We start from the raw sequence: 57,671 nt of genomic DNA, 5'->3' as shown, positions 1-57,671 counted from the left end.
TCCATCGGTTCTCCGTCCAAGGAGGACTCGACGCTCATCAGGAAGGTCCGCGTCGACTCGAAGTGCAGCCGAAGAAGAGCCGGCGCGTCCGCCAGATCCTTGTCGAAGCAGACATCGGAGGGTGCCTCCGGTGCACTCGCGTCAGCGGATTCCGGACCGCTCGGAGTCCAGCCGCTCTTCTCCGCCACCTGCCGGTAATGGATGACGACGGCTTCCCGGTCACCGGTGAACCGGTAGTAGCGGTCGACGGCGAGCCACGGCGCACCACTGTCCTCCATGCACTCGCTGCCGGCCTCCTCATGTCCCTCGAGAAGGGTGGCGCCGACGGGCGGCGGCGGGACGACGGACGCCGAGGAGACCTGCGCCATGCGCTTGCCGCTCTCCTCGCAGCCGGCCCCCGCTCCGTCCAGGAACAGGCCACCCCCGAGAAAGTAAGCCGCCCCGAGTTCCCCAGCACACAGAACCGCCACGACGGACACGATGAGGGACACGAACGGCACCCGTGGCTTCGTGGGGGCGCGCCCGCCTTTCGACACGTCTTCCCGGACCTCACTTGTCGTCACTCGAGATACCCCCTCCGGTAGAGCCAGTCGCCCACGTTGTAGAGGTGGCCGAGGAGTTGGCCCCTTCCGTGGAAGCGTGTCATCTCCCTCCTGTTCCAGCTGCTGGAGGCGAAAGCACGCGCCTGACGGCTGTTGAACTGGTCGGTCCTCGTGTCGCAGCGCCCCCTGCGCGGGCACTCCTCTCCCCACTCGTGTGCGTCGCCAAGGCGCTTGGCCGCCCTCGCGCCGTACAGGAAGGTGAGGCTCGCCTGCCACAGGAAATGCCGGATCGCGTTGTTCCTGCGACCCCTGCCTGTCATGCGCAGCGCCATCACGGAAATCGTGGAGGCGACGACACAGTTCCGGTAACCGAGGCTCATGCACGCCTTGGCCTCGATGGCCTTCTTCTTCGCCTTCTTCGAGATCCGACCGTCGAGATCATACTGGTTGACCGGATCGCCGTTCCCGTACTCGTAGGCATCGGCGCTGTGGCGGTGAAGTCACCCGCCGCCGATGTCACATGGCGCGTCAGTTCGCCCGTGGTGGTGTCCTCGGTGCTCCACCGAGGGCTGTCGCCGTCGTCACCGTAGTGGTTGACCTTGGACGCGGTCTTCGTCCATGTGGTGCCGCTGCCGGTCTCGACCGTCCAGGACCGCAGTCGCACGGTCGCGTCGAGTTGCCAGGTCTGGCGCTTACCGTTGGCGGTCTGCCGGTGGACGAGGTCGTCGGTGTAGTAGCCGATGGTGCTGCCCGGCAGGACGGTGGTGCGGCCGAAGGCATCGTACGTGTACCCGGAGTCGAGGAGCCGGTCGGCGCTGTCGTAGCTGTGGGTGGTGGCTCCGCTCGAGGTGCAGCCGTCCGTCAGTCCCTGCCGATGACGACCACTTCGTCCTCGACCGTCCAGCGGCGCCGCTCGCATTTGGGCGGATTGATCCGCACCCCGTAGCCGGGGCTCGTCGACGAGTCGGCGTGGCTTCGGTAGCCGATGGCACAGTCGCCGCGACGACGTGCCGCGGCCACTACTGTGGTGAAGGACGTCTCACGCCCGGGCAGTACGTAGTCGGTGGCCGGCCGCAGGCGGACCCCGGTTCCGTCTGCGGAGAACAGCTCCTCGAACACCGCTGCCAGGTGCCGGTTCTGGGAGATCTGCGCCATGAGCAGGCCGATGAGCTTGCCGCTGATGATCACGTCGGCTCCGGGGCCGATGGGGGCCAGCGCCCGGTTCCGGTCGTCGATCAGTTCGGTGACGACCGGCAGTTCGCGCCCGGTGGCTTCCTCCAGTTGGCGCAGCAGCAGGAGGGTGACGAGCGTGCGGTTGTCGGGGTCGTCCGGCGACTGTCCGGGAACCGGGTCCCGGCCGAGCACGATCACGCTGTCGTAGGAGTAGACGTCCAGACGTCGCAGGGTCTCGGGACGGGTGACGTCCCCGTGGTGCAGTGTCAGGCTCAGACCGGTACCGCTGTTCGCGTCGGCCTCGTTCACCTGCCGGGCTGTCGCTTCACCCTGGTCCGCCACCACGTCGACGGCTGATCCGGGCCGGGCGCGGCGTCGCAGCTGGTCGATTATGAGCGGTGCTCGACGATTCCAGCCCAACAGGAGAACCCGCTCCGCTCGCGTGGGCGTCGACGGGCCGGATGCCATCGCCGCCTCCTCGACCAACTCCGCACAGTCGTCCAGCCAGGCCGTGTCGTCGTCACGGGAGATGACGACGAGCAGGTCGTCCGGAGCGATGGGCGTCTCCGGCGGCGGATTGAGCAGGGGGGTGTCTCCTCGCACCATCCCGACGACGCTCGACGTCGAGTAGGACAGCAGCGCGTCGCCGAACGGGCGGCCGGTCAGGGTCGGCTCGGTGATCAGGTAGAACTCGTCGCCGGCGAAGTCGAGGAGTTCCTGGTGAACGAGGGAGAGCCCGGGGCGGCGGGCGGCCTGGACGATCAGCCGGGCGGTGACGGTGTCACTCTCCAGGACGATGCCGCCCGGTCCGGCGGCGAGACAGGCGGCCAGGCGGTAACGGTCGTCCCGGACGGCGGCGACGACGGGCGGGAGGCTCCTCTCCCCGGCCAGGGCCGCCCTGAGCGCCAGCAGTGTCTTGACCACCTCGGCATCGGCGTCGGGCTCGTCGTGCGGCAGGATCAACACGACACCGGCCGTGGCCGGGCTCGTCAGGGGGAGCACGGCCGGGTCGGTGGTGGGGCCGCTGCGGCAGATCAGCCGCGTACGGCCGGCAGAGCCCACCTTCGTGCTCAGAGCCTCCTCCATGAGGGTCTTGTCCCGGTCGGCCAGCACCGCCACCGCGGCGCGCCGCTGGTTGGCGTTGGCGGCCACCAGCTCGCTCACCACCGTGAAGACCTGCTCCGACCACCCCAGGACTACGGCGTGCCCCTGTTCGAGCACGGTGGAACGGCCCCGGCGCAACGCGGTGAGCCGCTCCGTGAGCGCCGTAGTGATCAGACCGACGAGCGTCGAGACGTACAGCAGAGTGACCAGTGCGAGCAGCACCGACGTCATCACCCGCAGCGGCGTACCCGTCGCACCGCCCAGCCGCAGTGTCTCCCCGGTGAGGTTCCATACCTCCGCCAGCCGGTCCGTCAGGGACGCCGGCACGTCAGGGTCGGTCCACACCAGCACCGCACTGGCCGGGACGACGACGGCCAGGCACAGCAGCGCCATCCAGCCGACGAGAACGGCGGCACCGCGGGCCAGCGTGCTGTCGAACCAGTAACGGGCTCTGTCACCGAACGGAGTGCGCCGCTGCCCCACCCTTCCCCCTCCATCGCCTCGCACTCTCGCAAGACCGCGTCGGAGCCGCGTACGCGGTGCGCCGCGCAGGCCCGCCGGAGAGCACGGATGTGGATCCGCACGTCGCAGTGTGGGGGATCGCTCGCCGCGGCAGACGGACTTCGCGCAGCGTTCCTCCCATCGGGTTTCCCGAGCCGTTCACGTCGACAGACCCGCTGTGACGTCAAGGTTTGCCGCCGCTTAGCTCCTTCGGGTCAACGCCGGAGCGAAGGGCGGGCGCCCGGTCGCGGTTATCGGCACAAAAGCCGCCATGACTGAAGATCACGCGGTGGTGCGTTCAGATGGCGGTTTGTCGCGGAGGAGCTTCGCGGCGGTGGCGGGCACGGCCCCGGTGGCCACAGCCCTGACCGGCGGTGTCGCCGCGGCTCTGCCCGCGCCGGCCGCCCCGGGCGACAACCGTGGCACCGACTTCGACCGATGCCTGGCCGTCGCTCGCGCACTCCTCGTCCTGGACCCCGGCGACCGCCCCCTCGTCCCGCGTTACCAGAGCGTCCTCCAGAAGGGACTGCCGGCTCAGCGACGGACACGGCCCAGGAACGTCCTGGTCATCGGCGCCGGCCCGGCCGGTCTCGTGGCCGCTTGGCTGCTGAAGAGGGCAGGTCACCGGGTGACGGTGCTGGAGGCCAACGGCAACCGGGCGGGCGGGCGCATCAAGACCTTCCGGAGCGGTGGCCACGAACGCGCCGAGCAGCCCTTCGCCGATCCCCGCCAGTACGCCGAAGCGGGTGCGATGCGCATTCCGGGCAGCCATCCCCTGGTGATGGAGCTGATCGACCAGTTCGGCCTGAAGAAGCGGCGTTTCCACTATGCCGACGTCGACAGCGAGGGACGTCCCGCCCACCGCACCTGGATCCACGTCAACGGCATCCGCGTGCGGCGCGCCGACTACGCCCGCGCGCCCCGGCGCGTGAACCGGTCGTTCGGCGTCCCCCGGACCCACTGGGACACCCCCGCCGCCACCATCCTGCGCTCCGCGCTGGATCCGGTGCGCGACGAGTTCAGTTTCGTCGACCGTGCCGGCAAGCGCGTCGAGAAGCCTCTCCCCGAGCGGCTGCGGGGCTGGGCCCGTGTGGTGCAGCGGTTCGGCGACTGGTCGATGTTCCGCTTCCTGACCGAGCACGCCGGCCTCGACGAGCGGACCATCGATCTGATCGGCACCCTGGAGAACCTCACCTCCCGACTCCCCCTGTCCTTCATCCACAGCTTCATCGGCTCCTCCCTCATCAGCCCCGACACGCCCTTCTACGAGTTGGAGGGCGGCACGGCCGTCCTGCCGGATGCCCTGCTGGAACGCGTGCGCAAGGACGTGCGGTTCGACCGCCGTGTCACACGCATCGAGTACCACCACCCGGACCGTCCTTCACCGGACACCGGGCACGTCCGGAGCAAAGGTCCGCACGTGTGGGTGGACACCGTGTCGGAGGGCCGCGGCGGTCCCGTCGTACGCGAGCAGTTCACCGCGGACGTCGCCGTGGTCACGGTGCCGTTCTCCGGACTGCGTCACGTGCAGGTCGACCCGCCCATGTCGTACGGCAAGCGCCGGGCGGTCTGCGAACTGCACTACGACAGCGCGACCAAGGTACTGCTGGAGTTCAGCCGTCGTTGGTGGGAGTTCGACGAGGCCGACTGGAAACGGGAGTTGCGCACCGTCGACCCGGGTCTGTACGACGCCTACCGCACCGGTCGCGCCGCCGCGGACGGCAGCCTGCTCGGCGTCCACCCCTCCGTGCCCGCCGGGCACGTCACAGCGGGTCAACGCACCCACTACGCCGCCAACCGCGCGGTCGCGCGCGACCAGCCGGAGGCGGTCGACGTCGTGGGCGGCGGCTCGGTGTCGGACAACGCCAACCGGTTCATGTTCCACCCGTCCCATCCAGTTCCGGGCAGCGCGGGGGGTGTGGTCCTGGCCTCCTACAGCTGGGCGGACGACGCTCTGCACTGGGACTCCCTGGACGACGACGCACGGTACCCGCACGCTCTGTGCGGCCTCCAGCAGGTCTACGGCCAGCGCATCGAGGTCTTCTACACCGGCGCGGGCCGCACACAGAGCTGGCTGCGCGACCCCTACGCCTACGGGGAGGCGTCCGTGCTCCTGCCCGGGCAGCACACGGAGCTGCTGCCCGCCATCCCCGTGCGCGAAGGGCCGTTGCACTTCGCCGGGGACCACACGTCCGTCAAACCTGCCTGGATCGAGGGAGCCGTGGAGTCCGCCGTGCGTACCGCCTTGGAGATCCACACCGCATGAGCCGCGCGGTCCGCTCGGCCACGACGGAGCGAGGGTGTCGCACAGGGCCTCCAGGACCGAGCCGGTTCCGGCGTCGCGGGACGCCTACGGCCACACCAAAGCCCAGGAAGCCCAGCAGGCGCTCGGCGTCGTTCCGGCCGCGCCCCCATTCCGCGGAACGTCGGCCCGGTCTGCCCTCAGGCGCTCTCGCGGCTTGACGTCCGTGATGCGGCTTTCGTCGACGCCGGAGTTGTAGGCGGTGGTGATCTTCTGGGCGACAGCGTGCCGGTCTTCCCGCAGGACTCCGGTGATACCGGCCAGTGGCGCCGGTTGGCCGACGGTGGGTTCGTCGAGCCAGGCCGGCCGGGATGTGGCATCTCGGTTGTCGAACATGGCGGCGAATCGGCGGGCCAGGTCATGGGTGCGCCTCACCCCCGGGCAGTGGGCCCAGAGCCGGTGCAGGCGGTGACCGGCGGGGGGCTGCGGGGGGCTGCGGCGGTCCGGGCGGGGGGTCCAGCGGGCGGCCTCACACGAAGAGGGCGGGTACGCGTGGTTCATCCGGGGGGAGCCCCGGCACAGGGGGCACGGCCGTTTTCACGCGCCGGTGGTGCCCGAGGCAGTCCTTGGCCCGGAGTTCTCCGTGGAGGATCTTCGCGCTGTGCCGGCCTTCGTCCCAGCGTGGTTCCGGGTGGTCGGGGCAGGGATCCCAAGTGGGGGGTCGGCACGGCGGGCGGCGCGTCCCTTGCCGGGGGCGGGCCAGGGCGTACCGGCGCACCCTGCGCCGGTCCGGGCCCGGTCTCGCGCCACCGGGCCGTGGCTCCGGCTGGTGTCGGTGAGGGGGTGCACGGCCTGGAACAGCCTTCGGGCGTGACGCCCGGCCCGCGTTTCAGCGGCAGTGTCCTCGACGGTTTCCCCGGCCGGGGGCGGATCGGCCTCTCCTGCCGGTGGGAGGGGTGTGAGCAGGCGGGTGCGGTGTGCGGCGACGGCCCGGATGCACCGGGAAGGGCTCCTCACCCCACTTCCGGCCCCGCCGTCACCTGATGACCGCCGCCGAACACCGCCTCGAGACGACCACCCGGTTCCCCCTCTGTGACCACATCACCAAGAACATCGGCCTGCCCACCCAGGGCTGAGCACCGGCCCGGAACCCGGCCCCGTCACATCCCAACACACCGTCAGACACCCACGCGCTCACCAACGTGACAACGCCCCCGACCGACACCCCATCGCTGACACCGAACCGGCAGATCTCACTCCACACGCGCGCGGGCCGAGTGGCTCCCAAACGCGTTACCGAAAACAGGACAGACAAGCGGATATGGGGTACCAAGGATTGAAGGCCGCGTCAGCGGCGACCTCCGCTCTTGCGCAGAGGCCGAGGGCACAACGCGAGGCGACCACCGGTACGCGGCACCTTCCCCCTTCGCGCAGCGTCGTCTGCAGCAAACACCCTGTTTACCCCATCGCCTTGGTAGTGCAGTCAGGCTTCCCCGAAGCCTCACTGCCGGAAAGGAGATCGTCATGCGTGCACAGAGGATTGCGGTCTCGCTCGTGAGTCCGCTCGTCTTCGCGACCGCCTTCGCGATCCCGTCAGCCGCGGCCTCGCAGGCCTCCGCCGCCGTTCCCCAGACCGCAACCGCAGCGGCACCGGAGGCCGGCCGGACTCTGGCGCCCACCTCGATCGCCGACTACCGGCGCGGCGTCCGCGACGGACTCCGCGACGGGCTCCGCGACGGGCGCAGGGACGGTCGCGACTGCGACTACCGCGACAGCTACGACGACCGGGCCCGTCACGGCAACCGTGACTACCGACGCGGCTACCGCGACGGATACAGGTCCGGGTACAACTTTGCGTTCCGCCAGGCATTCGACCGGCACTGCCGCGGTTAGGCCCGCCGCGCCGTCCACGCGCAGACGGTGGTCGAGAAGCGCCTCACCGTGAGTTTCCTGCGGACCGACCCGCGGCCGTGGTCTCTCGTGGCTGGGTGGGTGCGGCTGAGCCCGACGCGCGGGCCGGGTTCTCCGGTGTTCCTCGGGTCGTGCGTCTGCAGCACCTGGCCGCCGATCTGCTGCTCCTCGCCCGGCCGGACGTCGGGGAGAGTCCGGCCGGCGCGTGCGTCGACCTCGCGGACCCGGTCCGGGAGGAGGTGGCCGCGCGGGTGCGTGCGCTGCGGCCGCGTAGGGGGAACGGCTCAGCGGGACACGGCTTTCCGGCGTCGCGCCGTGGAGCGCAGCGCCGGCAGCGCCGCGGCCGCCAGGAGGACCACCGCACCGCAGACGACCGCCGCCGTCCGCGCGAGTTTCGGGCTCTCCCCGGAACGGGGCGCCGACTCCGTGTGGGACGCTCCGGTGAGACTCAACACCGGTGCGGGGTGCTCCGGTTCGGGCTTGCCCTCTTCTGCCGGCTGGTCCCAGGAGACGACCTCGCCGTCGTCGTACCGCTGCTTGGCGACGAAGGTCAGCGCGTCCACGCCGGTGGGGACGCGGTCGATGTGCACGACGAAGTCGGCCCCGTCCTCGCCGCTGATCGCGCCGCCGGACCAGCCGACGGTGCCGCTTCCGCCGTCGGGTGCCTGCTGCCGCGCGGTCCACCCCTTCACCTGCTCCGCGCGCATCCCCCGCACGCCCTTCGGTGCCTCGATCCACACACCGACGGTGCGCGCGTCGTCCTTCTCGTTGGGTACGTGGAACGTCATCCGCACGTCCTTCGCGCCCGGCTTCACCTCGTCCTCGGAGTGCACGTGCACATGCGCCAGGGCGGGGGCAGCCGTCACCATGAGCAGGCCCGCGGTCAGCAGGGCCGCGGTCAGCAGGGCCGCGGCCGTCCGGGCCGGTCGCCGGAGAAATGTCATGGGTGATTCCTCTCTCGGCGTCCGTGCACGCCGGTCACGGACGACAGGGGCGTGGGAGCGGCCGGTCTGAATCCGGCGCGGGATGGTTCTGTACGGCGTCGGCGGCGGACTGCGCCGTGACGCCGGGCGTTTCAGGGCCGTGCCCGCTGAGTGGGGACGGCCGGTGTGCGGCCCGGTGAAGCGTCGCCTCACGCGGGGGGGTTGGTGACGACCATGGCCGCCGTGACGCTCAGGACGAGGACCCCGACGAGCAGTTCCGCCACCAGGCCGCGCCGGAGGGTGCGTACGTGCGCCGTGTCCGGCAGCACGGGAGGCGCCGGCGCGACCAGTGTCGCCGTCGCCCCGGTCCCGTCGGCGGGTCCGGCGGCAGAGGAAGTCGGTGTCGGGACCGTCGTGTGCCGGCGCAGCCAGCGCCGGGCGACCCCGCCGAGCGCGACGAGCACGGCCACGCCGGCCGTCTTCAGGAGCAGCAGTCGGCCGAACCGGGTGTCGAAGAGGGCGCCGACCGTGCCCACTTCACGCCACGCCTGGAAGGTGCCCGTCACGACGAGCACGGTCACACAGGCGAACGCGAGCCGGGAGAACCGGGGCAGCACGGAGGCCGGCGCGGTGACGGCTCCCGGCCTCGCCAGAACCGCCGCGGCCAGCGCGAGTCCGCCCAGCCACACGGTCATCGCGGCGAGATGGGCGAAGTCGGCGGCCAGGGCGAGGAACGTGTACCGCCCGTCGACGGAGTGGCCGGTCACCGGCCACGTGCTCCACAGGACCACGGCCGCCGCGGTCGCCACGAGGGCCGCCGCCCTGGCCCGCCCGCCCGACGTGCCGGCCGCAAGGGTCGCGAGCACGGTCGCGGCGCCCAGGGCGAGAAGGGCGTAGAAGCGCACGGCGTAGGCGTGGTCGGCGAGCGCCGCGTGCTGATGGGCGCCGGAGCCGGACCAGACGTCCGACAACGGCCGGCCGTCGGCCCAGACGGCGTGGACGGCCAGGACCGCGAGGGTGCCGGCGGCCAGCAGGCCGAGCCCCGCCCACACCAGGCCCCGGGTGCCGCGGTCACGCAGCCCGGCGGGCCACAGCCACAGCGCGACCAGCAGCACGCCGGGGCCGAGCGCGAGTCCGGCGTAACCGGCCGCGCGTGACACGCCGAGGAGGCGGCTCGCCCACGCGCTGCCGGAACCGCCGAGCGGCGGGACGACGCCGACGACCCGGCTGGTCCTGTGGATGGAGAAACGGAAGGTGCCTGCCACGGGATGTCCGTCGGCCGACGTCACCTGCCAGGCCACGGTGTACGTACCCGGGTGCAGGCCGCCGGGCAGGGCGGTCCGAGCGACGGGGGCGGGCCGGTCGGCGGGGTGGCCGCCGAGGTCCACCCGGCGCATGTGGTCGTCGAACACGCGCACCGCGTTCTCCCTCGCGGTCACCGGCTGCCGGAACGTCAGCGCCGCCTGGGCGGGCAGGCCGGGCAGCACCTCGCCGGCGGCGGGATCGCTCGACCGTACGCCGGTGTGCGCGGAGGCGGGCCCGGCGGACGCGGCCGCCAGGCAGAGAACAAGGCAGAGCATGGTGATGACACGGCGCATCCGTTTCCCCCCGGTGCCCTCGAGATGCAACGCGTCCAGGGTGGGTCCTCGCCGCCGCCTGCGGCAGCCTCGCCTTTGGGGGTGCGTCCCCCTCAAAACGAGGGGGTCAGGTGCGCAGCGGCAGCACGGTACGGACCTCGGTGCCACCGTCGGGACGTTCGGTGACCGTCATCCCGCCGCCCAGTTCGGTGACGGTGTCCCGGATGAGCTGCAGGCCGAGGTGACCGGCCTTGCCGAGTGCGCCTCCCGGGCCCTTCCCGTCGTCCGCCACCCGCACCAGCAGCCGTTCCCCACCGCCGGTGACCTCGATCCAGGCGTGCCGTGCCTCGGCGTGCTTGAGGACGTTGGTGACGCACTCCCGCGTGCAGCGGTAGACGAGAGCGGCGAGGTCGGGCCCGAGCGAGGCCCGGACCTCGACGGTCGTGGTGACGCCGAGGCCCTCCCTGCGCAGTCGTTCGGCGAGCAGTTCGACCGCCTGCGGCAGACCGTCCTCGGTCAGGTCCGGCGGATAGATGTCCACCATCATCGTGCGCAGTGAACCGACGGCGCCGCGCAGGACCTCACCGACCTTGTCGAGCATGCCGTCGGCCGTGGCGTCGGTCCCCGGGGGCAGTGCGCCGCGGACGGCCGACAGGGCGTATCCGGCCCCGGCGAGGTCCTGTACCACTCCGTCGTGCAGGTCGCGGGCGATCGCGCGCCGCTCCCGTTCGGAGGCGGTCAGGGCCTTGCTCAGCAGTCGGCTGCGTTCCGCGTCCGCCTTGCTGACGCGGCGCAACAGGTGTACTGAGACCGGCAGTTGGGCCACCAGCAGAAGCAGCAGCGCCACGATGGAGAAGGGCACGAGGGTGTGCATCAGCTCGGTCCGCGCGGTGGCGACGCGGGCGTCGGTGGAGTACACCTCGAGTGCCAGCCGTTCACCGGAGTCCAGGTCGAGCGGGACGTAGACCTCCACGAGGCGGCGGCTGCCGTGGCGTTCGGTGACGTTCTCCTCGTCGGACAGGTCGGACAGGTCGGCCCAGCTCGCCCGCTCGTCGATGGTCCTGCGTACGTCGTCGTTCGGGAAGGACATCCCGATGGCGTGGTGCTCGTTGGAGTACAGGACGTCGCCCTGTCGGTTCCACACCTTCACCCGGACGACGCCGGCCTCGTGCTGCCGGGCCCTGACGGCCTCATCCAGCCGTGTCCGCGCGGAGACGTCCCCGCGGAGCAGCGCCGGCATGGCCGGCTTGAAGATCACGTTGCCCATGAGCTGCGCGGAGCGGGCCGCCTCGGCGAGCGCGGTCTTCTCCGCGATCGAGTCGGCGGCCACCACGGTGCCCGCCCCGACGACCGCGAAGGCACCCACTCCGATGAGCACCATCGCGACCAGCGCCCGCCGGACGGTTCTGCTGCCCCCCGTCTCCGCCGTGGAGCCGCCGCCCGTCCGGTCAGCCATCGGTGCCCGCCCCGACAAGGCCGAGCCGTTGCGCCTTCACGACGGCCTCCAACTGCGAGCGCACCCCGAGTTTGAGGTGGATCGCCTTCACGTAGCCGCGGCAGGTGTTGACGCTGATCCCCAGCAGCCTGGCGATCGCGGCCGGCGCCAGGCCCTTGCCCATCAGGCCGAGCACCTCGGACTCCCGGGCGGTGAGACCGGCCGCGCCGGGCTCGTCGGTGACCTGGGGCCGGCCGGCGTCGCCGAACATCGACGCCGACACCAGCATCGACCCCTGCCGCACCTCCCGCAGGACGGTCAGCATCTCCTCCAGCGATCCGGACTTGGGCACGAACGCGCTCGCGCCCGCCTGGGCGGCCCGCACCACCCAGTCCGGGTCGCGGTGCGCCGAGACGATGACGACGATCGCGCTCGGGGCGGCGTCGCGGACCCGCCGGGTGACGTCCAGTCCGCTCTCCCTGCCGAGCGAGATGTCCATCACCACCATGTCCGGGCGTTCCCTCAGGGTCAGTTCGACCGCCGCCGACCCGGTCGCCGCGCATCCCGCACAGTCGAAGTCCGGCTGTGATCCGAGCGCGAAGGCCAGCAGCTCGGCAAACGTCCGATGGTCGTCGACGATCAGCACACGTGTCGGCGACGAACCCCTGTGTCCCCCCATGTTCCCCCCACCGGGCGGGCCGCCACCGTTGCCGGTCCGCCGGAGACATGGAACCACGGCATGTGAGGAAAGGCCTATCAGCTGTGCAGGAATGGTGCTTTTTCCGAGTAGCCGACCCCTCTGGTTTGGGGATGGCTGTGGCGCTCCGGACCAGGCACCGTTGAACCATGCCGATTCGCCTGCTCGTCGTGGACGACCACCAGCTCGTGCGGGACACCCTGGCCACCGTCCTGGGCGCAAGCGCACTCGTCGACGTGGTGGGCGTGGCGTGCGACGGGGCGGAAGCCGTCGCGGCGGTCCTGCGGCTCGCGCCGGACGTGGTTCTCATGGATCTCGCCATGCCGGTGCTGAACGGAGCCGAAGCGACCCGGCGGCTGCTGGTCCTGCGGCCCGGCACCCGGGTCGTGGTGCTGACGTCCGCGGTCGGCGGACGGCTGCAACAGGCGGCCCTCGACGCCGGGGCCTGCACGGTGCTGCACAAGGGCGCCGGGACCGACGCGGTGCTCGACGCGATCGTGGCGGTGGCGCCGCGGGACTGAGCCGCCGGGCGGATCGCTTCGGTGTGCGGCCGGCGGCCCCGCGTGCCGCCCCCGTGGCGGTGTGCGGGTCACGGGTCGTGCCGGCCCCTGACGCGGATCACGCTCACGGAGCACCCGGACGCGGCCACCAGCGCAGCAGTACCCGTCCCCGCACGTCCCCGACGGGCACCGGGCCGAACTGCCGGGAGTCGACGGAGTGCCGGCGGTTGTCGCCCAGGACGAAGACGGTGCCGGGCGGCACGTGCGCGGGCCCGTAGTACAGGCCGTCGAGGGTCCGCCGGTCGATCGCCGGCTCCGTGACGGGGCGGCCGTTGACCGTGAGGACCCCGTCCTCGATCCCGACGGTGTCACCGGCCACCGCGGCGACCCGCTTGACCAGCCGCGAGCCGCCGTGGTCGAACACCACGAGGTCTCCGCGCCGGGGCGTTCCGCGCCAGTAGGCGCGTTCGTCGACGAGCAGGTGGTCGCCGGCGCGGAGCGTCGGCTCCATGCTGGTCGACTCCACCCGTACACGCTCCAGCAGGAGGCTGCCGGCCACGAAGGCCGCGGCCACCACCACGCAGGCGACGGTCCGGCGCACGGCGGCCCGCGGTACGGCGAGGTGCCGTACCGCGGACCGCCGGGGCGGGCTCACCCGAGCAGGCCGGTCAGCCCGAGTGTCCACAGGAACGTTCCGAGGACGAAAAGCGCGTTGACCGCCCGAGACCGCGCGCGGCCGGAGAGGGACCGTACGAGCACCAGCAGCGCGGCGAGCCGGACGCACAGTCCGGCCGTCAGCAGCGGGCCGGCCTCGACCGGCCGGTTCCGCTGTCCCAGGGGCACGCCGGTGCTGACGGCCACCACGTACGAACCGATCAGCAGACCGAGCACGAGGACCGCGGAGAGCGCCGCGGCCGTGCCCCGCGAGACCCACACCTGCCGCGCCGCGACGAGCTGGACGACGGCGGCCAGCAGGAAGGGCAGGGCCCCGGCCAGGCCGTGCGCCACGCGCTGCTGGAAGGCGACCAGGTCGCCGGCTGCCGCGGCCACGCAGAGCAGCGACGCGACGTGCGGGGCGCGAAGGCCGCCCACGAGGCCCGTACGACTCACCGGCACCGCCCCATCGGCCGTCGGCGCCTCAGACGAGGGCGTCATCGTCGCCTCCCAGCTCGGGAGCGGGCTCGGCCTTCGCCGGGTCGGCGAAGACCGGATGGTGCTCGGTGCTGGGCGGTCCCACGCGGAACTGCGCCATCATGTCGTGGTCCTCGTGCACGAGGTTGTGGCAGTGGATCATGTAACGCCCGGTGTGCGGGCCGAACTTGACCGCCACGCGCACCGTCTCGTTCTCACCGACGTACACCGTGTCCTTGCCGCCGAGCTCCCAGGGGTCGGGCGCCCTGCCGTTGCGGTCCAGCACCTTGAAGTCGACCAGGTGCACGTGGACCGGGTGCGACCAGCCGCCGGACGTGTTGACGAACTCCCAGACCTCGACGTCCCCGAGTCCCGGGTCGGCCCAGACGTACTCGTAGTCGGAGGCGACGACGTCGGCCCAGGTCTTGCCGTTGACGGTCCAGGTTCCGTTCTTGCGGATGAACTCGAACCTCCGGGTCTTCTTCGCCATCGCCGCGGTGAGGTCCATCGCGGGCGCGTTCGGGTTCAGCAGGTCCGGGATCGTGTTGCCCGACAGGTCGGTGGGGTCGCTGACGACGTCGAAGGCCATCACGTCACCAGTGGTGTCGAAGTCCTCGACGTTCGGCACGCGCAGGTTCTTCAGGACCACCCGCTGGCCGATCCTGTACTTGGCGAAGTCGATGACGACCTCGTACCGTTCGGCCATGCCGTGCCGGTAGCTGGTCGCCGAACGGGGCTGCGGCATCAGCCCGGCGTCCGTCCCGATGAAGACGAACGGGTCGCCGGTGCTGAGCGCGAACTTGAAGCCCCGCGAGATCGCGCAGTTCAGGATCCTGAAGCGGTACTTGCGCCGCTCGACCTTCATCACGGGCCAGGGCCGGCCGTTGACCAGGATCACATCACCGAAGATCCCGGAGTGCCCCTCGTCGTCGTACAGCAGCTGTCCGTCGCGGTCGAACATGGCGTCGCGGATGAGCAGCGGGACGTCGTACCGGCCCTTCGGGATGGGCAGCGACTGCTCCAGCTCGTCGTGCATCGTGTACATCGCGGCGAGGCCCATGTACGCGTTCTCGGCAGTGTGGTGGACGCCGTGGTCGTGGTACCAGAGCGTCCGGGCGTCCTGGAAGTTCGGGTACCGGTAGTCCTTGTACTGGCCGGGCCGTGTGATGTCGCTGGCGTAGCCGTCGTACTCCGGCAGCGATCCCGATCCGTGCAGGTGCACCGAGGTCCACGACTCGTACCGCAATCGGGGGTGCACCGAGGGGAGTTCGTTGATCTGCCGTACGACGGCCGGCCGGCCCCGCGTGGCCCGGATCGTCGGGCCGCCGAACGTCCCGTCGTACGACCAGGTCTCGGTCTTCATGCCGGGCAGGATCTCCGTCGCCGCGCTGCGCATGCTGATGGTGTAGTAGTCGGTGGTGCTCGACCGCTTGGTCGGAACCGCCTCGGGCGGCACCGTGAACGGCACGGTGAACGGCTTCGGGAACTTGCTGACCGCGATCCGGTCGGAAGCGGTCTTGGCGCGCGCGACGCGTTCGAGCGGCAGCGCCAGGGCCGCCGACGCGAGGACGCCGAACTTCATCACATCACGTCTGGACAGCGCGTTTTCCTGCATGTGCGTGCTCACCCCCATGGTGGGCCGCCGAAGCGGCGCTCGGGCCCTGCTCTCCCCCTGGAGTCGCGGATGCCCGTGTTCTTTTCTCGGTGCTGGTCGGTGCTGGTCTGTACTGATCGGTGCTGGTCGTACGCGGTGGGTCATGTACGGCGCCGCACATGACCCGCCGGCAGCGCGATGCCCGTGCGGGTGGACGGGCCGTACACCGGTCGTGTTCCTCGGCCGCGGGGCCCGCGATGCTCCTGAACGCACCGCTGAGGAGAGGCGACCGGGCGGGAAGGCAAGGAGCGGGCAGCCGGTGGAGGGGGGCCACCGGCTGCCCGGAGGAAACAGGACGGCCGGTGAACCGGGGGCTCCCACGGCTGCCCTGTCCTGGTCGGCTCCCCGGCCGCGGGGTTCGTCTGAGGGAACGAACCCCGCCTGACGGGGCACCGGCCGGCCGGCGCTGTTGCGAGAATCCCGCCGTCCGCCGCCGGGCAGGCGGGACCTCCGCGACAGGCCCTAGCCGTTCGGCACGGTCACCGGTCCCAGGGTTCCGCCCTTGTCGGACGAGATGTGGACGGGGGACGGGTTACTCGTCGCGGCACCGCCGGTCCTCAGGCGCAGGCTCCAGGCCCCGTTGACCGTGCCCGCCGCGGCCGACTGCACGATCACGCCGGTGGCGAAGACGGGACCGGTCGGCGACCCGGAGCGGAACGTCAGCGCCGCGCCGGGGACGGACCCGGTGCCGTCGAGCCTGAGGTCTCCGGACTTCCACTTGGCGAGGGTGATCGCGATCTTGTCGACCGCGGGCACCTTCGGGGTGACGTCGGCCGGCGTCGACGCCGCGCCCCTGCCCACCGCGTTCACGGCGACGACCGTCACGGTGTACTTCGTGTCGTTCGTCAGCCCGGTGAGGAGCAGGCTGGACGCGCTGGGCCCGGCCGTGACCGTGACCGGCGACCCCGAGGCGGGCGTCGCGGTGATCTCGTAGCCCGTGAGGGGCGACGTGCCCGGGTCCTCGGGCGCCGTCCAGCGGACCGTCGCGCTCGCGTTGGAGCCCTGGAGGGTGACCCCCTGCGGGGCGCTCGGCGCCCTGGTCGACCCGAACGTGTACTTCTCCGTCCTGGCCTGTGAGGCGTTGCCGGCCGGGTCAAAGGCCACGTACCGCAGGGTCTTCGGCCCGTCGGACGCCGTCAGCTCGATCGGCCCGGTGTACAGCGTGGCCGCAGGCCCGGCGGTGCCCGCCTCCAGCGGGTCGGAGCCGTCGAGCGTGTAGTAGATCTCCGAGCCGGTCTCGTCGGCGCTGAGGGTGACCTGCGTGTCGTCCGTGTAGAAGCCGCCGGCCGGCTTCGCGGTCACGGTCGGCGGCGTGGTGTCGCCCGACGGGGTGTTGCCCTGCAGCGCGGGCGGCCAGGACTCGCCGGTCTCGCTGAACGACCTGACCTCGACGCGCTTGCCCTTGACGGAGCCCGGCAGAGTGGCCGAGGTCGCGTCCGGATCGTTGACGCGGACGCCGACCTCGCTCTGCACGCTGTTCCTGCTGAGCTGGTCGACGGCTCGCACGGTGTATCCGAGGACCGGCGCGGCGCCGGGGACGGGCTTCGGCGGGGTCCAGCTCACGGACGTCGAGTCGCCCTGGTCGTGCACCTCGACGTCGGTCGGCGAGGCCGGCCCCTGCTGCGACGGACCGGGCGGGCAGCCGCCCATCCCGGGCCCGCCCACCTCGCCGAACTCCGAGATCGTCACGCCCTGGGTGTTGCCGTCGGAGTCCTGGTCCTGCCAGCTCGTCGCCATGTACATACCGCCGGCGGCGGTGGCGGCCGTGTCCGCGTCGAGGAACTCGTAGGTCGCGGTGAACTCGCCGTCGGCCACCTGCAGCCCGGAGGCGTAGCCGCCCTTCGGCGCGTTCGTGAGCGGGCCGGGCGCCGCCCGCACGTCGCGCCGTGCCACCACGGTGTCGCGCAGCGCCGGTTCGACGATCCGCTGTTCCAGGAACGTCGGATCGACCTGGGGCCCGAGCCGCCCCTGGATCACCAGGGTGGTCGGCGTGGTCAGGGTGCCGCCGGTGACACCGAGATCGAGGGTCGTGGCGTCGGCGGCCACGGTGCCGCCGAACTTGACCGACACCACGTCCCCGGCCCGGATGTCCGGGGTCACCTGGGGGCCGCCGCCCGCGCCCCAGCACAGGCCGCCCGGGTGATTGATCTCGATGGCCGGGTTGCCCGCCGCGATCGAGGCCGCCGCGGCCATCGCGCCGGTGGCCGAGCCGACGACGCCGACGCCGGGGCGCCGCACCTCGACGGTCACCTGCTCGCCCGCGTGCTCGGAGAATCCGTCGATGGAGACGAAGTCCCGGTCCGGGAAGATCGTGATGTTGTCCGGGAAGACCGGAACGGCTGCTTGGGCGGTGACAGGCGCCATCGAGGCGCTGATCACCATGCCGGAGATGACGAGGCCGGCGGTACGCTTTCTTCTGCCCCCGCCCCGCGCGAACTTGCTCATGACGACGTTCCCCTCTGTGGCGACACACGGACCGACCGGCGCCGGGCGGTCGGCTGCGACGAGCGGGTTCCAAGGTCCCCGATTCCCGTACACCGCGGCAGCCTCGTCTTGGGCACCCCCCTATCCCCAATCTGGAGGGGTCGCCCCTTCCCACGGCGTGCCGCGGGGCGACGCGAGCGGATGGTCCGGGACCAGAAGGCGGGGCAACCGCACACGTTGAAGCCCCGCCACGGGACGGCCGGGCCTTCGGAGTGCTCGAGGCGCCGCGTGCCACGCCGCTTGGCACGCCTTGCGCCCGGGGTGGAAACCCCTTGCCCGACCGCCGGACGGGCAACACACAGTGGACCGACAGCACCGAGGCATGCCGGATGCAGCCCCGCTCCAAGGACCTTGCGGCACTGCGCACCTTCACAGCCCAGCACGCCGCCGCTCACGCGAAGGCGGCCCGACCGCGCCCGCATCCCGACGCGGTCTGCCACCGCCGCGCCCACAAGTGCGCCTCGCACCCGGACCGGGCTTGATTCACTTCGGCGGACATCCAGGATCAGGGGTCGGGTCCCGGAAGGATGTCCACCATGGAGGGCATGGGGAGGAAGAAGCCGCGTCCTCGCCGCTCGCTCACGCCGGAGCTCAAGGCAGAGACCGTCGAGCCGTGCCGAGGCGGCGACCGCTCCATCGGCCGGCGTGTCGAAGCCGAGCGTTCCGCGAGGACGGCTGTTCGGTTTCAGCGCGATGGCGTCGAGGTCGTCCTGGGACAGGTGCCCCATGCTGGTGTCTTCGGGCAGGTACTGACGGAGCAGGCGATCGGTGTTCTCGTTCGTGCCGCACTGCCACGGGTTGCGCGGGTCGGCGAAGTGCACGTCAGAACCGGTGGCAGCGGTCATCTCCTGGTGACCGGCGAGCTCCGTCCCGCGCTCCCACGTCAGGGTCTTGCGGAGCATGGTGGGCAGGCTGCGTGGCTTCTCGGACAACCGCGCGGTAACGGTGGTTGCGTCTCGGCCGTCGATCCGGACCGGAACTCGTGAAGCGGGTGGAACGTTCGACGACCGTGGCGATCCGAGTCGGACTGGAGACCGCGTCCTTGGTCTGCGGACGCCACGGCCCGATACCGTGTCCTCGGTTCCCCAGCCGTCCCACAAGGCCCGGACTCCCTCCCGGGTCCGGCCACGACCGGGAGGGCTCGGCCGACCGGCCGTGACCGCCCCTCAGGAGAGGGCGCGGAGCCGGATCGAGGGCCTGGGGACGGCACCGTGGCGTTCCGGGCCGGCTCCCGGCGTCAGTCCGGGTCCGTCGTGGAGATCACCACCATCTTGGTCACCGTGCCGTCGTCGCCGACCACGTCGCGCACGTGTCGGGTGCCCAGGCGGCGGCACAGTGCCAGGCTGGCGGTGTTGTCGGCGCCGACCATGCCGTAGACCTCCTTCAGGCCCAGGTTGTCGGCGGCGTGGCGGAGCAGGCCGCGGATCGCTTCGGTGCCCAGGCCCCGGCCCCAGTACCCGGGGGCGAGGGCGGTGATCAGTTCGTGGCCGTCGACGTTGCCGGTCTTCTTCACCTCCGCGTGGCCGACGTAGACCTCCTCGCACCACAGCCCCCACACGTCGAACCTGCGCTGCGGGTAGACCTCGGTGAGGACGGCGCGGAACAGCGTGCGGAGGTCGGCTTCCGGCACGCGTTCCTGGCCCATCCAGCGGCAGACCTCCTCGTCGCGCAGCAGGGCCACGAAGACGTCCTCGTCCTCGGGGCGGTAGGGCCGGAACGTGAGTCGTTCGGTGTGCAGGACCGGTGTCATGACGGCTCCTCGGGACGGACGGGCGGGCGGGGCCGAGGCCGGGGTGCGGTGGTGGGACGCACCCCGGCCTGTGCTTCGTGGCTGCGCGGGACGCGTCAGGCTTCGGCGTTCTCCATGCGCTCCCGCAGGCTGCGCGGGCGCATGTCGGTCCAGACCTCGTCGACGTAGGCGGAGCACTCCGCCTCGGTGCCCTCCTTGCCGACGGGCTGCCAGCCGGCGGGCACCTCGACGTCCACGGGCCACAGCGAGTACTGCTCCTCGTCGTTGCGCAGCACCTGGTAGCGGGTGTTCTCGTCCATGTCTGTCGGTCTCGCTCTCTCGGGTCGGACGGGTGGGTGGCGACGGGCTGCTGGTGCGGTGGCGGGCGGTGGGGCGCGGGCCGGGGGGCGGGGCGTCACCGGTTGTTCCGGGCGTAGTGGGCGATGTGGCGCAGGGCCTCGGCGAAGTCGTCCGCGACACGTCGCACGGTGTCCGTGGCGTGGAGGGCGGGCCGGTGGTGCCAGGTGAAGAACAGCCGGCCGCCCTGCACCGCGCCGACGACCTCCAGCGGGTGGGAGCCGCTGTCGCGCGGGTCGTGGTGGCGTCCGAACGACCCGTGCTCGGCGCGCACCAGGCCGTCGCCGGAGTGCTCCGGGCGGGCGTCCCACTGGCCCAGGTAGTTGAAGACGACCTGTCCGTGCGCGGCCCGTCCGAGCCGCTGACGCACCTCGGGCGGGCCGAAGGTGCGCAGCGCACCGAAGCCCAGGCCGTTGCCGGGCACGGCGCGCAGCTGGCGGCGCACCGACTTCACCAGGGTCCGCCAGTCCCGGGCGGGGCCGAGGTCGGCGGGTTCGGGCACCTGGAGGGCGACGGGGTGGACGGTGGTGAACCAGCCGACCGTGCGGGAGAGGTCCACGTCGTCGAGGACGTCCTCGCGGCCGTGCCCCTCCAGGTCCAGGCGGACCTCCTCGCGGCCGGTCCAGCGGGCCAGGGCCAGGGCGAGGGCGGCGAGCAGCACGTCGTTGACGCGGGTGCGGTAGGCGGTCGGCGCGGCGCGCAGCAGTGCCTCGGTGTCCGCCTCGTCCAGTTCGACGGTGAGCGTGTCGACGACGCCCGTCTCCGGCCCGGTCGATGCCTCGGCCGGCAGGGGCTCGGCGTTCACCGCCCTTTCCCAGTAGGGCAGTTCGCCGTCGAGGGCTCCGGCCGCGACGTGCGCGGCGAGGCTTCGGGCCCACTCGCGGAAGGAGGTGGTGCGTTCGCCCAGCGCGACGGTCCCGCCCTGGACGGCCTGCCGGTGGGCGGCCTCCAGGTCGTCGCGCAGGATGCGCCAGGACACGGCGTCCACCACCAGGTGATGGGCGACCAGGAGGAGGAAGGCGGGCCGGCCGGCGTCCCCGGTGAACAGGGCCGCCCGCAGCAGCGGGCCGCGCGCCAGGTCGAATCCGGTGTGCAGGTCGTCGGCGGCCTTCTCCATCGCCGCGTCGGCCTCGGCGGAGGTCAGCCCGCTCAGGTCGTGGCGGTTCAGGAGCCGGTCGCGGTCGGTGTCGGACGGCGGCGGGTTGAACTGGCGCCAGCCGTCCTGGTCCTCGGTGAAGCGCATGCGCAGGGCGTCGTGGTGGTCGAGCAGGGCGTTCAGGGCCGTTTCCAGGGCGGCGGCGTCCGGGGCGGTGCCGAGCTCCAGCATCAGCGACTGGTTGAAGTGGCTGTGACCGGCGCGCGGGCTGGTCAGGAACCACTCCTGGATGGGGGTGAGCGGCACGTCTCCGCTCACCGGACCGTCCCCGGAGTGCTGGGGCGCGTCGGTGACGACGGTGGCCAGCTCGGCGACCGTCTGGTGGGTGAACAGGTCGCGGGTGGCCAGGTGCAGTCCGTCCCGCCGCAGCCGTGACACGACCTGCATGCTGAGGATGGAGTCGCCGCCGAGGTGGAAGAAGTTGTCGTGCGCTCCCACGTCCGCCACGCCGAGGACGTCGGCCCAGATGCGGGCGATACGGCGTTCGGTCTCGGTGCGCGGTGCCGTGGGCGGCCCGGCGGCGGTGTGCGTGGGTCCGGGTTCGGGCAGGGCGCCGCGGTCGGTCTTGCCGTTCGGGGTGAGCGGCAGGCGCTCCAGCGGGACGAACGCCGACGGGACCATGTGTGGCGGGAGCAGCCCGGCGAGGTGGTCGCGCAGCTCCGGCACCGGCAGCTCCTCCGTGGTTCCCTCGGCGGGCACGATGTAGGCCACGAGCCGTCCGCCGGACCGGCCGTCCGGGTCGGTCCCGCCACCGCGTACGGTGACCACCGCCTCGCGCACCCGCGGGCTGCGGCGCAGCGCGCTCTCGATCTCTCCGGGCTCGATGCGGAAGCCGCGCAGCTTCACCTGGTCGTCGGCGCGTCCGGCGAAGCGCAGTTCGCCGGACGCGTCCCAGCGGGCCAGGTCACCGGTGCGGTACATCCGCTCCCCCGGCGCGCCGAACGGGTCGGCGAGGAAACGCGAGGCGGTCAGGCCGGGCCGGTGCAGATAGCCGCGGGCCAGTCCGGGTCCGGCCACGTACAGTTCGCCGGTGACGCCGGGCGGGACGGGGCGCAGCGCGGCGTCGAGGACGTGGACGCGGGTGGCGCCGGCCGGGCGGCCGATCGGCGGGGCGCCCGTGCCCGGGGCGAGGGGGCCGGTCCAGGTGGCGACGACGGTGGCCTCGGTCGGGCCGTACGAGTTGATCATGCGTCGGCCGGGGGCCCACCGTTCGACGAGGTGGGCCGGGCACGCCTCGGCGCCCACGATGAGGGTGCGCAGGTGCGGCAGGGCGTCGGAGGTCTCGGGGGCGACCGTGGCCAGGGCGGCGGGCGGGATCAGCGTGTGACTGATGCGCCGCTCGGCGAGGACCTGGGCGAGCCGCTCGCCGACGAGTGGGCCTTCCTCCCCGGTGACGAGGGTGGCTCCGCCGAGCAGGGACACGCACAGCTCCAGCACCGAGGCGTCGAAGCTGGGCGAGGCGAACTGCAGGACCCGGTCGCCGGGGCCCGCGTCGTAGCGGTCGGCGGCGGCCGCGGCGAAGGCGGCCAGGCCGCTGTGGGTCACCGTCACGCCCTTGGGTGTGCCGCTGGAACCGGACGTGTAGATCACGTACGCCGGGTGGGCGACGGTCAGCGCGGCCGTGCGGTCGGCGTCCGTGGGCGCGGTCTCCGGCCCGTCCGCGTCCCGTACGGTGGCGGGGTCGTCCAGGACGAGCCAGGCGTCCGCGTCGCGCAGCATGAACTCCCGCCGCTGCTCGGGGTAGTCCGGGTCGACGGGCAGGAAGGCACCGCCGGCCTTGGCCACGGCGAGCTGGGCCACCACCGTCTCCGCGCTGCGGGGCAGGGCCAGCGCCACGACCCGCTCGGGCCCCACACCCCGGGCGATGAGCCGGTGCGCCAGCCGGTTGGCGGCGCGCTCGACCTGCGCGTACGTCAGCTCGCGGCCGTCGGCGTCGGCCAGGGCCACGGCGTCGGGCGTGCGGGCGGCCTGCTGTTCGAACAGCTCCGGCAGCGTCGCCGCCGGTACCGGGCGGGCGGTGCCGCGTCCCTGGTCGAGGACGGCCTCGAGTGTCTCGCCGGTGGCGAGGGGCAGGGCGCCCAGGGGCCGGTCGGGGTCGTCGGCTACGGCGGTCAGGAGCGTGCCGAGCTGGTCGGCCATCCGTTCGGCGGTGGCCGCGTCGAACAGGTCGGTGTTGTAGGTGAGCAGGCCGTGCAGTTCTCCGGCGGGGGTCTCGGCGAACTCCAGGGTGAGGTCGAACGCCGCGTGCCGCAGGTCCGTGTCGACGCCGGCGACCTCGATGCCGGGCAGGTCGAGGTCGGCGGCCGGGGCGTTCTGCAGCACCACCATGACCTGGAACAGGGGGGTGCGGCTGGTGTCCCGGACCGGCTGCACCTCGTCCACCACCCGCTCGAACGGCGCCTCCTGGTGGGCGAAGGCGTCCAGTACGGTCCCGCGTACCTCGGTGAGGAACTCGGGGAAGGGACGGTCGGGTTCGACGCGCGAGCGCAGGACGAGGGTGTTGACGAAGAACCCGACGAGGTCCTGGGTCTCGGCCCGGTCGCGGCCTGAGGCGACCGTGCCGACGGTGATGTCCCGGCCGCCGGTCAGGCGGGCCAGATAGGTCTGCGCGGCGGCGACCAGCGTGGCGAACAGGGTGGCCTGCCGGTCCCGGCCCACCTGGACGAGGCGGCGGGTCACACCGCGCGGCAGGGCGAGGCGCGCGGTGGCGCCGTCGTGGGTGCGCACCGCCGGGCGCGGCCGGTCGGTGGGCAGGTCCAGCGTTTCCAGACCGGCCAGGTGCTCCTTCCAGTACGTGAGGTGTTCGTCCGTGCCGCTGCCGCGCTGCCAGTGGGCGTAGTCGGAGTAACTCACCGGCAGCTGCGGCAGCGGCTTGGCGGCCGCGCCCAGTTCGGCCCGGTAGAAGTGAGCGAGGTCGCCGGTGAGCACTCCGGTGGACCAGCCGTCGGTGACGATGTGGTGCAGGGTCAGCGTCAGGACGTGCTCGTCGTCCGAGAGCCTGATCAGCCCCGCGTGCAGCAGCGGACCGCGCCGCAGGTCGAACGTGCGGGCACGCTCGGCCTCCAGCAGCTCCTCCAACCGGGCCGCCCGGTCGGTCCCGGCCGTTCCCGACAGGTCGTGCAGCGGCAGCGGCACGTCCGGCGCCGGGTGGACGATCTGCACGCCGTGGCCGTCCACCGCGTCGAAGGTGGTGCGCAGTGCCTCGTGCCGCTCCACCAGGGCGCGCAGGGCCGCGGTGAGAGCGGGCACCTCGAGCCTGCCGCGCAGGCGCAGGGCCAGCGCGGTGACGTACTCGCCGCTGCCCGGCGCGAACTCCTCCAGGAACCAAAGGCGTTGCTGGGCGTACGACATCGGGGCGGGCGTGTCGCGGGGGGCCGGGACGATCGCGGTGGGCGCGGCGTCGCCGGACGGCTCCGCGGTGAGCAGGGCGGCGAGGGCGGCGGGGGTGGGGTGGGTGAACACCGCGCGCGGTGACAGGTCGGTGCCGAACGCCTCGGACAGGCGGGCGGCCAGCCGGATGCTGAGGATGGAGTCGCCGCCCAGCTGGAAGAAGTCGTCCTCCACGCCGGGTTGTTGCACGGAGAGGATTTCCGCGAAGACGTCGGCGGTGCGCCGCTCGGCGTCGGTGCGCGGCGCGGTCGGCGCGTCCTGCCGGTCTCCGCCGGCGCTCTCCGGCGCCGGAAGCGCGGCCCGGTCGACCTTGCCGTTTCCGCTGAGCGGCAGCGCGGGCAGGGCGACGAACACCGAGGGGACGAGGTAGTCGGGGAGCAAGCGCCGGGCGGACTCCCTTACGGCCGTGAGGTCTTCGGGGCCGACCACGTAGGCCACCAGGCGCCGGCTGCCGGGCCGGTCCTCGTGGGCCACGACCGCCACGTCCGCGACGCCGGGATGCGCCGCGAGGGCCGCCTCCACCTCGCCGGGTTCGACGCGGAAGCCGCGGATCTTCACCTGGTCGTCGGCGCGGCCCAGGAACTCGACCGTGCCGTCGGGGCGGCGGCGGGCCAGGTCGCCGGTGCGGTACATGCGCGTGCCGGGCGGGCCGGCGGGGTCGGCGAGGAAGCGGGCGGCGGTGTCGCCGGGACGGCCCAGGTAACCACGTGCCACGCCCTCGCCGGCGAGGTACAGCTCGCCGGCGCAGCCCGGCGGTACGGGCCGCAGACGGCCGTCGAGGACGTGGACCCGCATGTCGTCGAGCGGGTGGCCGATGGGCACGGCGTGGGGGACGGCCGTCGCGTCGGTGAGCGCGAAGGACGTCGCGAACGTCGTCGTCTCGGTGGGGCCGTAGCCGTCCACGACGGTCAGGCCGGGGCAGGCGGACAGCACGCGGCGTACGGCCGCGGCGGGCACCACGTCGCCGCCGGTCCACACCTGGCGCAGACCGGCGAAGCAGCCCGGCGCGTCCTGCGCCAGCAGCCGGAAGAGGCCGGCGGTCAGCCACAGCGCGCTCAGGCCGCCGTCGCGGACCAGGTGCCGCAGCAGTGCCGCGTCCATGGGCCGAGGCGGTGCCACGACCACGCAACCGCCGGTGAGCAGGGGCGCCCACACCTCGAAGGTGGCGGCGTCGAAGGCCACCGGGGAGTGCAGCGGCACCCGGTCGCACACCCCTCCGGCGAAGCGGCTGTCGGTGGCGAGGGCGGCCACGTCGCGGTGCCGTACCGCGACCGCCTTGGGCTCGCCGGTCGACCCGGAGGTGAACATCACGTACGCCAGCCGGTCGGCGTCCGCGGGAACGGCCGCGGGCGCGCCCGGCACGGGGGTGCGTGCGGCGACGACGTCCGCGGCGGTCAGTTCGGCCGTCACACCCGCCCGCTCGATCAGCGTGCGGCGCCGCTCCTCGGGGGCACGGGCGTCCACCGGTACGTAGGCGCCGCCCGCCTTGAGGACGGCGAGCTGGGCGACGACGAGTTCGGCACAGCGGTCCATCAGCAGCGCCACCCGGCCCTCCGCCCGCAGGCCGTCGGCGAGGAGCCGGGACGCCACGGCGTCGGACCAGTCGTCGAGGCGGCGGTACGTCAGCTCCGTGTCGCCGTCGCGCAGGGCGGGCGCGTCGGGGGTGCGGCGGGCCTGCTCGGCGAACAGCTCGATGGGGCTGCGCGGCGCCGTCCGCCGGGCGGTGGTGTTCCACCGCTCCAGCAGGGCGCGGTCGTCCTCGGTCAGCAGCTCGAGGCCGGTCACCTCCGCGTCGGCCTCGATGCCGTCGGCGAGGGCGGTCAGGACGACCACGAGCCCGGCCGCGAGGCGTTCGGCCGTGTGCGCGTCGAACAGGCCGGCGTCGTAGGCGAGGTCGATGCCGAGCCGGTCACCGAGGTGGGCGCGCAGGCACAGCGGGAAGGTCGGCGCGTCCTCGGCCCGTACCTCCTCGACGTGCACGCCGGTCCGGGCCGTGGCGGACTCGTCGACGGGGTAGTTCTCGAACACCACCATGCTGTCGAACAGCGCCTCGCCCGCCGGGACCTCGCTCAGCGCCTGGATGCGGGGCAGCGCGAGGAAGTCGAAGCGCCGGGCGTCGCTCTGCCGCTCCTGCACGCCCCGCAGCCAGGACGCCACTCCCCCGTCCGTGACGCGGATCCGGGTGGGCACGGTGTTGATGAACATGCCGATCATCGCCTCCACACCCGGCAGTTCGGCCGGACGCCCGGAGACGGTCGTGCCGAACACGACGTCGTCGCGTCCGCCGTGGCGGGCCAGCAGCAGCGCCCAGGCGCCCTCGATCACGGTGTTCACCGTCAGCCCGGCCCGTGCCGCCGTCTCCCGCAGCCGCGTCGAGACCCGCTCGTCCAGCTCCCGGTGCACCGTGGAGGCGGCGCGGGCGCGGTGTGCCTCGGCCGGTGTGCGGTCGTACGGCAGCGGGGTGCGGGCCGGGAAGCCGGCGAGGGCGCCGGCCCAGTACGCCTCGGCCGCGGGCTCGGCCTGGTCGCGCAGCCAGCGCAGGAAGTCGGAGAACGGGCGCCTCACCGGTGCGGGGGCTTCGCGGCCGCCGGTGAGCGCGGCGTAGCGCTCGCACACCTCGGTGAGCAGCTGCCCGGTGCTCCAGCCGTCCAGGATCAGGTGGTGGGAGGACCACAGCAGCAGGACCTCGTCGCCGGGCAACGCGGCCAGGGTGATGCGGGTGAGGGGGGCGGCGGTGAGGTCCATGCCCGCCGTGCGGTCGGCGGCCAGCAGTTCCTCGGTCTCCCCCTCTCGTTGCCCGGGCGTCAGGTGCCGCCAGTCCAGGTGGGTGACGGGCAGCTCCACGCGGTGGTGGACGACCTGGACCGGGTGCGGCAGGCCCTGCCAGTGGACGCTGGTGCGCAGGGCCTCGGTGCGGTCGGCGACCTGCTGCCACGCGACGGCGAAGGCCTGCGGGTCGGCCACCCCGGACAGCCGTACGGCCGTCCGGTCGAAGTAGGCGCCCGCCGTGTCCACCAGGCCGTGGAAGAGCATCCCGGTCTGCAGGGGCGTCAGCGGCAGGACGTCCGCCACGTGCCGGCCGTCGCCCACCAGTCGGTCCAGCTCGCTCTGGCCGAGACCGGCGAGCGGGAAGTCCGACGGGGTGCGGCCGCCCGCGTCCGGGCGCGTGCAGTGGGCCGCGATGTCGCGCAGCGCCGCGCACATCTCGTCGGCGAGCCCGCGGACGGTGGCCTCGTCGTAGACGGCCGGTGGATAGGTCCAGCCGAGCTCGAGCCTGCCGTCCTGGACCACGCCCGTGATGTCCAGCAGGTAGGGGCGGGGGGCGTCGGGGTCGGTGTCGGAGCCGGCCGGGGGCAGGGCGGCGCCGTAGAGGCCGCTCCTGTCGCCGTCGGCGTCCCACCGGCCGTGGTAGTTGAAGCCGACCTGCGGCACGGGAGCGCCGGTCAGCGGGCTGTCGGGCAGCAGGTGGCGCAGCGCGCCGTGGCTCAGACCGTGCAGGGGCACCGCGCGCAGTTGCTCCTTCACCGAGCGCAGGGTGTCGTGCCAGCCGGCGTCGGGGGCGACCCTCAGCGCGAGGGGGAACTCGGCGGTGAACCAGCCGACCGTCCGGGAGAGGTCCACGTCGTCGAAGAGGTCCTCGCGGCCGTGGCCCTCCACACCGACCAGCACGGTGTCGCGCCCGCACCAGCGGGCCAGAGTGCGGCCGAGGGCGCTGAGCAGGACGTCGTTGACCTGGGTGCGGTAGACCTCCGGGACCCGGCGCAGCAGGGCCTCGGTCGTCTCCGGCTCCAGCAGCACGGTGACCGTGGCGGCGGTGCCGTGGGTGTTGGGGCCGGGCCTGCCCGCGGGCAGGCCGGCGGGGGCCGCCGCGGTGCGCTCCCAGTGGGCGAGGTCGCCGTCCAGGGCGCCGGAACGGGTGTGTGCCTGGAGCCGGGCCGCCCAGTGCCCGTACGCGGTGGTGGCCGGGGGCAGGTCGACGGGCCGTCCGTCCGCGGCCGAGCGGTGGGCGGTCTCCAGGTCGGCCAGCAGGATCCGCCAGGAGACGCCGTCGACGACCAGGTGGTGGACGGTGAACAGGAGGTGCGCGGGCAGTTCCGGGCCGCGGTCGAAGAGCAGGACGCGCACCACCCGGCCCTCGGTCGGGTCGAGGGACGCCCGGGCCGCGTCCGCCGCGCGCCGCACCTCGGCCTCCAGCGCGGGGCCGTCCAGGCCGGTCACGTCGTGGTGGGTGAGGATGCCGTCCGGGACGTCCGGCAGGACTTCCTGGCGCCAGCCGTCCTCGGTGCGGCGGAAGCGGGTGCGCAGGGCCGGATGGTGGCGGACGAGGGCGTCAACGGCGGGGCGCAGGGCGGACCGGTCGGTTCCGGGGGTCAGTTCGAGGTGCTGCGACATGGTGAAGCGCAGCGGGTCGTCGGGACGGCGGCCGTCGAGGTACCAGCGCTGGATGGGCGTGAGCGGTGCCTCGGCGGGCGGGGCCGTGTCCGCCGCCGCGGGGACCGCCCCGGTGACGCGGAGGGCGAGTTCGGCGACGGTCTGGTGACGGAAGACGTCCTTGGTGGTCAGCGCCAGTCCGGCCCGGCGGGCCCGGGAGACGATCTGGATGCTGAGGATGGAGTCGCCGCCGAGCGCGAAGAAGTTGTCCCGCGCGCCCACCCGTTCCACCCGCAGGACGTCCGCCCAGATCGCTGCCAGCGTCTCCTCGGTGCCGGGGCGCGGTGCCACGTACGTCGTGGCGGGGTCCGGTTGCGCGGGCGGGGCGGGCAGGGCGCGCCGGTCGGTCTTGCCGCTGCTGGTGCGCGGTATCCGCGCCAGCGGGACGAACGCCGTCGGCACCATGTGGTCCGGCAGGGTGCGCCGGAGCGCGAGGCGCAGTTCGTCGGCGGTCGGGACGGCGTCCTGGGCGGGCACCAGGTGGGCCACGAGCATGAGCCGGCCCGCGTGTTCGCGTGCCGTCACGACGGCCTCGGACACGTCCGGGTGGGCGAGCAGCGCGGCCTCGACCTCGCCGGGTTCGACACGGAACCCGCGGATCTTGATCTGCTCGTCGGCGCGGCCCAGGAACTCCAGCAGCCCACGTCCGTCCCAGCGGGCGCGGTCGCCGGTGCGGTACATCCGCTCCCCGGGCGCGCCGAACGGGTCGGCGAGGAAACGCGACGCGGTCAGGCCGGGGCGGCCCAGGTAGCCGCGGGCCACCTGTGCGCCGGCGAGGTACAGCTCGCCGGGCACGCCGGGCGGCACCGGGCGCAGGGCGCCGTCGAGGACGTAGGCGCGCAGGTTGCGGCCGGGGCGCCCGATGACCGGTCGGTCCGGGTGTTCGGCGCAGCGCCCGTACGTGGCGTCGACGGTGCACTCGGTGGGCCCGTACATGTTGTACGCGGTGACGCCGAGGTCGGCGGCGGCGCACAGCTCCCGCCAGGTGTCGGGGCCTGTCGCCTCACCGCCGACCAGCAGGACGCGCGGGTGGTGGCGGCCGGGTGCGAGGAGTCCGGCGGCGGTGAGTTCGCGCAGGAAGGACGGGGTGACGTTCACCAGGTCCAGGCGGCGTTCGGTGACCTGGGCGCAGAACGCGTCCGGGTCCAGGCGCACGTCCTCGTCGACGAGGTGGACCTCCTGCCCGAGGGCGAGCAGCAGCGGCCCCTCCCAGGAGGTGTCGAAGGAGAACGAGGCACTCAGCGCGGCGCGCAGCCGGCGCCCGTCCGCGGTGTGCGGTGCGACGAGCCCTTCGCGGTGGTCGTGGCAGAGGTTGACCAGGTGGCGGTGTTCGACGACGACGCCCTTGGGGCGGCCGGTGGAGCCGGAGGTGTAGACGATGTAGGCGGCGTGGTCCGGGCGCAGCGGGGCCGGGCGGTCGCGGTCGGTGGGGTCGTGGGCGGGCAGCCGGTCCCACGGCACCTCGCGCAGTGTGTCGGCGGTCAGCACGGTGTGCGGGGCCGCGTCCGCGAGGAGGTGGGCGACGCGTTCCTCGGGCAGGTCGGGGTCGAGGCAGAGGAGGGCGCCGCCCGCCTTGACGACGGCGAGCACCGCCACCAGCAGGTCGGAGGTGCGCGGCAGCCGTACGGCGACCACCCGCTCGGGGGCGACGCCCCGGGCCACGAGGTGGTGGGCGAGCCGGTTGGCGCGCTCGTTGAGGGCGGCGAAGTCGAGCGTGGCGTCCCGTGCCACCAGGGCGGTGACGTGCGGGGTGCGGGCGGCCTGCTCCTCGAACAGGGCGGGGAAAGTGGTCCCCGGAACCGCGCGCCGCGGCCCCTGCCAGTCGTGGAGGACCCGGCGCCGCTCGGCCGCGGTCATCAGCTCCAGCGCCCGCACGTCCTGGTCGGGGTCCTGCGCCGCGGCCTCCAGCAGCAGCCGCAGACGGGCGGCCAGGCGCCGGACGGTGTCCTCGTCGAACAGGCCGGTGTCGTACTCCAGGTGGCCGGTGACGCCGCCGTCGTCCTCCACGAAGTCGAAGGCCAGGTCGAACGTGGCGTGCCGGACCGGCGGCATGACCGGCTCGACGTCCAGGTCCAGGAGCGCGGGAGCCTCGGCGCCCAGGTTGTGCAGGGCGACCATGACCTGGAACAGGGGGGTGCGACTGGTGTCCCGCTCGGGCTGGAGGGCGTCCACCAGCCGCTCGAAGGGCACGTCCTGGTGGGCGAACGCCTCCAGGACGGTGCCGCGCACCTGCTTCAGCAGCGCGCGGAACGACGTGCCGGGGCGCACCCGGTTGCGCAGCACCAGCGTGTTCACGAACATGCCGACCACGTCGTGCAGTTCGGGGCGCTCACGGCCCGCGGTGACGGTGCCGACGGCGAAGTCGTCCTGGTCGGCCCAGCGGGACAGCAGGGCCGTGCAGGCGGTCAGCAGCGTCATGTACAGGGTGGCGTCGGCCTCCCGGCCCCGCTCGCGCAGCCGGTCGGTCAGCTCGGCGGGCAGGGTGAAGGTCACCAGCGCGCCGTCCCGGGTCCGTACGGCGGGACGCGGCCGGTCGGTCGGCAGCTCCAGCGGGGGCACTGCGTCCAGCGTCTCGCGCCAGTGGGCGAGTTGGTGCTCGACGCGGTCGGCGCGGGCGCGCTGCCAGGCGGCGTGGTCGGCGTACCGGACGGGCAGCGCGGGCAGCCGGGGGCGGCGGCCCTCGTGTGCCGCCGCGTACAGCTCGCCCAGGTCCCGGCCGAGGACGCCGAGCGACCAGCCGTCGGTGACGATGTGGTGGACGGCGAGTACGAGAACGTGCTCGCCGGCGGCCAGGCGGGCCAGCCGGGCGCGCAGCAGCGGCCCGGCCGCCAGGTCGAAGGGCGTGGCGGCCTCGCGCTCCAGCAGCGCGTCCAGCGCCGCCCGCGCGTCCGGGGCCGTGGTGAGGTCGTCCACGGGCAGGTCGACCCGGTACGACGGGTTCACCGACTGCCGTGCCTGCCCGTCCTGTTCGGTGAACGTGGTGCGCAGCGCCTCGTGCCGGGCGACCAGGCCGTCCAGCGCGGTGCGCAGGGCGCTTGCGTCGAGCGGTCCGCGCATGCGGAGCACGGACAGCGTCGTGTACTCGGTGCTGCCGGGCTCGAACCGGTCGAGGAACCACAGGCGTTGCTGGGCGTACGACAGCGGCGCCGGGGTCTGCGGGGCGGTCGCCGGTATCGCGTCGGCCTGCGGGGCGGACGCGTCGTCGGCCGGTTCGCCGAGCTCGGCGGCCAGGGCGGCCACCGTGGGACGGGTGAACAGCGTCCTCGGGGAGACCTCGGGACCGAACGCGGCGCGCAGCCGGGCGGTGACGCGGACGGCGAGGATGGAGTCGCCGCCGAGCGCGAAGAAGTCGTCGCCGGCGTTCACCTCCTCGACTCCCAGCACGTCCGTCCAGGCGGCGGCGACCAGCCGTTCGGCGGGCGTGCGCGGCGGTGTCCGGTCGGTGCCGGTGGCGTAGCCGTCCGGTCCCGGCGCGGGCAGCGCGCGCCGGTCGAGCTTGCCGTTGACGGTGAGCGGCAGCGCGTCCATCGGCACATGGGCGGCGGGCACCATGTGGGCGGGCAGCAGGCGCTCCAGGTGGGCGCGCAGCTCGGCCGCCGCGGGGGCCTCGCCGCCGGAGCCGACGACGTGCGCCACGAGCCGGCGGGTGCCGGAGGCGTCCTCGAACACGCCGACCGCGGCCTCGGCGACGCCGGGGTGGGTGTGCAGGGCCGCCTCGATCTCGCCGGGTTCGATGCGGTAGCCGCGGATCTTCACCTGGGCGTCCGCGCGGCCCAGGTATTCCAGGGTGCCGTCGGCCCGCCACTTCGCCCGGTCGCCCGTGCGGTACATGCGGCTGCCGGCCTGCCCGAAGGGGTCGGCGAGGAAGCGGGCGGCGGTGAGGCCGGGGCGGCCCAGGTAGCCGCGGGCCAGGCCCTCGCCCGCCACGAAGAGTTCGCCGATGGCGCCGGGCGGCACGGGCGCCAGGTCCGCGTCGAGCACGTACACCCGCAGGTCCTCGATGGCCGTGCCGATGGAGCCGACGGGGCCGTCCGCGTCGGTGGCGGGGTCGAGCGGGGCGTGGGTCACGTGCACCGTGGTCTCGGTGATGCCGTACATGTTGACCAGCCGCGGGGCACAGGCCGGGTGGCGCGTCCACCAGGCGGCGAGCCGGCCGACGTCCAGGGCTTCGCCGCCGAAGATCACCGTGCGCAGCGCGAGGCGGGCGCCGGTTTCGGGGTGTTCGGCGTCCGCGCGGATCAGCGGGTAGAACGCGGACGGCGTCTGGTTGAGGACGGTGACCTGCTCGTCCGCCAGCAGGCGCAGGAAGTCCTCCGGGGAGCGGGCGGTCTCGTCGGGCACGACCACGAGCCGGCCGCCGTGCAGCAGCGGGCCCCACAGCTCCCACACGGAGAAGTCGAACGCGTAGGAGTGGAACATCGTCCACACGTCGTCCGCGCCGAAGCCGAACCAGTGGCTCGTGCGGGTGAACAGCCGCACCACGTTGGCGTGCGGGATCACCACGCCCTTGGGGCGGCCGGTGGAGCCGGAGGTGTAGATGGCGTAGGCGGGGCTCTCCGGCAGCGGGCGGCGGGCCGGGGCGGGACCGGTGACCGGGCGGCGGGCGAGGTCGGCCTCGACGTCCGGGTCGTCGAGGAGGAGGACGGGCACGTCGGTGCCGTCGGCCCGTGCCGCCGTGCCGGTCGTGGTCACCAGCGTCACCGGGGCGGCGTCGGCGAGGAGGTGGCCGATGCGTTCGGCGGGCGAGGCCGGGTCGATCGGCAGGTAGGCCGCGCCGGTCTTCAGCACGGCGAGGATCGCGACGACCTGGTCGCAGGAGCGGGGCAGGGCGAGGGCGACGAACCGCTCGGGCGCGGCACCGAGTTCGGCGAGCCGGTGGGCGAGCCGGCCGGCGCGGGCGTCGAGCGTCGCGTAGTCCAGACGCTCGGCTCCGCAGGTGACGGCGACGGCGCCGGGCGTGCGGGCGGCCTGCGCCTCGAACAGGTCCACCAGGGTCTGAGCGGGGCGGCCCCGTTCGGTGCCGTTCCAGTCGGTGAGCATCCGCCGCCGTTCCCCGGCCGTCGGCCGGGCCAGGGTGCGCAGCGGCCGGTCGGGGCCGTCGGCCAGCTCCGTGAGCAGCAGGCACAGCCGGTCGGCGAGCGAGCGGACGGTCGCCGCGTCGAACAGGGCGGGATCGTAGGCGAGGTCGAAGCCGAGGCGTTCGCCGTGGTGGGCGCGCAGGACGAGCGGGTAGTTGGTGGCGTCGCGGGAGGTCACCTCGGCCAGGCGCACCCCGGAGCCGGCCGTGCGGGCCTCGTCGAAGGGGTAGTTCTCGAAGGCGACCATGCTGTGGAAGAGCGGGCTGCCGGACGGCACGTCGCTCAGCTGGGTCAGCTCGGCCAGCGACACGGCCGCGAACCGCCTCGACTCGGCCTGGGCGTCCTGCAGTTCCCGCAGCCACGCGCCGGCCGTGCGCCCGGCCTCGACGCGTATTCGGGTGGGCACGGTGTTGATGAACATGCCCACCATCGACTCGACGCCGGGCAGGTCCTCGGGCCGGCCGGAGACGGTGGTGCCGAACACCACGTCGTCCTCGGCGGCGTACCGGGCCAGCAGCAGCGCCCAGGCGCCCTGCACGACCGTGTTGAGGGTGAGTCCGGCGTCGCGTGCGGTGCGCACCAGCCGGGCCGACGTCCCGTCGTCCAGGCCGGCCGTGTGCACGTCCGCGGAGCGGGCCAGGTGGACCTCGCGCAGGGGGCGGTCGGCGGGCAGCGGGGTGGGGGTGGTGAAGCCGGCGAGGACCTCCTGCCAGTGCGCGCGGGCGGCGTCGGGGTCCTGCTCGGCGAGCAGACGCACGTAGTCCCCGAAGGGACGTCGTACCGGCGGCCGGGACTCGGCGCCGGCGGTGAGTGCCGCGTACTCCTCGCACACCTCGGTCAGCACCTGGGCCAGGCTCCAGCCGTCCAGGATCAGGTGGTGGGAGGTCCACAGCAGGCGCAGTCGCGCGTCGGGCAGCCGGACCAGGGTCAGCCGCATCAGCGGCGCGGCGGCGAGGTCGATGCCGCGGGCCAGGTCGTCCGCCCGCAGCCGGGTGAGGCGCTCGGCCCGCTCCGGCTCGTCCAGGTCGCGCCAGTCGAGGTGGGTCACCGGCACCCGCACGTCCCGGTGGACGACCTGGAGGGGCACCGGGACGTCCTCCCAGACCACGCGGGTGCGCAGGGCGGGCGTCCGCTCGGCGACGCGCTGCCAGGCCGCGGCGAAGGCGTGCGGGTCGGCGACGCCGTCCAGCAGGAGCGCCGCCTGGTCGACATAGACGTCCTCGGGGCCGCCGACCAGCCGGTGGAAGAGCATGCCCTCCTGCAGCGGGGTCAGCGGCAGTACGTCCTCCACGTCCCGCCCGTCGCCGACCAGCCGGTCCAGGCGGTCCTGGTCGAGGCGGGCCAGCGGGAAGTCGGACGGGGTGCGGCCGCCCGCGTCGGGGCGGGCGCAGTGATCGGCGATGGCGGCGAGCGCGCGGGTCATGCCGTCGGCGAGGGTGCGGACGGTGCCCTCGTCGTGCACCTGGTCGCTGTAGTGCCAGGTGATCTCCAGTTCGCCGCCGGCGACCACGGCGGAGATGTCCAGCAGGTGGGCCGGCGGCTCGTCGGCGGCGATGTCACGGCCGGGCGCCTCGTCCGCCGGGGCGAAGTCCCGCCCGTCGCCGGCCTCCCACTGGCCGTGGTAGTTGAAGCAGACCTGCGGCAGCGGCAGGTCCCGCAGGGCGCGGGCGGCCGGGTCGGGCGAGCCGAGGCGGGCCAGGGCCTCGTAGCCGAGGCCGTGCCGGGGAACGGCCCGCAGGCGCTCCTTCACCGTCTTGAGGGTGGTGCCCCAGTCGGGCGCGTCGGACGGTCCGGCGGGCGCCAGGGTGACGGGGTACTGGGCGGTGAACCAGCCCACCGTGCGGGACAGGTCCAGCGTGTCGTCCTCGCGGCCGTGGCCCTCCAGGGCGACGGTCACCCGCTCGGTGCCCGTCCAGTCGGCGAGGACCCGGCTCAGCGCGCTGAGCAGCACGTCGTTGACCTGCGTGCGGTAGACGGCGGGCACCTGGCGCAGGAGGGCCCCGGTGGTGGCGCGGTCCACGCGGGTGCGGAGGGTGCGGACCGAGCCGGCGAGCGGGGTGCCGTGGCGGTCCACGGGCAGCGGGGTACGGGGTTCGGCGGCCTCCGCCGTCCAGTGCGGCAGGTCGGCGTCGAGGTCACCGGCGCGTACCCGACGGGAGAGGTGCGCGGCCCAGTCGGCGAACGGCGTGGAGACGGGCTCCAGTTGGGGCGGATCGCCCTGGGCCGCCTGCCGGTAGGCCTGTGCGAGGTCGGCGAGGAGGATGCGCCAGGAGACGCTGTCCACCGCCAAGTGGTGGACGGTGAGGAAGAGTTGGGGACGCTCGCCGGGGCAGGACAGCAGGGCGGCGCGCAGCAGGGTGCCGGTTTCCGGGTCGAGGGCGGCGCGGGCGGCCTCGGCGGCCTCTTCGCGGGCGGCCGTCGCGTCGGCGGCGCGGGAGAGGTCGTGGCGGGTGAGCAGGCCGGTGGCCGGGCCGTCGCCGGGGTGCTGGCGCCAGGTGTCCCCCGAGCGGGCGAAGCGGGTGCGCAGCGCGGGGTGGTGGGCGACCAGTGCCTCCAGGGCGCGCTCCAGGCACCGCTCGTCCAGGTCGTGCGGCAGGTCCAGCAGCATCGACATGCTGAAGTGCCGCAGCGGGCCGTGCGTGGCGAAGAACCACTCCTGGACCGGCGTCAGCGGCGCCGGGCCCTCCTCGCGCGGCCACCGGGGCGCGGGCACGTCGGCGGTGCGCGGGGACGCGGCGGCGAGGTCGGCGACGGTCTGGTGGCGGAAGACGTCCCGCGAGGTCAGGTGCAGGCCCGCCGCGCGGGCGCGGGAGACTGCCTGGATGCTGAGGATGGAGTCGCCGCCCAGCTCGAAGAAGTTGTCCGTCACGCCGACCCGGCGCACGCCCAGCACCTCGGCCCAGATGCGGGCGAGGGTCTCCTCCTGCGGGGTGCGCGGGGCGACGAACTCCTTGTCGCGTTCGCCGCCGTCGAGGTCGGGGGCGGGCAGGGCACGCCGGTCGACCTTGCCGCTGACGGTCATCGGCAGGGCGTCGAGCACGGTGAAGGAGGACGGCACCATGTGGTCGGGCAGCACGCGCCGGCAGGCCGCCCTCATGTCGGCCGCGGTGAGCCGCGCATCGCGGCTCACCGCGGGGACGAGGTAGGCGGCGAGCCGGGTGTGGCCGTGCGGGTCGGTGACGGCGACGACCGCGGCGGCGGCGACCTCGGGCCGCTCCGTCAGGGCCGCCTCGACCTCGCCGGGCTCGATGCGGTGGCCGCGCACCTTGACCTGGTCGTCGGCCCGCCCCAGGTGGTCCAGGCGTCCGTCGGCGGTCCAGCGGGCCAGGTCACCGGTGCGGTACATGCGGGCGCCGGGCGGTCCGAACGGGTCGGGCAGGAACCGTGCGGCGGTGAGCCCCGGCCGGCCCGCGTAGCCGCGGGCCAGTTGCACGCCGGCCAGGTACAGCTCGCCGCCGACTCCGGGCGGCACGGGCCGCAGCCGGTCGTCGAGGACGTAGGCGCGCACATTGGCGAGTGGCCTGCCGACGGTCGGACGGCCGTCGCCCTCGATGCGGCAGGCCAGGGCGTCGACCGTGCACTCGGTGGGCCCGTAGAAGTTGTACGCGGCCACGTCCCGCCGCTCGGCCAGCTCCCGCCACAGGCCGGGCCCGACGGCCTCGCCGCCGAGCATCAGCACCCGGGGGTGGTGGCGCGGGTCGGTGAGCAGTCCGGCGGGCAGCAGTTGGCGCAGGTGGGTGGGGGTCAGGTCGAGGAAGTCGATGCGGTGCTCGACGACGTACTCGACCAGCGCGGCGGCGTCCAGCCGGGTCGTCTCGTCGACCAGGTGCAGCGGGTGGCCGTCGGCCATCAGCAGCACGCCCTCCAGTGAGGTGTCGAAGGAGAACGACGCCGTCAGCGCCACCCGCAGCGGCCCGCCGCCCGCCTCGGCGACGAAGCCCTCGCGATGGCCCGCCAGGAGGTTCGCCAGGGACCGGTGCGCCACGGCCACGCCCTTGGGGCGGCCGGTGGAGCCGGAGGTGTGGATGAGGTACGCGCTGGTGTCGGGGTGCGGCGGGGCGAGCCGGCCGGGGGCGGTGTCGGAGGCCGTGTCGGGGACTTCCCGCAGCGCGGCTTCGTCCAGGACGAGCGCCGGCCGCGCGTCGTCCAGCAGGAACCGCACCCGGTCCTTCGGCAGCGCGGGATCCAGGGGCAGATAGCCGGCGCCGGCCTTCCAGACGGCGAGGATCGCCACGATCATGTCGGCGGTGCGCGGCAGTCTGAGGGCGACCAGCCGCTCGGGTCCCGCGCCGCGTGCGGTCAGGTGACGGGCCAGACGGTCGGCTCGCGCGTCGAGCGTCGCGTAGTCCAGGCGTACGTCCCCCGCGACCAGGGCGGTGGCGTGCGGGGTGCGGGCGGCCTGCCGCGCGAACAGCTCGGGCACGGTCTCCTCGGGCACGGGCCGCGCGGTCGCGTTCCAGTCCCGCGTCACCTGCCGCGTCTGCCGGGGCGAGAGCAGGGGCAGGGCACCGAGCGGCCGGTCCGGTTCGGCGACGGCTCCGTCCAGCGTGCGCAGCAGCTGGTCCGCCATGCGCTCGGCGGTGGCCGCGTCGAACAGGTCGGTGCGGTACTCCAGCAGGCCGGTCAGCCCGTCCCCGTCCGGGACGAACTCCACGCTCAGGTCGAACGTGGCGGCCTGCCGGGGCACGGCGACCGGGGCGGTGGCCAGGCCGTGCGGGTCGGGTGCGGCGGGCGGCGCGGGGTGCAGCAGGACCATCACGTCGAACAGGGGGTTGCGGCCCGCCTCCCGGGTCGCGCCGACGGCCTCCACCAGCCGCTCGAACGGCGTGTCGCCGTGCGCGAAGGCGCCGTTGACGGTGTCCGCGGCAGCGGCGAGCAGATCGCGGAAGGAGTCGCCGGTCTCGACGCGGGTGCGCAGCACGACGGTGTTGACGAAGAACCCGACGGCCCGTTCCAGGTCGGTGCGCCCGCGTCCGGGGGTCAACGAGCCGACGGTGATGTCGTCCTGCCCGGACCAGCGGGCCAGCAGGGCCTGGCAGGCGGCGACCAGGGCGGTGAACAGCGTGGTGTGCTGCTCGGCCGCGAGGTGCTTCAGCCGGGCCGCGGTGGCCGCGGGCACGGTGAAGGTGTGCACCGCGCCCGCGCCGGACTCCTCGCCGCGGCGCGGCCGGTCCAGCGGCAGCTCGGGCGCCACCGTCCCGGACAACTTCTCCTTCCAGTAGTCCAGTTGACGCTCCAACCGGGTCCCGGACAGCTGCTCGCGCTGCCAGACGGCGAAGTCCGGGTACTGCGTGGCCACCGGCGGCAGCGCGGGCCGGGCGCCCCGGGCGAGGGCGTCGTAGGCGGCGCACAGCTCCTCCAGCAGCACGCCCATCGACCAGCCGTCGGTGACGATGTGATGGGCCGTCAGCAGCAGGACGTGCGCGTCGTGCGACTCCCGCAGCAGCAGGGCGCGCAGCAGCGGCCCGGTCCGCAGGTCGAAGGGGCGCTCGTACTCGGCCTGCAGCAGCGCGTCCAGGTCCGCCGGCCCGTCGCCGGGAGCCGTCAGGTCCCGGACGGGCAGCGGGAGCGGCCCGGCGGGGTGCACGGTCTGCGCGGGTGTGCCGTCGGTCTCCTGGAACGTGGTGCGCAGCGCCTCGTGCCGCCCCACCGCGTGCTCCAGCGCGCCGGACAGGGCGGTGTGGTCGAGGGTTCCGGTCAGGCGCAGCGCGACCGCGCTGTTGTAGCGCGGGTCGCCGGGGCGCAGCCGGTCCAGGAACCACAGGCGCTGCTGGGCGAAGGACAGGGGCAGCGGCCGGCTGCGGTCCGCCTGCCCGATGGTCTGCCGGGCGGCGCCGGGGGTTCCGGCGGCCCGTCCGGCGAGCCGGCGGCGGAGCACTTCCTGGAGGTCCTGCGGCAGGGCCTCGGCGCGGTTTCGCTTCGAAGACGTCATGGTCGTCCGGTCCTCACCGTTCTTCGTGGTCGCTGTCGCCGCGTGCGGCGTCTTCGAGTTCGCTCAGCACCTGTTCCTCCACCAGGTCCGCCAGGGCGGCGACGGTGCGGTGGACCAGGACGTCGCGGGGCGTGAGGGTCACGCCGAAGGTGTCGTTGGCGCGGGAGGCGATGAGCAGGGCGCGCAGGGAGTCGCCGCCCAGGACGAAGAAGTCGTCCTCGGCGCCCACTGAGGTCCCCAGGGCCTCCTCCCACAGGGCGGCTACGGCCTCCTCGGTGGGCGTGCGGGGCGGCACGTGCCCGGCGGTCCGCTCCTGCGCCTGGGGGCCGGGCGCGGGCAGCGCGGCCCGGTCGGTCTTGCCGTTCTCCGTGAGCGGGAACCGGTCCAGCGTCACGAACGCCGAGGGCACCATGGGGCCGGGCAGGGTGCGGGCGGCGAAGGTCCGCAGTTCCGCGCCGGCGGGCGGCTCGGCGCCGGGCGCGACGAGCAGGTGGGCCACCAGGCGCGGCAGCCCCGGTTCGTCCTCCCGGATGCTCACCACGGCGTCCAGCACCGCCGGGTGGCGTACCAGGGCCGCCTCCACCTCGCCGGCTTCGATGCGGTGGCCGCGCAGCTTGAGCTGGTGGTCGGTGCGTCCGAGGTGGTGCAGTTCGCCGCGGGTGTCGCGCCGGACCAGGTCGCCGGTGCGGTACATGCGGCTGCCGGGCGGTCCGAACGGGTCGGCGGTGAAGCGGGTCGCCGTCAGGCCGGGGCGGCCCAGGTAGCCGCGGGCCAGGGCCGGTCCGGCGAGCCACAGTTCGCCGGGCACGCCGTCGGGGACGGGGCGCAGACGTGTGTCGAGGACGTAGGTGCCGGTGGCGGGCAACGCGCGGCCGATGGGTGGCGCGGTGCCGTCCGGTTCCAGCGGGTCGGACCAGGTGGCGACGACGGTCGCCTCGGTGGGCCCGTAGGAGTTGACCATGCGGTGGTGCGGTGCCCACCGGGCGACCAGTTCGGCCCGGCAGGCGTCCGCGCCGACGATCAGGGTGTGCAGGTCCGGCAGGGTGCCGGGGGTGTCCGGCGGGAGGGTGGCCAGCGCGGCGGGCGGCAGCAGGGTGTGCGTGATGCGCGCGGTGCGCAGTACGTCCGCCAGCTCGGCGCCGAGCAGCGGACCGGGCGGTGGTACGACGAGGGCCGCGCCGCTCGGCAGGGACATGCACAGCTCCAGCACGGAGGCGTCGAAGCTGGGCGTGGCGAAGGCCAGGACGCGGTCCGCGGCGCGGACCTGGTAGTGCGCGGCCTCGGCGGAGGCGAAGCCGGCCAGCCCGCGGTGGGTGACGACGACGCCCTTGGGGGTGCCGGTGGAGCCGGAGGTGTAGATGACGTACGCCGGGTCGTCGAGGTGGAGGGGGCGGACGCGGTCGGTGTCGGTGGGCCGGTGGCCGGGTGTGCCGTCGCGCGGCGCGGCGAGCAGGCCGGCGACCTCCTCGGCGGTGAGGGTGACGGCGGGGTCCGCGTCGCGCAGCATCAGCGCGACCCGTTCGGCCGGGTAGCCGGGGTCCACCGGGAGGAAGGCGGCGCCCGCCTTGGCCACGGCGAGCTGGGCGAGGACCATGTCCACCGAGCGCGGCAGGACCAGCGCGACGATGTCGCCGGGCCCGGCCCCGCGTGCGATGAGCCGGTGCGCCAGCCGGTCGGCGCGTGCCTCCATTTCGCTGAAGGTCAGCAGGGACTCCCCCGTGTCGAGGGCGGTTCGGTCGGGCCACCGGTCGGCCGCGGCCTCGATCAGCGCGGGCAGCGTCGCCGGGGTCACCGGCGGCAGCTGCGGGCGTACGGGGCCGTGCAGCAGCCAGTGCCGTTCACCGGGCGGCAGCACCTCGACCGCGTGCAACGGCACCCGGTCACCGGATGCGGCCAGGGTGGTCAGGATGTGCATCAGCCGGGCGGCCAGGGCGCGGGCCGTGGTCTCCTCGAAGTACCGGGGGTCGTAGCCGAGTTCCACGCTCAGCTCGTCGCCGGGCGAGATCACCACGGTGAGCGGGTAGTTGGTGGCCTCGCGGGCGTCGAGGTCCCGGATGTGCACGCCGTGCGCGCCGGCCGTGGCGTCGCCGACCGGGTAGTTCTCGAAGACCAGCAGGCTGTCGAACAGGGATGTGCCAGGGGGGAGTTCGCTCCACTGGTGGAGGACCGTCAGCGGCACGTGGTCGAAGCGCCGGTCCTCCGCGCGGGCGGCCTGGAGCTCCCGCAGCCATGCGGCGCAGGGCGTGGACTCGTCCACGGTGACCCGCGCGGGCAGGGTGGTGATGAACAGGCCGGTGATCGTGTCGGCGCCCGGCAGGTCGGCGGGCCGGCCGGAGACGGTGGTGCCGAAGCACACCTCCCGCTCGCCGCTGAAGCGCGCCAGCAGCAGCGCCCAGGCGCCCTGCACCAGCGTGTTGAGGGTGAGCCGGTGGCGGCGGGCGAAGTCCGTCAGCCGGGCCGTGCGCTCGGCGCCGAGCCGCTGGGACAGCCAGGTCCCCGACCGGGCGGCGGCGCCCGGGGCGGGCCTGCGGTCGTACGGCAGCGGGGTGGGCGCGGCGTAGTCGGCGAGGGCGGCCTTCCAGTGTTCCTCGGCCGCGGCGGTCTCCCGGCCGGCCAGCCAGGCGGCGTAGTCCGCGAAGGGCCGCCGTTGCGGCAGCCGCGGCTCGCCGCCGGCGGCGAGCGCGGCGTGCGCGGCCATCACGTCCGACAGCACGTGGAAGACGCTCCACCCGTCCAGCAGGACGTGGTGGAAGGTCCACACCACGCGCACCTCGTCGGGACCGAGCCGGATCAGGGTGACGCGCAGCAGCGGGGGGCGGTCCAGGGCGATGCCGCGGGCGCGGTCCTCGTCGAGCAGCCGCCCGAGTTCGGTGTCCCGCCGCGCCGGGTCCAGGCCGCTCCAGTCGAGTTCGGTGACGGGCAGGGTGACGTGGCGGTGCACGGTCTGGAGGGGGACCGGGACCTCGCCCAGGGCCACAGCGGTCCGCAGCACGGGCGTGCGGTCCACGACGTGCTGCCAGGCGGCCGCCAGCAGCCGGGGCTCGCGCACGCCGTCCGCGACGAAGGTGATCTGCTCGACGTACAGGCCCTCGCCGGGCTCGTCCATGCCGTGCACGACCATGCCGGTCTGCGTGGGGGTGAGGGGGTAGACGTCCGCCACGTCACGCCCGTCACCGGCGAGCCGGTCGACGGCCGCCTGGTCCAGTGCGGCCAGCGGGAAGTCCGACGGGGTGCGGCCGCCCGCGCCCGGCTCGGCGCAGTGCCGGACGATCCGCCGCAGTTCCTCCACGGTCTCCTCCGCGAGGCGTGCGACGGTGTCGTGCCGGTGCACCTGCCGGGAGTACGACCAGGTGAGCTCCAGCCGCTTGTCGGTGACCCGGCCGAGGACGTCGATGAGGTGCGGCCGGTCCGCCGAGCGGTCCATACCGCCGGTCAGCCCGCCGTGGGGCGCGCGCAGCAGACCGCCCTCGGCCGCGTTCCAGTCCTGCTGTCCCAGGTAGTTGAAGCCCACCTGCGGCAGGCCGGGCAGCTCACGTCCCGCCGTGGGGTGCAGGTGACGCAGCGCGCCGTAGCCCACTCCCCCGCGTGGCACGGCCCGGAGGTTCTCCTTGACCGTCTTCAGCGCGGTCTCGAGGTCGGCGTCGCGGGGCACGTCGAGGCCCACGGGGAACATGGTGGTGAACCAGCCGACGGTACGGGCGAGATCGACGTCGTCGAAGAGGTCCTCGCGGCCGTGGCCCTCCAGCGCGATGACCACCCGGTCCTGTTCCGTCCAGCGGGCCAGGACCCGGCCGAGGGCGCACAGCAGGACGTCGTTGACGCGGGTGCGGTAGGCGTCCGGCACGTCCTTCAGGAGCCGGCGGGTGTCCTCGCCGCCCAGGCTCACCGTCACGGTCTCCTCGTGGGCGGCGGTGTTGCCGCCGGTGAGGTCGGTCGGCAGGTCGGTGGGGCGCAGGCCGCTCCAGTGCGCGATCTCGTCGTCGAAGCCGCCGTCGGCGGTGTGCTCGGCCAGGCGCCGGGCCCAGGTGCGGAAGGAGGTCGTCTTCGCCCCCGGGTCAGGCGTGGCACCGGCGCGCAGCGCCCGGTGGGCGGCGTCGAGGTCCTCCAGGATCACGCGCCAGGACACCGCGTCGACGACCAGGTGGTGGGCGGCCAGCAGCAGGACGGGCGGCCGGTGGTCGTCCGGGCGGCACAGGGCGGCCTTGAGCAGCGGCCCCTGGGTCAGGTCGAATCCGGAGCACAGGCCGGCGGCCACGACGGCCGGCGCCTCGGGTGTGTCGTGCACCTCGAGGTGCGGCGCGGCGCCGGGCGGGGTGCCGTGCTGGCGCCACCGTCCGTCGCCGGCCGGTTCGTAGCGCATGCGCAGCGCGTCGTGCTGTTCCAGCACCGCCGCGAGGGCGGCGCGCAGCAGCGTCTCGTCGGTGTCGGACGCCAGCTCGAAGGAGACCGTCTGGGTGAAGCGGGCCGGGTCGCCGGTGAGGGTGTCGAACAGCCAGTGCTGTACGGGCGTGAGGGGGACGTCTCCGACGACCGGGCCCTGTTCGGCGCTGACCGTCGCGGCCGGGAACTCCTCGACCGCCGTGGCCAGTTCGGCGACCGTCTGGTGCTGGAAGAGGTGCCGGGGGGTCAGCGCGAGTCCGGCCCGGCGGGCGGCGGAGACGATCTGGATGCCGAGGATGGAGTCGCCGCCGAGCGCGAAGTAGTTGTCCGTCGCGCCCACGTCGGCCACGCCCAGCACCTCGGACCAGATCGCGGCGAGCGTCCGCTCGGTGGCGGTGCGCGGCGGCCGGGTGCCCCCCGTGGTGGTGGCGGCCGACCACACCGGTTCGGGCAGGGCCCGCCGGTCCAGCTTGCCGGTGGTGCCCAGCGGCAGTCGCTCCAGCTCCACCACGACCGCCGGCACCAGGTGGTCGGGCAGCGTCCGGGCGAGGAAGGCACGCAGGTCGGCCGGTGCCGGGGCGGCGCCGTCGCGGGGCACGGCGTAGCCCACGAGGCGTTTGTGGCCGTCGTGTTCCACGACCCGGGCGGCGGCCGCGGCCACCTGCGGGTGCCGGGCCAGCGCGGCCTCCACCTCGCCGAGCTCGATGCGGAAGCCGCGCACCTTCACCTGGTCGTCGGTCCGGCCGAGGTACAGCAGGTCGCCGTCGGCCGTCCAGCGGACCAGGTCGCCGGTGCGGTACATGCGGCTGCCGGGCGGGCCGAAGCGGTCGGCGAGGAAACGGGACGCGGTCAGGCCCGGCCGGCTCAGGTAGCCGCGGGCCACGCCGGTCCCGGCGAGGTACAGCTCGCCGGGCGCCCCGACGGGCACGGGTCGCATGCGGGCGTCGAGGACGTAGGCGCGGGCGCCGCCGACGGGCCGGCCGATGGGCGGGACCCGGTCGGGGTCCGCCGGGTCGCAGGTGAACGCGGTGGCGTAGACGGTGGCCTCGGTGGGGCCGTAGATGTTCATGACCCGGCAGCCGGGGATCGCCGCGCGCACCTGGCGGACGGCGCGGGCGGGCAGCGCCTCGCCGGCCAGGACGACGGTGTCGGCCGTGACGTGCACGGTGTCCTCGGCCAGCAGGCGGCTCAGGGCGGAGGGGACGGCGCTGAGCAGTCCCGCACGCCACGGCTCGGGCCGTTCGGCGAGGGCCAGCAGGTCGCGGACGACCTCGACGTGGCCGCCCGCCAGCAGCGGCGAGAGGATCTCGAACACCGACACGTCGAAGGTGAGCGACGTGGAGGCCACCACGTGGGAGAGCCCGCGGCCGGTGAACTCGGCGGCGGCCCAGTCGGTCAGCGCCACCACCGAGGCGTGGGAGACGACGACGCCCTTGGGCCGTCCGGTGGAGCCGGAGGTGTGGATGACGTAGGCGGGGTGGTCCGGCAGCAGCCTGCCACGGCGCTCGCCGTCCCCGACGGGGCCGGCGGACGCGGCGGCCAGACGCCCGGCGCAGGCCGCGTCGTCCAGGGCGATCCGCGTGTACGGACCGTCCGGCAGCCGCGCGGAGGTCTCCGCGCAGGTGATCACCGCGTCGGGCCGCACGTCCTCGAAGAGGAACGCGATGCGCTCCGCCGGATGGCCGGGGTCGACCGGAAGGTAGGCGGCGCCGCTCTTGAGGACCGCGAGGAGCGCCACGATCAGGTCGGCGGTGCGGGGCAGGGCCAGCGCGACGAACCGCTCCGGTCCGGCCCCGGCCTCGATCAGGAGGCGGGCCAGCCGGTTGGCGCGCTCGTCGAGCTGCCGGTACGTGAGGTGCTCGGCGCCGGCGGTCACGGCCGGGGCGTCGGGGGTGCGGGCGGCCTGTGCCGCGAAGGTGTCCGGGAGAGTGCGGTGCGGCAGCCCCGTCACCGGTCCCGCGAGCCGGTCCAGCAGGCGGCGTCCGTCGTCCGCCTCGAGCGCCGGCAGGTCGGCCAGGCGGTGGTCGGCGCCGTCGGCGATCCGCGTCAGCAGCGTGCGCAGGCTCGCGCCGAGCCCTTCGACGGTGGCGGCCTCGAAGGCCGCCGGGTCGTAGTCGAGGGACACCGTCACGTCGTCGCCGGGGGCGACGACCACGCTGAGCGGGTAGTTGGTCGGCTCCAGGTCGCGTTCCTGCTCGACGGCGAGCCCGTGCCGGGCCAGGGCGCCTTCGTCGAACGGGTAGTTCTCGAAGACGACGATGCTGTCGAACAGGTTGGTGCCGCCGGGCACCTCGCTCCAGGTCTGCAACTGGGCGAGGGAGACGAAGTCGTGGCGCCGGGCCTCCGACTGGGCGGCCTGCACCTCGCGCAGCCACTCCAGCAGGGGGCGCCCGCCGTCGATCCGCAGCCGGGTGGGCAGGGTGTTGATGAACAGACCCACCATGGAGGTCACGCCGGGCAGTTCGGCCGGGCGGCCGGACACGGTCGTGCCGAAGACGACGTCGTCCCCGCCGCCGTAGTGGTGCAGCAGCAGCCCCCAGGCCCCCTGGAGCACCGTGTTGACGGTCAGCCCGGCCCGCTGCGCGGTCTCCTTCAGCCGCGCCGACACCTCCTGCCCGAGGGCCACCCGGACCGTTCCCGACGAGGACGTGCGGTGGGCCTCGGCGGGGCGCCGGTCGCGCGGCAGTTCGGTGGGGCCGGCGAACCCGGCGAGGGTCTCGCGCCAGTGGCGCTCCGCACGGCCGGTGTCCTGGGCGGCCAGCCACCGCAGGTAGTCGGCGAAGGGCGCCCGGTCGGGCACCTGCGGGCGGTGTCCGGCGGTCAGGGCCGCGTACCGCTCGCACACCTCGTCGAACACCTGGGCCGCGCTCCAGCCGTCGAGCAGGACGTGGTGGAACGTCCACACCATGCGCACCCGGTCCGGTGCCAGCCGGATCAGCGCGAGCCGCATGAGCGGGGCCGCGCCGAGGTCGATCCCGGCCCGCCGGTCCGCGTCGAGCAGCGACTCCATCTCCCGCGCGCACCGCTCGGCGGGCCACCCGGACCAGTCGTGGTGGGTGACGGGCACGACGGCCCGCCGCTCCACCACCTGGAGGGGTTCGGCGGTCTCCTGCCACACCAGGCGGGTGCGCAGGATCGGGTTCGCGTCCGCCGTGCGCCGCCACGCCTCGGCGAGCGCGTGCGGGTCGGTGACGCCGCACAGCACCACCTGCACCTGGTTCACGTAGGTGCGGGCCTGGGGGTCCATGAGGCTGTGGAACAGCATGCCCGCCTGCATCGGCGTCAGCGGGTACACGTCCTCGACCGTGCGTCCGTCTCCCACGAGCCGGTCGACGGCGGCCTGGTCGAGCCGGGCCAGCGGGAAGTCCGAGGGCGTGCGGCCGCCGGCGTGCGGGGCGGCGCAGTGCGCGACGATCTCCTCCAGTGACCGCAGCATGCCCTCGGCGAGAGAGGCGACCGTCTCCTCGCGGTGGCGTCCGCCGCTGTAGTGCCAGATGATCTCCAGCTCGTCGCCCTCCACCCGGGCCACCACGTCCAGCAGGTGCGCACGCGGCGCCCCGGGGTCCTCGGCGCCGCCCAGGCCGCCGGGAACGGCCCGGACCAGCGCGCCGTCGTCGGCCGACCAGTCGAACCGGCCCAGGTAGTTGAAGCTGATGCCGGGCAGCGGTGCGGCGGCGAGCCGCTCGTCGCCCGCCAGGTGGCGCAGGGCGCCGTAGCCGACGCCCCGGTCGGGTACGGCCCGCAGCTGTTCCTTCACGGATTTCAGCGCGGCGCCCCAGTCCCCCTCGGGCAGTTCGAGGGCGACCGGGAAGAGACTGGTGAACCAGCCGACCGTGCGGGACAGGTCGAGGTCGTCGAAGAGCTGGTCCTCGCGGCCGTGTCCCTCCAGTCCCACGGCGACGGTGCCGCGGCCGGTCCAGTCGGCCAGCACGCGGCCGAGGGCGGCCAGCAGGACGTCGTCGACGCGGGTGCGGTAGACGCCGGGAACCCTGCGCAGGAGGTCGTCGGTCCGTCGGCGGTCGAGGCGTACGGTCACCGCGCGCAGGTCGGCGACGGTGTTGTCGCCGTCGAGGTCCACCGGCAGCGGGTCGGCGCAGTGCCGCGACACGGTCTCCCAGTGGGCGCGCTGAGCGGTGAGGTCCCCCTCGCCGGTGCGCCCGGTGAGCCGCCGCACCCACTCCCGCACGGACGTCGTGCGCTGCGGCAGCCGTATCCGCTCGCCGGCCAGGGCCTGCCGGTAGGCGGTCTCCAGGTCCTCCAGAAGGACACGCCAGGAGACACCGTCGACGACCAGGTGATGGGCGGTCAGCAGCAGGCGTGCGGCCCGGTCCCCGCCGGTGAACAGCCGGGCGGCGATCAGCGGGCCGGTGTCCAGCCGGAAGCCGGTGTGCGCCTCCTTCGAGAAGCGGTCCTCGGCCTCCTCGGCGGCCCCCGCGTCGAGGCCGTTCAGGTCGTGGACCCGCAGCAGCCGGGGGGCCTCGGTGTCCGGGGCGGCGTACTCCTGGTGCCAGGTCCCGTCCGCGGCGCGGGTGAAGCGGGCGCGCAGGGCGTCGTGGTGGGCCCACAGCGCGGCCAGGGCGGCGCTCAGCGCGTCGGCGTCCACGTCCTGGGCCGTCTCGACGACCACGGACTGGTTGAAGTACTCCGGGCGCGGCGGCTCGGCGTCGAGGAACCAGCGCTGGATGGGGGTGAGCCCGACCTCGCCGGTCACCGGGCCGGTGTCCGCGACGGCCTGGGCGGCGCCGGTCGCGGCGGTGGCCAGGGCGGCGAGCGTGGGGTGCCGGAACAGGTCCCTCGGGGTCAGCGCGAGCCCCGCGGTGCGGGCGCGGGAGACGACCTGGATGCTGACGATCGAGTCGCCGCCCAGCATGAAGAAGTTGTCGTCGACGCCGACCCGTTCCACGCCGAGGAGTTCGGCCCAGATTCCGGCGAGCACCCGCTCGGCTTCGGTGCGCGGCGCGCGGTAGGCGGTGTCGGCCGCCACCGAGGGGTCGGGGTCGGGCAGGCGTCGCCGGTCGACCTTGCCGTTCGCGGTCAGGGGCAGCTCCATCACGGTGACGAACGCGGCCGGGACCATGTAGTCGGGCAGTTCGCCGGACAGGCGGTCGCGCAGCTCGGCCGGCGGCGGCACCGCCGCGCCGGGGGCGGGTACCAGGTGGGCCACCAGACGTGTGCGACCCGCGTGCCGCGACACCGACACCACCGCCTCGGCGATCGCCGGGTGCGCGGTGAGCCGGGCCTCGATCTCGGCGGGTTCGACGCGGAAGCCGCGGATCTTGATCTGGTCGTCGGCCCGTCCCACGAAGTGCAGTTCGCCGTCGGCGCTCCAGCGCACGATGTCGCCGGTGCGGTACATCCGTGTGCCGGGCGGGCCGAACGGGTCGGCCAGGTAGCGGGCCGCCGTCGCGCCGGGGCGTCCGGTGTAGCCACGGGCGAGTCCGGCGCCCGCGAGGTACAACTCGCCCGGAACGCCGGGTGGTTGCAGCTGGAGCGCACTGTCCAGGACGTACCCGCGGGTGTCGTCCAGGGGGCGGCCGATGGGCAGTGTCGCGGGCAGCGCGTCACCGGCGCGGAAGGCCCGCCGGGTGGCGAAGGCGGTGGTCTCGGTCGGGCCGTACACGTCGACGACGGTGAGGTCCGGGCAGGCGTCCAGCACGCGCCGTACGGCGGAGCCGGGCACGGCCTCGCCGCCGGTCCACACCTCGCGCGCGCCGGTCAGGCATGCGGGGTCCTCCTGGGCGAGGAGGCGGAACAGGCCCACCGTCAGGAACAGGCAGCTCACCCCCTGTTCGGTGATCGCGTGGCGCACGGCGGCGGCTTCCAGGTCTCCCGGCGGGGCGAGCACGGCCGTGCCGCCGCGCAGCAGCGGCACCCACACCTCGTAGGTGGAGGCGTCGAAGGCGTGCGGGGAGTGCACGAGGACCCGGTCGTGACGGGCGAAGGCACGGTCCAGGGCCAGCGCGGCGACGTCCCGCTGCCGCGCCGCCACGCCCTTGGGGTTGCCGGTGGACCCGGACGTGAACATGAGGTACTGGACGGTGTCCGGGTGCACGCGCGGCACAGTCGTGGGTTCCGGGACCGCGGCGGCTGTGTCGTCCGGGTCGTCCGGCCGCAGCACGCGGCCTTCCGGGAGAAGGGCCGCAGCCGTCTCCTCCCAGGCCCGGTCCGTGAGCAGCAGGTCGGCACCGGCTTCACCGAGCATCGTGCGCAGCCGCTCCCGCGGCGCCCTGCCGTCGAGCGGGACGTACACGCCGCCGAGGCGGGCGAGGGCGACCTGGGTGACGACGAGGCCGACCGAGCGGTCCATCAGGACGCCGACGGGGACCTCCGGGCGGACCCCGAGCGCGGCCAGCCGGCCGGCCAGTGCCCCGGCCCGGCCGTCGAGTTCGCGGTAGGTGAGCCGCTCGTCGCCGGCCAGCAGCGCGACGGCGTCGGGGGTGCGCCGCACCTGCGCGGCGAACAGGCCCGCGGTGGTCGCCGCAGGGGTACCGGTGGCGGTGTCGTTCCACGTGTGGAGCACCTGCTCACGCCGGTCGGCCGTCAGCAGGGGCAGGCGGGCGGGCACGCTCCGAGGTGCGGTGGCGAAGCCCTCCAGCAGGACGGTGAGGTGCTCGGCCATCCGCTCGACGGTGGCGGCGTCGAAGAGGTCCGGGTCGTAGCCGAGGCGCAGGGCGAGTCCCGTGCCGGGGTAGGCGACCAGGCTGAGCGGGTAGTTGGTGGTCTCGATGCCGTCCAGGCCGCTGAGCCGCAGCCCGTGCGCGGCGGCGAGGCCGTCGTCGACCGGGTAGTTCTCGAACACCACGATGCTGTCGAACAGGGCGACGCGTTCGGGCAGTTCGGTGAACGCCTTCATGTGGTGCAGCGGCACGTGGTCGTGGCGGCGGTCCTCGCTCTGCTCCTGCTGGAGCCGGCCCAGCCAGGTGAGCAGCGTCTCGTCCCGCGGCACGGTCACGCGGGTGGGCAGGGTCGCGATGAACAGACCGGTCATGGCGTCGGCCCCGGGCAGCTCGGGCGGCCGTCCGGAGACGGTGGTGCCGAAGACCACCTCGTCGCGGGCCGCCAGGCGGCTCAACAGCAGCGCCCAGGCGCCCTGCACGAGGGTGTTCATGGTCAGGCCCGCCGTCCTGGCGAGGCCCTCCAGTGCCCGGGTGGTGGTCTCGGGCACCGTGACGCGTACCGCCCGCGTCGACTCCGCGCGGTGGCTCTCGCGGGGTTCACGGTCGAAGGGCAGCGCGGTGGCCTCGCTCAGGCCGTTCAGGCGGGTCCGCCAGTGCCGTTCGGCCTCGGCCCGCTCGGCGCGGTCCTGCAGCCAGGCGACGTAGTCGCGGAAGGGGCGGCGGTCGGGCAGCGGGGCGTCCGCGGCGCCCGCCAGGACGGCGTGGCACGCGAAGACGTCGGAGAGGACCTGGAACAGGCTCCAGCCGTCCAGGATCAGGTGGTCGAAGGACCACACGACACGGACCGCGCGGTCGGAGACCCGGGCCAGCACCAGGCGCTGGAGCGGCGCGCGCGTCAGGTCGACACCGCGGGCGCGGTCGCCCTCGAGCAGTTCGCGCAGCCGCTCGTCCCGCTCGGCCTCGGACAGGCCGCGCCAGTCCGGTCGCTCCACCGGCACGGCTGCTCCGCGCTGCACCACGAGGAGCGGCTCGGGCACGTCCTGCCACACCACGCGGGCGCGCAGCACCGGCGTGCGGTCCGTGACCCGCTGCCAGGCGTCCGCCAGCACGGCCGGGTCCTCCACGCCGTCCAGGACGAACGTCAGCTGCTGGAAGTACACGCCGCGGTCGTCCTGCGAGAGCCGGTGGAAGAGCATGCCGGCCTGGGTGGGCGTGAGGGGGTGGACGTCCTCCACGCCGGCGGGGTCCTCGCCCGCGATCCGGTCGACGTGCGTCTGGTCGAGCCGGGCCAGCGGGAAGTCCGAGGGGGTGCGTCCGGCGGCGCCGGGCCGGGCCGCGTGGCGGGCGAGGCCGGCCAGCGCGTCGGCGAACCGTCCGGCGAGGTCCGCGACGGTGTCCCGCCGGTGCAGCTCGTCCGAGTAGAACCAGGTGAACTCCAGGCTGTCGCCGTCCAGCCGCCCCACGACCTCCAGGGCGTGCGGGCGTGACGCCGAGGGGTCGGCGTCCAGCTCCAGCGGACGGAACGGCCCGTCGTACAGCCCCTCGGAGGTCTCCGAGAGCCCGAAGCGGCCCAGGTAGTTGAAGCTGATCTGCGCGGTGGTCGCCGGGAGCTGTGCGGCGTCGCGGCCCGGCAGGGCCAGGACTCCGTGGCCGAGGCCGTGCCGGGGCACCGCGCGCAGGTGCTCCTTGACCTGCTTGAGCACGGCGTCCCAGTCCGCCTCGGGCGGGACGGTGAGGGCGACGGGGTGGCGGGTGGTGAACCAGCCGACGGTGCGGCTGGTGTCGACGTCGGCGAACAGTTCCTCGCGGCCGTGGCCTTCGACGTCCACCAGTACCCGGTCGTGACCGGTCCAGCCGCACAGCACCCGGCCGAGGGCGGCGAGCAGGACGTCGTTGGCCCGGGTGCGGTAGGTCTCGGGCAGGGTGCGCAGCAGCACGTCGGTGTCCTCGGGTCCGAGGCGTACCGTCACCGAGCGCTGGGAGGCGTAGGTGTTGGTGCCCGTCCGGTCCGACGGCAGGGCGGCCCGGGCGCCTTCGGTCGCCCGCGTCCAGTAGGCCTTCTCGTCGTCGAAGCCGCCGGCGGCGGCGTGCGCGGCGAGGCGCTCGGCCCAGTGCCGCAGCGGGGACGACTTCCGGGGCAGTGCCGCCGCTCCGTCCCGGCCGGCGCGGCGGGCGCGGTAGGCCAGGTCGAGGTCCTCGAGGATCAGGCGCCAGGAAACCCCGTCCACGACGAGGTGGTGGACGGCCAGGTGCAGTACGTGCGGCCGTCCGGGGCCCCGGTCGTGCAGTACGGCACGCAGCAGCGGGCCGTGGCGCAGGTCGTGGGGGCCGAGGTGCGGGGTGTCGGTGTCCGGACCGGTGTGGCGCGCGAGGCGGCAGCGGGCGGCCGGGACGTCGATCAGCCACCGTACGCCCGCCTCGTCGGTGCGGAAGCGGGAGCTCAGGGCGTCGTGGTGGGCGATCACGTCGTTGAGGGCGTCTTCGAGTGCCCGCGCGTCGACGCCGGCGTGCAGTGTCACCGAGAGGGTCTGGCCGAAGTGCCCGGCCCGCTCGGCGGCACTCTCGAAGAGCCAGTGCTGGATGGGTGTCAGCGGCGCGGAGCCGGTTGCCTCGACGGGTGCGGACTCGGCGGGCCGCCGGCTTCCCGCCTCGTCGGCGCAGCGGGCGAGGGCGGCGACCGTCTGGTGCCGGTAGACGTCCCGCGAGGTGATCGTGAGGCCCGCCTGCCGTGCCCGGGAGACGATCTGGATGCTGAGGATGGAGTCGCCGCCGAGCGCGAAGAAGTTGTCGTCCGCTCCGACCCGCTCCACGTGCAGGACGTCGGCCCAGATGGCGGCGAGGGTCCGTTCGGTGGGGGTGCGGGGCGCGACGTGGCGTGTGACGGGTTCGGCCGGCGCCGGGTCGGGGAGCCTGCCTCGGTCCAGCTTGCCGTTGGGGTTGAGCGGCAGGGCGGGCAGCACCACGACGGCCGAGGGGACCATGTAGTCGGGCAGGGTGCGCCCGAGTTCGCGGCGTACCGCCTCCGGTTCCACGCGGGCACCGGGGGCGGGGACGACGTATCCGGCCAGGCGGCGGTGGCCATCGCCGTCGCGGACGGTCGCGGCGGCCTCGGCGACGCCCGTGCAGCGGCGCAGGGCCTCCTCGACCTCGCCCAGTTCGATGCGGAAGCCGCGCACCTTGACCTGTTGGTCGATGCGGCCGAGGTACTCGAGCCGGCCGTCGGCACTCCAGCGCACCAGGTCGCCCGTGCGGTACATGCGGTCGCCGGGGACACCGAAGGGGTCGGCGACGAAGCGCGCGGCGGTCAGACCGGGGCGTCGCAGGTAGCCGCGGGCCAGTCCACCACCACCGAGGTACAACTCACCGATGACACCCGGAGGTTGGGGGCGCAGCAGGCGGTCCAGCACGTAGGCGCGGGTGCGGGCGACGGGACGGCCGATGGGCGGGGCCTGGTCGGGGACGGTGCCGTCGGCGAACCAGGCGGTGGCGTAGACGGTGGCTTCGGTCGGGCCGTAGATGTTCGCCACCTCGGCCGAGGGCATGGCGTCCCTGATGTCCCGCACGGTCCGGGCGGGCAGGGCCTCGCCTGCCAGGAGGACGGTGTCCGCCTCGACCGCGCTGTCGCCGCCGAGCACACGGGAGAGTACGGACGGGACACCGCTGAGGAGTCCGGCCCGGCGGGGTCCGGGGCTGTCGGCGAGGGCCGGGAGGTCGGCGACCACCTCGACGCTGCCGCCGGCCAGCAGGGGGCACAGCAACTCGAAGACGGACACGTCGAAGTTGAGGGAGGTGGACGCGACGACGTGCGCCAGCCCGCGCGGGCCGAACGTCTCCTCGGCCCAGGCGGCCAGCGCGGCCACGCTGCGGTGGGTGACGATCACGCCCTTGGGGCGGCCGGTGGATCCGGAGGTGTAGATGACGTAGGCGGGGTGGGACGGGTCGAGTGGCCGGGCCCGGTCGGCGTCGGTCAGGTCTGCGGTCAGGTCAGCGGAACCGGCATCGGACGGCTCGGCGTCCTCCAGGAGCAGCGCGTCCTCCAGGAACAGTGGCTCGCAGTCGTCGGGGAGCGCGTGGGCGGTCCCACGGGTGGCGACGACGAGGGCGGGGGCCGCGTCGGCGAGCATGAAGCGGATCCGCTCGGCCGGGTAGCCGGGGTCGACGGGCAGGTATCCGGCGCCCGACTTCAGGACGGCCCACAGCGCCGGCAGCAGGTCGGCGGAGCGCGGCAGACACAGCGCCACCAGGGACTCCGGACCCGCGCCGTGCGTCGTCAGCAGCCGGGCGAGCCGGTTGGCACGCCGGTTCAGTCCGGCGTAGTCCAGCCGGGCCGCGCCGCAGGTCACGGCGGTCCGGTCGGGAGTTCGGGCCACCTGCGCCTCGAACAGCGCCGGGAGCGTGGCGCCGTCGGCGTGGTCGCCGGCCGGCGCGGGCGGGTTCCAGGAGTCGAGGAGCGTGCGCCGCTCGTCGTCCGACAGCAGCGGCAGTTCGGCCAGCGTCCGGTGCGGGCCGTCCGCCATGCCTTCCAGCAGGCGGTGCAGCTGCCGGCTCATCCGGGTCACGGTCGCCGCCTCGTACAGGTCGGTGTTGTACTCGACCGTCAGCTCGCAGCCGCCCTCGGCGCGCGGCGCGAACTCCAGCACGAGGTCGAAGCGGGCGGCCGGGCGGGGCAGCGGATGCTCCTCGATCCGTGCCCCGGCCGCCAGCGGAGGCCGGACGGGCGCCGCCTGCTGCACCACCAGTACCTGCACCAGCGGAGTGCGGCTGGGGTCTCTGGGCGGGGCCAGTTCCTCGACCACCCGGTCGAACGGCACGCCGTCGTGCACGAAGGCGTCCAGCACGGTCGCGCGCATGGACTCCACGAACCGGTCGACCGTGACGGTGTCGTCGACCTCGCCGCGCAGCACGACGGTGTTGGCGAAGAAGCCCGTCACGTCCTCCAGTTCGCGGCGGTCCCGCCCGTTGGTGACGGTCCCGAACGCCACGTCCCGCTGCCCGGAGTAGCGGGAGAACAGCACGGCCGCCGCCCCGGCGAACAGCGTGAAGACGGTCGTGCCGCGGCCCTGGGCCAGTTGCCGCAGCCGGTCCACCAGGTGCTCCGGGAGGTGGTGGCGGTGTGCCGCGCCCGCGGTGGTGCGCACCGCCGGCCGGGGCCGGTCGGTGGGCAGTTCGAGTTGCTGCAGGCCGGCCAGATGGCGCTTCCAGTAACCGAGGTCGTCGGCGTCCGCGTCGCCGGTGCGCCGCTCGCGCTCCCACAGCGCGAAGTCCGGGTACTGCACGCCCGGCCGGGGAAGGCCGTCCGGTTCGCCGCAGGCCTCCGCGCGGTAGAGCGCCGTCAGGTCCCGGGTCAGGACGCCGACCGACCAGCCGTCGGTGACGATGTGGTGCTGGGCCAGCAGCAGGACGTGGTCCTCGGGGGCGCGGCGGACGAGCAGCGCCCGGGTCAGGGGCCCGGTCGTCAGGTCGTGGGGGCGGCGCAGTTCCTCGGTCAGCAGGCGCTCGACGGCGTCGCCCCGCCGGTCGGCGGGCAGGTGCTCGACGTCGGAGGTGCGCAGGGGGAGTACCGCCTCGGGGGCGATCAGCTGGACGCCCTGTCCGTCGACGGTGGCGAAGGTGGTGCGCAGGGAGTCGTGGCGGGCGGCGAGCCGGTCCAGGGCGCGTCGCAGGGCAGGCGTGTCGAGCGGGCCGCGCAGCCGCAGCGCCACGCCGGTGTTGTACTCGGTTCCGCCGTCGGTGAGGTCGTCGAGGAACCACAGGCGTCGCTGGGCGCTGGAGAGCGGGACGGGCTTTCCGCGCGGGGCGGAGGGGATCGGGTCCGGCGGCGCGGCGGCGGACGGCTCGGCGGCCAGCGGGGCGAGCGCGGCGACGGTCCGTGCGGTGAACACGTCACGCAGGGAGAGCCGGGCGCCGAGGACTTCCCGGATCCGCGTCAGGGTGCGGGCGGCGAGGAGCGAGTCGCCGCCCAGGTCGAAGAAGTCGTCGGTGACGCCGACGGCGTCGACGCCGAGGACGTCGGCCCAGATCGCGGCCAGGGCCCGCTCGTCGCCGGTGCGCGGCTCGACGTGCTCCTCGGTCCGCGCACCGCCGGGGGCGGGCAGGGCCCGCAGGTCGACCTTGTGCTGCGGAGTGAGCGGCAGCGCGTCCAGGACGACGACGGCGGAGGGCACCATGTGGGCCGGCAGGGCGGCGGCGAGGGCGGCGCGCAGCCGGGCGGGTTCTGGCCTGCGGGCCGGATCGGCGGGCGTGACGTAGCCGACGAGCCGGCCGCGGGCGGGTTCCTCGTCGCGGACCACGACCACGGCCTCACGGACGCCGGGGCAACGGGTCAGGGCGGCCTCGATCTCGCCGGGTTCGATGCGGAAGCCGCGCACCTTGACCTGCCGGTCGACCCGGCCGAGGAACTCCAGCTCGCCGTCCGGCCTGCGGCGCACCCGGTCGCCGGTGCGGTAGAGGCGGGCGCCGGGCGGGCCGAAGGGGTGGGCGACGAACCGGGTCGCGGTCAGGCCGGGGCGGCCGAGGTAACCGCGGGCCAGCCCGTCGCCGCCCACGTACAGCTCGCCCTCGGTGCCGGGCGGCACCGGGCGCAGTGCCGCGTCCAGGACGTGGGCCTCGGTGCCGGGCAGCGGGCTGCCGATGGCCGGTGTACCGGTGCCGGCGGTGAGCGGTCCGGTCCAGGTGGCGACGACGGTGGCCTCGGTCGGCCCGTAGGAGTTGATCATGTGGCGGCCGG

At 74.2% G+C, this 57,671-nt stretch carries 20 protein-coding genes and 2 pseudogenes (2 of these 22 running past the window's edge); 4 read left to right on the top strand and 18 right to left on the bottom strand.

Features of this window, described 5'->3' with window-relative positions:
- From DIZ27_RS10980 to DIZ27_RS10965, 4 genes and pseudogenes are all read right to left on the bottom strand, one after another.
- On the bottom strand, positions 1-491 hold the 5' portion of the coding sequence (locus DIZ27_RS10980; RefSeq protein WP_181383478.1) for a hypothetical protein. 7 nt of this gene lie to the left of the window's left edge; the window shows 491 of its 498 coding nt (coding positions 1-491); its start codon is at positions 489-491; the stop codon falls past the left edge of the window.
- Positions 492-559: 68 nt separating this feature from the next.
- The gene (locus DIZ27_RS10975; RefSeq protein WP_146228929.1) at positions 560-862 is read right to left on the bottom strand and encodes a hypothetical protein; all 303 of its coding nucleotides are present in this window, start codon (positions 860-862) and stop codon (positions 560-562) included.
- A gap of 116 nt (positions 863-978) precedes the next feature.
- Positions 979-1,395, bottom strand: a pseudogene (locus DIZ27_RS10970) (hypothetical protein); the annotation flags it as partial.
- An 8-nt stretch (positions 1,396-1,403) separates the two neighbouring features.
- On the bottom strand, positions 1,404-3,302 hold the full coding sequence (locus DIZ27_RS10965) for an NAD-binding protein (protein WP_109378160.1): 1,899 nt from the start codon (positions 3,300-3,302) through the stop codon (positions 1,404-1,406).
- A 289-nt stretch (positions 3,303-3,591) separates the two neighbouring features.
- On the opposite strand from DIZ27_RS10965, the gene DIZ27_RS10960 reads away from it, so the two are divergent.
- Complete coding sequence (locus DIZ27_RS10960) at positions 3,592-5,586, top strand: NAD(P)/FAD-dependent oxidoreductase (RefSeq protein WP_109378159.1); 1,995 nt, start codon at positions 3,592-3,594, stop codon at positions 5,584-5,586.
- An 84-nt stretch (positions 5,587-5,670) separates the two neighbouring features.
- On the opposite strand, the gene DIZ27_RS10955 is transcribed toward DIZ27_RS10960, so the two are convergent.
- Positions 5,671-5,997: a hypothetical protein gene (locus tag DIZ27_RS10955; protein ID WP_146228928.1), complete on the bottom strand. Its 327-nt coding sequence runs from the start codon at positions 5,995-5,997 to the stop codon at positions 5,671-5,673.
- Positions 5,998-7,086: 1,089 nt separating this feature from the next.
- Between DIZ27_RS10955 and DIZ27_RS10950 the strand changes: the two genes are divergently transcribed.
- The gene (locus tag DIZ27_RS10950; protein ID WP_109378157.1) at positions 7,087-7,455 is read left to right on the top strand and encodes a hypothetical protein; all 369 of its coding nucleotides are present in this window, start codon (positions 7,087-7,089) and stop codon (positions 7,453-7,455) included.
- 302 nt (positions 7,456-7,757) lie between these two features.
- Here DIZ27_RS10950 and DIZ27_RS10945 read toward each other — a convergent pair whose 3' ends face one another.
- The 4 genes from DIZ27_RS10945 to DIZ27_RS10930 all read right to left on the bottom strand — a co-directional run bounded on the left by DIZ27_RS10945 (position 7,758) and on the right by DIZ27_RS10930 (position 12,087).
- On the bottom strand, positions 7,758-8,417 hold the full coding sequence (locus tag DIZ27_RS10945; RefSeq protein ID WP_109378156.1) for a DUF1775 domain-containing protein: 660 nt from the start codon (positions 8,415-8,417) through the stop codon (positions 7,758-7,760).
- Positions 8,418-8,605: 188 nt separating this feature from the next.
- A complete protein-coding gene (locus DIZ27_RS10940) occupies positions 8,606-9,994 on the bottom strand; it encodes a copper resistance protein CopC (protein ID WP_109378155.1) in 1,389 nt (462 codons plus the stop codon).
- A 106-nt stretch (positions 9,995-10,100) separates the two neighbouring features.
- Positions 10,101-11,429, bottom strand: coding sequence for a sensor histidine kinase (locus DIZ27_RS10935; RefSeq protein ID WP_109378154.1), 1,329 nt, complete (start codon positions 11,427-11,429; stop codon positions 10,101-10,103).
- Positions 11,422-12,087, bottom strand: a complete 666-nt coding sequence (locus tag DIZ27_RS10930; RefSeq protein ID WP_109378153.1) for a response regulator transcription factor — start codon at positions 12,085-12,087, stop codon at positions 11,422-11,424. The genes DIZ27_RS10935 and DIZ27_RS10930 overlap by 8 nt, the downstream gene beginning before the upstream one ends.
- A 167-nt stretch (positions 12,088-12,254) precedes the next feature.
- Here DIZ27_RS10930 and DIZ27_RS10925 point away from each other — a divergent pair, with 167 nt between their 5' ends.
- Positions 12,255-12,626, top strand: coding sequence for a response regulator transcription factor (locus tag DIZ27_RS10925; RefSeq protein ID WP_109378152.1), 372 nt, complete (start codon positions 12,255-12,257; stop codon positions 12,624-12,626).
- Between the two features lie 103 nt (positions 12,627-12,729).
- Here DIZ27_RS10925 and lepB read toward each other — a convergent pair whose 3' ends face one another.
- From lepB to DIZ27_RS10910, 4 genes are all read right to left on the bottom strand, one after another.
- Entirely contained in the window at positions 12,730-13,260 is a 531-nt protein-coding gene (gene lepB, locus DIZ27_RS45660; protein WP_181383477.1) for a signal peptidase I, read from the bottom strand.
- Positions 13,257-13,715 (bottom strand): hypothetical protein, encoded by a 459-nt coding sequence (locus DIZ27_RS45655; RefSeq protein WP_181383476.1) that lies wholly within the window; start codon positions 13,713-13,715, stop codon positions 13,257-13,259. The genes lepB and DIZ27_RS45655 overlap by 4 nt, the downstream gene beginning before the upstream one ends.
- A 28-nt stretch (positions 13,716-13,743) precedes the next feature.
- The gene (locus DIZ27_RS10915; protein ID WP_375231955.1) at positions 13,744-15,132 is read right to left on the bottom strand and encodes a multicopper oxidase family protein; all 1,389 of its coding nucleotides are present in this window, start codon (positions 15,130-15,132) and stop codon (positions 13,744-13,746) included.
- 720 nt (positions 15,133-15,852) lie between these two features.
- Positions 15,853-17,835: a fibronectin type III domain-containing protein gene (locus DIZ27_RS10910; protein ID WP_109378149.1), complete on the bottom strand. Its 1,983-nt coding sequence runs from the start codon at positions 17,833-17,835 to the stop codon at positions 15,853-15,855.
- 311 nt (positions 17,836-18,146) lie between these two features.
- On the opposite strand from DIZ27_RS10910, the gene DIZ27_RS46975 reads away from it, so the two are divergent.
- The gene (locus DIZ27_RS46975; RefSeq protein ID WP_258308328.1) at positions 18,147-18,356 is read left to right on the top strand and encodes a hypothetical protein; all 210 of its coding nucleotides are present in this window, start codon (positions 18,147-18,149) and stop codon (positions 18,354-18,356) included.
- Between the two features lie 243 nt (positions 18,357-18,599).
- Here the strand turns inward: DIZ27_RS46975 and DIZ27_RS48710 are convergent.
- The 5 genes and pseudogenes from DIZ27_RS48710 to DIZ27_RS10885 form a co-directional block, all read right to left on the bottom strand.
- Positions 18,600-18,806, bottom strand: a pseudogene (locus DIZ27_RS48710) (transposase); the annotation flags it as partial.
- A 305-nt stretch (positions 18,807-19,111) separates the two neighbouring features.
- A complete protein-coding gene (locus tag DIZ27_RS10900; RefSeq protein ID WP_109378147.1) occupies positions 19,112-19,624 on the bottom strand; it encodes a GNAT family N-acetyltransferase in 513 nt (170 codons plus the stop codon).
- 95 nt (positions 19,625-19,719) lie between these two features.
- Positions 19,720-19,923 (bottom strand): MbtH family NRPS accessory protein, encoded by a 204-nt coding sequence (locus DIZ27_RS10895; protein ID WP_042166983.1) that lies wholly within the window; start codon positions 19,921-19,923, stop codon positions 19,720-19,722.
- A 95-nt stretch (positions 19,924-20,018) separates the two neighbouring features.
- The gene (locus tag DIZ27_RS10890; RefSeq protein WP_109378146.1) at positions 20,019-39,947 is read right to left on the bottom strand and encodes a non-ribosomal peptide synthase/polyketide synthase; all 19,929 of its coding nucleotides are present in this window, start codon (positions 39,945-39,947) and stop codon (positions 20,019-20,021) included.
- A gap of 13 nt (positions 39,948-39,960) precedes the next feature.
- A protein-coding gene (locus DIZ27_RS10885) for a non-ribosomal peptide synthetase (RefSeq protein ID WP_109378145.1) crosses the window boundary here: on the bottom strand, positions 39,961-57,671 show its 3' portion. The gene runs 889 nt beyond the window's last position; 17,711 of the gene's 18,600 nt are visible here — the last part of the coding sequence; its start codon lies beyond the right edge, outside the window — the gene reads right to left on this strand; it ends in the stop codon at positions 39,961-39,963.

Origin of the sequence: Streptomyces sp. NWU339, from assembly GCF_003143855.1 — a bacterium.
In the GTDB taxonomy this organism is placed as follows: domain Bacteria; phylum Actinomycetota; class Actinomycetes; order Streptomycetales; family Streptomycetaceae; genus Streptomyces.
This window is presented reverse-complemented; position numbering and strand designations above follow the sequence as displayed.

What these genes read in the sequence shown, in the direction of transcription:
- DIZ27_RS10975 (WP_146228929.1), bottom strand. Translation starts at nt 862, where the DNA reads ATGACAGGCAGGGGTCGCAGGAACAACGCGATCCGGCATTTCCTGTGG.
- DIZ27_RS10960 (WP_109378159.1), top strand. Translation starts at nt 3,592, where the DNA reads ATGACTGAAGATCACGCGGTGGTGCGTTCAGATGGCGGTTTGTCGCGG.
- DIZ27_RS10950 (WP_109378157.1), top strand. Translation starts at nt 7,087, where the DNA reads ATGCGTGCACAGAGGATTGCGGTCTCGCTCGTGAGTCCGCTCGTCTTC.
- DIZ27_RS10945 (WP_109378156.1), bottom strand. Translation starts at nt 8,417, where the DNA reads ATGACATTTCTCCGGCGACCGGCCCGGACGGCCGCGGCCCTGCTGACC.
- DIZ27_RS10940 (WP_109378155.1), bottom strand. Translation starts at nt 9,994, where the DNA reads ATGCGCCGTGTCATCACCATGCTCTGCCTTGTTCTCTGCCTGGCGGCC.
- DIZ27_RS10935 (WP_109378154.1), bottom strand. Translation starts at nt 11,429, where the DNA reads ATGGCTGACCGGACGGGCGGCGGCTCCACGGCGGAGACGGGGGGCAGC.
- DIZ27_RS10930 (WP_109378153.1), bottom strand. Translation starts at nt 12,087, where the DNA reads ATGGGGGGACACAGGGGTTCGTCGCCGACACGTGTGCTGATCGTCGAC.
- DIZ27_RS10925 (WP_109378152.1), top strand. Translation starts at nt 12,255, where the DNA reads ATGCCGATTCGCCTGCTCGTCGTGGACGACCACCAGCTCGTGCGGGAC.
- DIZ27_RS10915 (WP_375231955.1), bottom strand. Translation starts at nt 15,132, where the DNA reads ATGCGCAGCGCGGCGACGGAGATCCTGCCCGGCATGAAGACCGAGACC.
- DIZ27_RS10910 (WP_109378149.1), bottom strand. Translation starts at nt 17,835, where the DNA reads ATGAGCAAGTTCGCGCGGGGCGGGGGCAGAAGAAAGCGTACCGCCGGC.
- DIZ27_RS10900 (WP_109378147.1), bottom strand. Translation starts at nt 19,624, where the DNA reads ATGACACCGGTCCTGCACACCGAACGACTCACGTTCCGGCCCTACCGC.
- DIZ27_RS10895 (WP_042166983.1), bottom strand. Translation starts at nt 19,923, where the DNA reads ATGGACGAGAACACCCGCTACCAGGTGCTGCGCAACGACGAGGAGCAG.
- DIZ27_RS10890 (WP_109378146.1), bottom strand. Translation starts at nt 39,947, where the DNA reads ATGACGTCTTCGAAGCGAAACCGCGCCGAGGCCCTGCCGCAGGACCTC.